Origin of the sequence: Vibrio sp. CAU 1672, assembly GCF_029223195.1 — a bacterium.
GTDB lineage: Bacteria > Pseudomonadota > Gammaproteobacteria > Enterobacterales > Vibrionaceae > Vibrio.
The window spans coordinates 1-49,380 of the sequence record NZ_JARHUF010000014.1; the positions used below are offsets into that span (position 1 = coordinate 1).

General features: G+C 50.4%; 48 protein-coding genes and 2 tRNA genes. 11 read left to right on the plus strand and 39 right to left on the minus strand.

Annotation, left to right across the window (positions count from 1 at the left end):
• From P2G85_RS13390 to fkpA, 9 genes are all read right to left on the minus strand, one after another.
• On the minus strand, positions 1 to 240 hold a 240-nt coding region (locus tag P2G85_RS13390), incomplete at its 3' end, for a GTP-binding protein (RefSeq protein ID WP_275864587.1).
• Positions 241 to 393: 153 nt separating this feature from the next.
• Entirely contained in the window at positions 394 to 2,493 is a 2,100-nt protein-coding gene (gene fusA, locus P2G85_RS13395; protein ID WP_275864588.1) for an elongation factor G, read from the minus strand.
• 137 nt (positions 2,494 to 2,630) lie between these two features.
• Positions 2,631 to 3,101 carry a 30S ribosomal protein S7 gene (gene rpsG, locus P2G85_RS13400; RefSeq protein ID WP_005488949.1) on the minus strand — a complete coding sequence of 157 codons (471 nt, stop codon included), beginning with the start codon at positions 3,099 to 3,101 and terminating at the stop codon, positions 2,631 to 2,633.
• Positions 3,102 to 3,203: 102 nt separating this feature from the next.
• Positions 3,204 to 3,578: a 30S ribosomal protein S12 gene (gene rpsL / locus P2G85_RS13405; RefSeq protein WP_004399892.1), complete on the minus strand. Its 375-nt coding sequence runs from the start codon at positions 3,576 to 3,578 to the stop codon at positions 3,204 to 3,206.
• A 178-nt stretch (positions 3,579 to 3,756) separates the two neighbouring features.
• Positions 3,757 to 4,032 (minus strand): sulfurtransferase complex subunit TusB, encoded by a 276-nt coding sequence (gene tusB, locus P2G85_RS13410; protein ID WP_275864589.1) that lies wholly within the window; start codon positions 4,030 to 4,032, stop codon positions 3,757 to 3,759.
• A gap of 8 nt (positions 4,033 to 4,040) precedes the next feature.
• Positions 4,041 to 4,397 carry a sulfurtransferase complex subunit TusC gene (gene tusC / locus P2G85_RS13415; RefSeq protein WP_275864590.1) on the minus strand — a complete coding sequence of 119 codons (357 nt, stop codon included), beginning with the start codon at positions 4,395 to 4,397 and terminating at the stop codon, positions 4,041 to 4,043.
• Positions 4,394 to 4,789, minus strand: coding sequence for a sulfurtransferase complex subunit TusD (gene tusD, locus P2G85_RS13420; protein ID WP_275864591.1), 396 nt, complete (start codon positions 4,787 to 4,789; stop codon positions 4,394 to 4,396). The genes tusC and tusD overlap by 4 nt, the downstream gene beginning before the upstream one ends.
• Positions 4,786 to 5,508, minus strand: coding sequence for a transcriptional regulator (locus P2G85_RS13425; protein WP_275864592.1), 723 nt, complete (start codon positions 5,506 to 5,508; stop codon positions 4,786 to 4,788). The genes tusD and P2G85_RS13425 overlap by 4 nt, the downstream gene beginning before the upstream one ends.
• 147 nt (positions 5,509 to 5,655) lie before the next feature.
• Entirely contained in the window at positions 5,656 to 6,438 is a 783-nt protein-coding gene (gene fkpA / locus P2G85_RS13430) for an FKBP-type peptidyl-prolyl cis-trans isomerase (RefSeq protein ID WP_275864593.1), read from the minus strand.
• 128 nt (positions 6,439 to 6,566) lie between these two features.
• Here fkpA and P2G85_RS13435 point away from each other — a divergent pair, with 128 nt between their 5' ends.
• Entirely contained in the window at positions 6,567 to 7,553 is a 987-nt protein-coding gene (locus P2G85_RS13435; RefSeq protein WP_275864594.1) for a PQQ-binding-like beta-propeller repeat protein, read from the plus strand.
• Positions 7,550 to 7,777, plus strand: a complete 228-nt coding sequence (locus P2G85_RS13440) for a SlyX family protein (protein ID WP_275864595.1) — start codon at positions 7,550 to 7,552, stop codon at positions 7,775 to 7,777. The genes P2G85_RS13435 and P2G85_RS13440 overlap by 4 nt, the downstream gene beginning before the upstream one ends.
• A 67-nt stretch (positions 7,778 to 7,844) precedes the next feature.
• On the opposite strand, the gene P2G85_RS13445 is transcribed toward P2G85_RS13440, so the two are convergent.
• From P2G85_RS13445 to kefG, 5 genes are all read right to left on the minus strand, one after another.
• Entirely contained in the window at positions 7,845 to 8,786 is a 942-nt protein-coding gene (locus P2G85_RS13445; RefSeq protein WP_275864596.1) for an isoaspartyl peptidase/L-asparaginase, read from the minus strand.
• A gap of 120 nt (positions 8,787 to 8,906) precedes the next feature.
• Complete coding sequence (slyD, locus tag P2G85_RS13450; RefSeq protein ID WP_275864597.1) at positions 8,907 to 9,482, minus strand: peptidylprolyl isomerase; 576 nt, start codon at positions 9,480 to 9,482, stop codon at positions 8,907 to 8,909.
• Positions 9,483 to 9,570: 88 nt separating this feature from the next.
• Entirely contained in the window at positions 9,571 to 9,771 is a 201-nt protein-coding gene (locus tag P2G85_RS13455; protein ID WP_275864598.1) for a YheV family putative zinc ribbon protein, read from the minus strand.
• A 37-nt stretch (positions 9,772 to 9,808) separates the two neighbouring features.
• Positions 9,809 to 11,605 (minus strand): glutathione-regulated potassium-efflux system protein KefB, encoded by a 1,797-nt coding sequence (kefB, locus tag P2G85_RS13460; protein ID WP_275864599.1) that lies wholly within the window; start codon positions 11,603 to 11,605, stop codon positions 9,809 to 9,811.
• Positions 11,589 to 12,182, minus strand: a complete 594-nt coding sequence (gene kefG, locus P2G85_RS13465) for a glutathione-regulated potassium-efflux system ancillary protein KefG (protein ID WP_275864600.1) — start codon at positions 12,180 to 12,182, stop codon at positions 11,589 to 11,591. Before kefG ends, kefB begins: the two co-directional genes overlap by 17 nt.
• A 170-nt stretch (positions 12,183 to 12,352) precedes the next feature.
• Between kefG and P2G85_RS13470 the strand changes: the two genes are divergently transcribed.
• The 6 genes from P2G85_RS13470 (at position 12,353) to crp (ending at position 17,955) form a co-directional block, all read left to right on the plus strand.
• Complete coding sequence (locus P2G85_RS13470; protein ID WP_275864601.1) at positions 12,353 to 14,272, plus strand: ABC transporter ATP-binding protein; 1,920 nt, start codon at positions 12,353 to 12,355, stop codon at positions 14,270 to 14,272.
• Positions 14,269 to 14,748, plus strand: a complete 480-nt coding sequence (locus P2G85_RS13475; RefSeq protein WP_275864602.1) for a TIGR02444 family protein — start codon at positions 14,269 to 14,271, stop codon at positions 14,746 to 14,748. The genes P2G85_RS13470 and P2G85_RS13475 overlap by 4 nt, the downstream gene beginning before the upstream one ends.
• An 88-nt stretch (positions 14,749 to 14,836) precedes the next feature.
• Positions 14,837 to 15,844 carry a hydrolase gene (locus P2G85_RS13480; RefSeq protein WP_275864603.1) on the plus strand — a complete coding sequence of 336 codons (1,008 nt, stop codon included), beginning with the start codon at positions 14,837 to 14,839 and terminating at the stop codon, positions 15,842 to 15,844.
• A 36-nt stretch (positions 15,845 to 15,880) separates the two neighbouring features.
• Positions 15,881 to 16,093, plus strand: a complete 213-nt coding sequence (locus P2G85_RS13485) for a YheU family protein (protein ID WP_275864604.1) — start codon at positions 15,881 to 15,883, stop codon at positions 16,091 to 16,093.
• Positions 16,094 to 16,213: 120 nt separating this feature from the next.
• On the plus strand, positions 16,214 to 17,083 hold the full coding sequence (locus tag P2G85_RS13490) for a phosphoribulokinase (RefSeq protein WP_275864605.1): 870 nt from the start codon (positions 16,214 to 16,216) through the stop codon (positions 17,081 to 17,083).
• Positions 17,084 to 17,322: 239 nt separating this feature from the next.
• Positions 17,323 to 17,955 (plus strand): cAMP-activated global transcriptional regulator CRP, encoded by a 633-nt coding sequence (gene crp, locus P2G85_RS13495; protein WP_005381432.1) that lies wholly within the window; start codon positions 17,323 to 17,325, stop codon positions 17,953 to 17,955.
• A gap of 77 nt (positions 17,956 to 18,032) precedes the next feature.
• Here the strand turns inward: crp and P2G85_RS13500 are convergent, their stop codons facing one another.
• The 8 genes from P2G85_RS13500 to P2G85_RS13535 all read right to left on the minus strand — a co-directional run bounded on the left by P2G85_RS13500 (position 18,033) and on the right by P2G85_RS13535 (position 28,229).
• Positions 18,033 to 18,824, minus strand: coding sequence for a DUF1338 domain-containing protein (locus P2G85_RS13500; protein ID WP_275864606.1), 792 nt, complete (start codon positions 18,822 to 18,824; stop codon positions 18,033 to 18,035).
• A 116-nt stretch (positions 18,825 to 18,940) separates the two neighbouring features.
• The gene (locus tag P2G85_RS13505) at positions 18,941 to 19,075 is read right to left on the minus strand and encodes a hypothetical protein (protein WP_275864607.1); all 135 of its coding nucleotides are present in this window, start codon (positions 19,073 to 19,075) and stop codon (positions 18,941 to 18,943) included.
• A gap of 12 nt (positions 19,076 to 19,087) precedes the next feature.
• A complete protein-coding gene (gene astD / locus P2G85_RS13510; RefSeq protein ID WP_275864608.1) occupies positions 19,088 to 20,545 on the minus strand; it encodes a succinylglutamate-semialdehyde dehydrogenase in 1,458 nt (485 codons plus the stop codon).
• A gap of 27 nt (positions 20,546 to 20,572) precedes the next feature.
• Positions 20,573 to 21,592, minus strand: coding sequence for an arginine N-succinyltransferase (astA, locus tag P2G85_RS13515; RefSeq protein WP_275864609.1), 1,020 nt, complete (start codon positions 21,590 to 21,592; stop codon positions 20,573 to 20,575).
• 87 nt (positions 21,593 to 21,679) lie between these two features.
• The gene (locus P2G85_RS13520) at positions 21,680 to 22,891 is read right to left on the minus strand and encodes an aspartate aminotransferase family protein (protein WP_275864610.1); all 1,212 of its coding nucleotides are present in this window, start codon (positions 22,889 to 22,891) and stop codon (positions 21,680 to 21,682) included.
• A gap of 360 nt (positions 22,892 to 23,251) precedes the next feature.
• Entirely contained in the window at positions 23,252 to 23,839 is a 588-nt protein-coding gene (locus tag P2G85_RS13525) for an aminodeoxychorismate/anthranilate synthase component II (protein ID WP_275864611.1), read from the minus strand.
• 166 nt (positions 23,840 to 24,005) lie between these two features.
• Positions 24,006 to 27,122, minus strand: a complete 3,117-nt coding sequence (locus P2G85_RS13530) for an ExeM/NucH family extracellular endonuclease (protein WP_275864612.1) — start codon at positions 27,120 to 27,122, stop codon at positions 24,006 to 24,008.
• Positions 27,123 to 27,143: 21 nt separating this feature from the next.
• Entirely contained in the window at positions 27,144 to 28,229 is a 1,086-nt protein-coding gene (locus tag P2G85_RS13535) for a porin (protein ID WP_275864613.1), read from the minus strand.
• Between the two features lie 708 nt (positions 28,230 to 28,937).
• Here P2G85_RS13535 and P2G85_RS13540 point away from each other — a divergent pair.
• Positions 28,938 to 29,168 (plus strand): hypothetical protein, encoded by a 231-nt coding sequence (locus P2G85_RS13540; protein WP_275864614.1) that lies wholly within the window; start codon positions 28,938 to 28,940, stop codon positions 29,166 to 29,168.
• A 193-nt stretch (positions 29,169 to 29,361) separates the two neighbouring features.
• On the opposite strand, the gene trpS is transcribed toward P2G85_RS13540, so the two are convergent.
• From trpS to P2G85_RS13575, 7 genes are all read right to left on the minus strand, one after another.
• Positions 29,362 to 30,399, minus strand: coding sequence for a tryptophan--tRNA ligase (gene trpS / locus P2G85_RS13545; protein ID WP_275864615.1), 1,038 nt, complete (start codon positions 30,397 to 30,399; stop codon positions 29,362 to 29,364).
• A gap of 115 nt (positions 30,400 to 30,514) precedes the next feature.
• A complete protein-coding gene (locus P2G85_RS13550) occupies positions 30,515 to 31,201 on the minus strand; it encodes a phosphoglycolate phosphatase (RefSeq protein WP_275864616.1) in 687 nt (228 codons plus the stop codon).
• 96 nt (positions 31,202 to 31,297) lie between these two features.
• Complete coding sequence (gene rlmB / locus P2G85_RS13555) at positions 31,298 to 32,041, minus strand: 23S rRNA (guanosine(2251)-2'-O)-methyltransferase RlmB (RefSeq protein ID WP_275864617.1); 744 nt, start codon at positions 32,039 to 32,041, stop codon at positions 31,298 to 31,300.
• A gap of 31 nt (positions 32,042 to 32,072) precedes the next feature.
• Positions 32,073 to 34,565, minus strand: coding sequence for a ribonuclease R (rnr, locus tag P2G85_RS13560; RefSeq protein ID WP_275864618.1), 2,493 nt, complete (start codon positions 34,563 to 34,565; stop codon positions 32,073 to 32,075).
• 82 nt (positions 34,566 to 34,647) lie between these two features.
• Positions 34,648 to 35,076, minus strand: coding sequence for a nitric oxide-sensing transcriptional repressor NsrR (gene nsrR / locus P2G85_RS13565; protein WP_275864619.1), 429 nt, complete (start codon positions 35,074 to 35,076; stop codon positions 34,648 to 34,650).
• A 203-nt stretch (positions 35,077 to 35,279) separates the two neighbouring features.
• Positions 35,280 to 35,915 carry a tetratricopeptide repeat protein gene (locus P2G85_RS13570; protein WP_275864620.1) on the minus strand — a complete coding sequence of 212 codons (636 nt, stop codon included), beginning with the start codon at positions 35,913 to 35,915 and terminating at the stop codon, positions 35,280 to 35,282.
• Between the two features lie 227 nt (positions 35,916 to 36,142).
• Positions 36,143 to 37,459, minus strand: a complete 1,317-nt coding sequence (locus P2G85_RS13575; RefSeq protein WP_275864621.1) for an adenylosuccinate synthase — start codon at positions 37,457 to 37,459, stop codon at positions 36,143 to 36,145.
• 179 nt (positions 37,460 to 37,638) lie between these two features.
• Here P2G85_RS13575 and P2G85_RS13580 point away from each other — a divergent pair, with 179 nt between their 5' ends.
• Complete coding sequence (locus P2G85_RS13580; RefSeq protein ID WP_275864622.1) at positions 37,639 to 37,824, plus strand: DUF2065 domain-containing protein; 186 nt, start codon at positions 37,639 to 37,641, stop codon at positions 37,822 to 37,824.
• A gap of 245 nt (positions 37,825 to 38,069) precedes the next feature.
• On the opposite strand, the gene hflC is transcribed toward P2G85_RS13580, so the two are convergent.
• The 8 genes from hflC to tsaE all read right to left on the minus strand — a co-directional run bounded on the left by hflC (position 38,070) and on the right by tsaE (position 47,158).
• Positions 38,070 to 39,047: a protease modulator HflC gene (gene hflC, locus P2G85_RS13585; protein WP_275864623.1), complete on the minus strand. Its 978-nt coding sequence runs from the start codon at positions 39,045 to 39,047 to the stop codon at positions 38,070 to 38,072.
• Between the two features lie 2 nt (positions 39,048 to 39,049).
• On the minus strand, positions 39,050 to 40,243 hold the full coding sequence (gene hflK / locus P2G85_RS13590) for an FtsH protease activity modulator HflK (RefSeq protein ID WP_275864624.1): 1,194 nt from the start codon (positions 40,241 to 40,243) through the stop codon (positions 39,050 to 39,052).
• A gap of 45 nt (positions 40,244 to 40,288) precedes the next feature.
• A complete protein-coding gene (hflX, locus tag P2G85_RS13595; protein WP_275864625.1) occupies positions 40,289 to 41,578 on the minus strand; it encodes a ribosome rescue GTPase HflX in 1,290 nt (429 codons plus the stop codon).
• Between the two features lie 38 nt (positions 41,579 to 41,616).
• Positions 41,617 to 41,880: an RNA chaperone Hfq gene (gene hfq, locus P2G85_RS13600; RefSeq protein WP_275864626.1), complete on the minus strand. Its 264-nt coding sequence runs from the start codon at positions 41,878 to 41,880 to the stop codon at positions 41,617 to 41,619.
• A gap of 192 nt (positions 41,881 to 42,072) precedes the next feature.
• Positions 42,073 to 43,005, minus strand: a complete 933-nt coding sequence (miaA, locus tag P2G85_RS13605) for a tRNA (adenosine(37)-N6)-dimethylallyltransferase MiaA (protein WP_275864627.1) — start codon at positions 43,003 to 43,005, stop codon at positions 42,073 to 42,075.
• Complete coding sequence (gene mutL, locus P2G85_RS13610; protein WP_275864628.1) at positions 43,002 to 44,975, minus strand: DNA mismatch repair endonuclease MutL; 1,974 nt, start codon at positions 44,973 to 44,975, stop codon at positions 43,002 to 43,004. The genes miaA and mutL overlap by 4 nt, the downstream gene beginning before the upstream one ends.
• 18 nt (positions 44,976 to 44,993) lie before the next feature.
• Positions 44,994 to 46,700 carry a LysM peptidoglycan-binding domain-containing protein gene (locus tag P2G85_RS13615; RefSeq protein WP_275864629.1) on the minus strand — a complete coding sequence of 569 codons (1,707 nt, stop codon included), beginning with the start codon at positions 46,698 to 46,700 and terminating at the stop codon, positions 44,994 to 44,996.
• A complete protein-coding gene (gene tsaE / locus P2G85_RS13620; protein WP_275864630.1) occupies positions 46,694 to 47,158 on the minus strand; it encodes a tRNA (adenosine(37)-N6)-threonylcarbamoyltransferase complex ATPase subunit type 1 TsaE in 465 nt (154 codons plus the stop codon). Before tsaE ends, P2G85_RS13615 begins: the two co-directional genes overlap by 7 nt.
• Before the next feature lie 274 nt (positions 47,159 to 47,432).
• On the opposite strand from tsaE, the gene queG reads away from it, so the two are divergent.
• Positions 47,433 to 48,560 (plus strand): tRNA epoxyqueuosine(34) reductase QueG, encoded by a 1,128-nt coding sequence (gene queG / locus P2G85_RS13625; protein ID WP_275864631.1) that lies wholly within the window; start codon positions 47,433 to 47,435, stop codon positions 48,558 to 48,560.
• 611 nt (positions 48,561 to 49,171) lie between these two features.
• Here queG and P2G85_RS13630 read toward each other — a convergent pair.
• Together P2G85_RS13630 and P2G85_RS13635 are read right to left on the minus strand one after the other, a co-directional pair.
• Positions 49,172 to 49,248 (minus strand) — tRNA-Met (locus P2G85_RS13630).
• 42 nt (positions 49,249 to 49,290) lie between these two features.
• Positions 49,291 to 49,366 (minus strand) — tRNA-Gly (locus tag P2G85_RS13635).
• Between the last annotated feature and the right edge of the window lie 14 nt (positions 49,367 to 49,380).

The following is a 49,380-nucleotide window of genomic DNA, read 5'->3' on the forward strand; positions in this document are numbered from 1 at the left end:
AACGTGCGCGTAGTGGCGAGTTGGAGTGTCGTACTCTACGTGAGAAGTAGCGATTGTGATACCGCGCTCACGCTCTTCTGGAGCGTTATCGATAGATGCGAAGTCTTTCGCTTCACCGCCGTACACTTTAGCTAGAGTAGTACAGATTGCAGCAGTTAGAGTTGTTTTACCGTGGTCAACGTGGCCGATAGTACCAACGTTAACGTGCGGTTTCGTACGTTCAAATTTTTCTTTAGACACGATCGTGTTCCTTCCTAGTTATGATTCGCCGCGATCCTTATTGATCGAGACGCGCCAGAAATTGTTATTTTATGCGCCAACGCCCGTTAGCGCAATATTTGGACGGCCTGATCTGGCAAAAAGTCGTAAACTTTTTGCCAATCATTTACCGTCTTAGTAACCACGCTCTGCAATAATTTTATCTGCGAAGTTTTTCGGCACTTCAGCGTACTCGTTAAACTCCATAGAGTAAGACGCGCGGCCTTGAGTTGCAGAACGTAGGTCAGTTGCGTAACCAAACATCTCAGACAGTGGCACTTGAGCACGGATGATCTTCAGACCAGCCACACCTTCATCCATACCTTCGATGATACCGCGACGACGGTTAAGGTCACCAACAACGTCACCCATCCAGTCTTCCGGCGTAGTTACTTCGACATTCATCATTGGTTCAAGAATCACAGGTTGCGCTTCTAGTGCACCTTTCTTGAATGCCATCGAGCCGGCGATCTTGAACGCCATCTCGCTTGAGTCGACATCGTGGTAAGAGCCATCAAATAGTGTAGCTTTAATATCTAGAACAGGGTAACCCGCTAGAACACCACTGTTCATTTGCTCTTCAATACCTTTCGATACTGAACCGATGTATTCCTTAGGAATAACACCACCCACAATTTCGTCTACGAATACAAAACCTTCACCAGGTTCTGAAGGTTCAAGTTTGATCCATACGTGACCGTATTGACCGCGACCGCCAGATTGACGAACGAACTTGCCTTCCACTTCCGCGCTGCCACGAATGGTTTCACGGTAAGCAACCTGAGGTTTACCAACGTTACAGTCAACGCTGAATTCACGCTTCATACGGTCAACGATGATATCCAGGTGAAGCTCACCCATACCAGAGATCAGAGTCTGACCTGTTTCGTCATCCGTTTCCACGCGGAATGATGGGTCTTCCGCCGCCAGTTTACCTAGCGCGATACCCATTTTCTCTTGGTCTGCTTTAGAACGAGGTTCTACCGCAATCTGAATTACAGGCTCTGGAAATTCCATACGTTCCAGAATCACTTTGTGGTTCTGGTCACACAGGGTGTCACCTGTAGTTACATCTTTAAGGCCGATAGCCGCTGCAATATCACCAGCGCGAACTTCTTTTACTTCTTCACGCTTGTTTGCATGCATCTGAACGATACGACCGAAACGCTCTTTCTTCTCTTTTACTGAGTTGTAAACCGCATCACCAGAGTTGACAACACCTGAGTAAACGCGCATGAAAGTTAGTGTGCCCACAAATGGGTCAGTCGCGATCTTAAATGCTAGTGCTGAGAACGGTTCGTTGTCGTCTGCGTGACGCTCAACTTCATTCTCTCGCTCGTCGATACCTTTGATTGCAGGTACGTCGATTGGTGACGGCAAGAATTCGATCACTGCGTCCAGTACTGCCTGAACACCTTTGTTCTTGAACGCACTGCCACAAGTCGCCAGTACGATTTCGTTGTTCAGGGTACGAGTACGCAGAGCTTGTTTGATTTCTGCTTCAGTCAGTTCACCTTCTTCAAGGTACTTGTCCATCAGCTCTTCAGTTGCTTCCGCGGCCGCTTCAACCAGGTTGTTGCGCCACTCTTCAGCAAGCTCTTGCATGTCCGCTGGAATTTCGTCGTATGTGAACGACATGCCTTGGTCAGCTTCATTCCAGTTGATCATCTTCATCTTGATAAGGTCGATAACACCTCGGAAATCATCTTCCGCACCAACGTTTAGTTGGATTGGAACCGGGTTCGCCCCAAGACGGTTTTTAATTTGGTCCACAACGCGTAGGAAGTCGGCACCTGCACGGTCCATCTTGTTAACAAATACCATACGTGGAACGTGGTACTTGTCTGCTTGACGCCATACAGTTTCAGACTGAGGTTCAACACCAGATGAGCCACAGAACACAACAACGGCACCATCAAGTACGCGCAGAGAACGCTCTACTTCGATAGTAAAGTCAACGTGTCCAGGGGTGTCGATGATGTTAACGCGGTGCTCTTGGAATTGTGCTTCCATACCACGCCAGAAGGTAGTAGTCGCCGCTGAAGTGATAGTGATACCACGTTCTTGCTCCTGCTCCATCCAGTCCATGGTTGCTGCGCCATCGTGAACTTCACCGATTTTATGAGACAGACCAGTGTAGAACAGAATACGTTCAGTAGTGGTTGTTTTACCTGCATCTACGTGAGCACAGATACCGATGTTACGGTAGCGCTCAATAGGAGTTTTGCGAGCCACGATTGAATCCTCTTAACTTAGAGATAGGGACTATTGCTATAACTAAAAATGCTATCCCCTAGATATAGCAATAGTTCCTAGCATAGGCATAGGAACTAAAGAAGTGCTGCAAGGAACCTTGCAGCACTGAAAAGGTATTACCAGCGGTAATGAGCGAATGCTTTGTTCGCTTCTGCCATACGGTGAACGTCTTCACGTTTCTTAACAGCAGTACCTTTGTTCTCAGACGCGTCTAGCATTTCAGCTGCCAGGCGTTGAGCCATAGATTTTTCACCACGCTTGCGCGCAGCTTCAACCAACCAACGCATAGCAAGTGCGTTACGGCGAACCGGACGTACTTCTACAGGCACTTGGTAAGTTGAACCACCAACACGGCGAGATTTAACCTCTACCGCAGGGCGAACGTTTTCAAGAGCTTCTTCAAAAATAGCTAAGTGGTCTTTACCAGACTTTTCAGCCATAGAGTCTAGTGCAGTGTAAACAATTTTCTCTGCAGTAGATTTTTTACCGTCAACCATTAGGATGTTAACGAATTTTGCCAGCAGTTCAGATTTGAACTTTGGATCTGGAAGGATCTTACGCTGACCAATGACGCGACGACGTGGCATGGAATATTCTCCGTTGTCTTCTTCAGGTTTTATCCAAAACTTTGCAGTTTTTTCAAAAAATTAAAAAATAATTTAGTGTTTGGCCTTACTTAACGGAATCCATTAAGACTTAGGACGCTTCACACCGTACTTAGAACGACCTTGTTTACGGTCATTTACGCCAGCACAGTCTAGTGCGCCGCGAACAGTGTGGTAACGCACACCTGGAAGGTCTTTAACACGACCACCACGGATTAGAACAACACTGTGCTCTTGAAGGTTGTGACCTTCACCGCCGATGTACGATGTAACTTCGAAGCCGTTTGTCAGACGTACACGACAAACTTTACGAAGTGCTGAGTTAGGTTTTTTAGGTGTAGTAGTGTAAACACGAGTACATACACCACGTTTTTGTGGGCACGCTTCTAGTGCAGGCACGTTGCTTTTAACAACTTGCTTTGCACGTGGCTTACGTACCAACTGGTTAATAGTTGCCATTAACTAGCTCCTGATTTACTTGAAAGTAAGCTTTGTGAAAAATCTATCCCCAACCACCGTTGGCAGTTAGGGACGCAAAATTCTATGCAGCAGTGAGATGTGTGTCAAGAAATATACGGATCTTTTTTGTTCAATCGAAGCGAAGGGGCCGTAACGCGGGATATACGCCCTGAGAGGCTCAGTTCCACGTCAGAGAATTACGATGTTGTTCCGTGAGTTCGACAAAACCCGCGTAGTCAACCACAGTGCACGATGGGCTGACTCGGTGGCTGATGCCACGCGCCAGAAGATCACTATCCAGGACAAAAGCCGCCTGGCCTTTGACCATTGGAAAACTTTGGTGTTGCGGGTTCGCGGCATACACGGCATCTTCGATCAACAGTAACGCATCCTGCTCGTGGCAGAGAGCCACGGCGTCATGTAACCCGGTTAGCGTTTTAATAATGTGTAACATGCATCACCTCAGAACGACAGTAGTTTACCAGCTTGCTGCAAGCGCTGACGCAACTGCTCCCGGCTGAGTGGCTCGGCATCTATGATCAGATCCGCTTGCGCTAAGCCTCGCTCCGCGAGCGAACTGCGGCAGACATAGACTTGTTCAATGTCATAGAGATCGAACAACTTCAACATCGGCGCATAATCTTTACTCAGGATGGCCGACGGCTGCTGATCGCGCAGCAGTTGATATACGCCGTCACCGAAAAAGATAACGCTGATGTCTTCACAATAGGCCGACGCTGCCAACAGCGCATCCACCCCTTCGCGCCCTGCCGAGCTGCTATGAGGCGCACTACGAAACAGATAAGTTAACTGACTCAAAACTGCACCACCCTGTCTTGGCTGAGCATGGCTTCTGCCAAGCTACCGAGCCCTGCTTGTTCGAAGCCCTGGGCCAGATTACTTTGCGCGAGGCCATGCTGGCTGGCTTCATCTTCACCGACAATTCCCCGGCGCAGCGCCGCGGCGATGCAAGTCTCCAGACGAACACCATGCTGTTGTGCCAGCGTTTGCCAGGCCTGGCTGAGGTCAAACTCATCGTTAGCCGGCACACTGAGCGCCGTGCCGTTGCTGACCCCGTCCTGGTAAAAGAACACACTAACCAGCGTGTGGCCGCGTTTAATCAGGGCCTGGGCAAACTGGTATGCACTGCGAGCCGACTGGCTGCCGTACAGCGGTCCATTGACCACCAGCGTGTAGCGGAGGCAACTCACTTCTCTTCGTCCTCAGTTTTACGCTGACGAATATACAGGTAGACCGTATGTTTGGAGATGTTTAACCGATCCGCGACACGGTTAATCGCATCTTTGATGTCAAAGATGCCTTTGTCATACAGCTCCATCACGATTTGGCGGTTTTTGGTGTTGTTTGACACTGACTTGTCGGCGTTAATCTCTTCAATGGTACGTTCGACCGTCTGATCCACCAACTCTTCAACATCACTGGCAAAGTTTACCGATGACGCCGCTTCTTTGGCCTCTTGGGTCGGCATGAATGACTGCAATACCTGCGAGAACGGTGCATCCAGGTTGACATTGATACACAGTAAACCGATCACACGGTTATCACCGTTGCGAATCGCCACCGTGATCGACTTCATCAATACCCCGCCCTTGGCACGGGTAAAGTAAGAGCGAGAGAAATTACGCTCCGAGCCTTCAATGTCTTTGAGCATTTTCAGCGCCAGATCGGTGATCGGAGAACCAACCTGACGGCCGGTATTTTCACCATTGGCAATTTTGATCGCAGAGGTATTCAAATCTTCCAGCGAGTGAAGAACAATCTCACAAAACGGGCCAATCAGGCTGGCAATGCCATCCACCACCGCCTCATAAGATTTCAAGATGATTTTATCGTGCTCGGTAAATGGCATCACGTTGACAGATTCCATTTCGAGCAACATCTCCGCATTTATTGTTTCTGTAGTTGTCATAAGCCTTCGAGCGAAAAATCAACAAATTGGTGTAAGTTTATCAGAAAATTTGAGCCACAACCCAGCAAACTCACCAACTAGTGACCTAGAGCAAAAAAGGCCCGAAAATCGGGCCTTGTGGTCTAACCTAATGTCACGCAAGGTTTATTATTCAGTGGCTGCGTCACTTTCAATCTTCAGCAGCTCTACCTCGAAGACCAAAGTAGAGTTAGCAGGAATGCTCGGTGTATCTTGTGAGCCATAAGCCAGCTCAGGCGGGATAACGAACTTGAACTTTGAACCAACCGGCATCAGTTGGACACCTTCGGTCCAGCCTGGGATAACTCGGTTTAACGGGAACGTCGCCGGTTCACCGCGATCGTATGAGCTGTCAAACTGAGTACCGTCAATCAACGTACCTTTGTAGTGTACTTGTACGGTATCAATATCTTTTGGTTGCTCACCTTCAGCCGGTGTCATCACCTGATACAACAGGCCAGACTCAGTCTTAACCACGCCTTCTTGCTGCTCGAACTCAGCGCGGAATGCATCGCCGGCCGCTTTAGCTTCTGCCGCTTTCTCTTCCGCTTGCTTCTGCATGGTTTCAGCCACGCGCTTGTCCAGGCTTTCCAGCGCAGCACGGGTTTCTTCCTCGCTCATCGCCGGGTTGCCTTTGAATACATCTTCAATACCTTTCAGTACCAGCTCTTTGTTCAGGTCAATGCCAATCTCGCTTGGCTTTTCAATGCTGGCACTCAGGTAGTTTGCAAATGAAACCCCAATTGCGTATGCCGCTTTGTCATCGTCAGTTTTAAAGTGAACGGCTGTTGCGCTTTCTGCCTGCACTTGCTCAGCTTGTGGGGCAGCTTCTGATGTTGTTTCTTCTTTTTGACAACCTACCGCTAGCATGACTGTGGCAGCAAGTAGCGACACTTTTAAAACAGATTTCATTAATTTCTCCCAATAATGGCCAGGCCATTGGTTGATGTGCACAAATTTTCTTTGAGACTGATGAAGACAATCTTTATATCAATATACTAGTTATATGTCTTAAGACACAAACCGGATTATTGGATGTAATGCAAAGAATCTCTCATTTTTTCCTAGGCTTAATTGTCATCACCACGTTAAATGGTTGCTTTTTTGCCAAACAGGAAGCGCAACGCTGGAATTTGGAACCGCAGGGTTCGACCAGCTTTGCGTTAAGCCGTGACGGTCGCTTTGGCCTGTTCTACTCACGAGATCGCCATCTGGTATTATGGGATCTGGAACAAAATAGCGAACTGGCCCAACTGGGCGAACTCGATCCTGATGGCAGTGTGGTTTCCCATATCCGCATATCAGACAACGCCCGCTATGCCGTCACCGCCAGCCAAATGCATTTTGCGGTGTGGGATCTTGGCTGGGCCCAAGCCAAAGGGCTGTGGTCCATTTCAGATGGCCTGATACGTGATGCTGACCTGACCAGCAATGGTGAACAAGTGCTGCTGGGTTTATCTAACGGTAAAGCCATCTACGTCAACTTAGTCACCGGCCGGCGCATGGAGTTCCTTGCTCACCGAGAAAAAGTCAATTCGGTGGCCATTTCCCCCAACGGGCGCTTCGCGTTAACCGGCGGCAATGACTATACGGCCTATTTATGGGACACCAAAACCGGTCAGGTTCTGCACGCTTTCGAACATGAACAGCGGATTGTACGCGTTGCCCTGCAGCGTGACGGCGAGTTAGCCCTGACATCCGATGGCGGCAATCAAGCCATCATCTGGGATTTGCGCACCGGCAAACCCCGCAGCCAGCTGAGCAGTTGGTCACGACAACTGATTTTCTCCAGCGCACGATTTTCCGATGATGGCCGGTTGCTGGTCACCGGTACCCCATCCGGCCGGGTGATGGTATGGGACACTGCCACTGGCAAACGCCTCGACGGATTTGAAGTTGAGCCGAAAAAAGATACTCGCCCTCCCCGCGCGGTGGTGTATGATGCTGCCTTTGATTCCAAGCAACGTGTAATTACTGCCACCTCCGCGGGGATTGCCCAGGCCTGGCAGCTAGAGAACGGATCATGACAGACAAACTTATTCAACAACTGGAAGCGCGTATCAATGACCTTGAATGTCAGGTCGCGTTTCAAGAACAGACGATCGACGATCTGAACGATGCGTTAGCGCAGCAGCAGTTGCAAATCACCAAGATGCAAGATCAGATGAAATATGTGGTAGGTAAAGTAAAAAATATGGATGCGTCCAATATGGCCGATCCGGCCAAAGAGCCGCCGCCGCCACACTACTAACCCTCCATCAACAATCACAAAGCCCGGGATTACTCCCGGGCTTTGTGATTTAAACTAAGACTGCTCGCTAGTCGTCAGCATAAATTTTGACCGTCAGCTGGCCGTGAGTATCAATACTGGCGCGGTACATACCGGTACAGTTCAGCGCAAAATGCACATCGCCGCGGGCGTCGATTGCGATCAGGCCACCCTCGCCCCCCATCGTGTTGAGCTCACCGTGAATGATGGTGTCACACGCAGTATGGACGTCTTCCTGCAAGTAACGCATCCGCGCGGCAACGTCTTCCGCGACACGTTTACGAATAAAGATCTCACCAATGCCGGTGGTAGAGACGGCCACAACTCCATTTTCCGCCACAGTGCCACAGCCAATTAACGCCGAGTCACCGACCCGGCCATATTGTTTATTGGTCAGGCCTCCGGTGCTGGTCGCTGCGGCCAGGTTACCACTTTGATCCAAAGCCACCGCGCCGACCGTGCCGTGTTGATGCTCATCGGCATTACGCGCTTCGGCAAGTCCACATAAGCCTTTTTTGCGCATTGACAGCAGCTGTTCATAGCGGTGATCAGTAAAGAAATAATCCTGTTCGGTATATTGATGACCATGTTCAAAAGCAAACTGCTCGGCCCCTTCGCCGATCAACAACACATGCTGGCTTTTCTGCATCACATCGCGCGCCAGTTCAATGGGGTTTTTGATATGCCTGACTCCGGCTACCGCGCCAGCCGCCTGAGTACCGCCATCCATGAGCGAGGCATCCATCTCAACCATTTCATCATGGGTCAGGACCGAGCCTTTACCGGCGTTGAAATTGGGTGAATCCTCCAGCACTTTCACCGCCGCCACCACCGCATCTACCGCGCATCCGCCGGCTTGAAGTATTTGATGTCCCGCAGTCACCGCCGCGGTTAAGTCGGCGCTAATTGACTGCTGCCGTGCAGCCGTCATCTGCTCAGGAAAGATAACACCAGCACCAGCGTGGATGGCGAGCGAAAATGGTTTACTCATTATAGGCCTTACTCAAAGTTAGCGCTCTGCGCCTAGAAACAAAAAAGCGCAGGCTGAAGCTTCAACCTGCGCTCTTAATTCTATCAAAAGATAACTCTTATTCTTTTGAACTGGGTGGAATTAGTGCGAACCGCAACCGCCGCCGCCGCAACACTCGTGGTCGTCGCCTTTTTCTTCGCCACCACAGCAGCCGCCTTCATGATCGTGGTCGTGACCACCACAACAGCCGCCACCCTGGTGGATATGACCGTGCTCGACCTCTTCTGAAGTCGCTTCACGCGTTGCCATCACTTCCACTTCAAAAGTCAGTGTTTGGCCAGCCAGCATGTGGTTGCCGTCTACCACAACTTCGTCGCCGTCTACTTCAGTGACTTCTACAGGGATTGGGCCTTGATCCGTATCGGCCAGGAAACGCATACCCACTTCGATTTGCTCAACGCCTTGGAATACGTCTGCAGGAACACGTTGAACCAGTGCGTCGTTGTGCTCACCGTATGCTTCTTCAGGAGCTACCGTTACAGAGAACTTGTCGCCAGCCACTTTACCTTCTAGCTCTTTTTCAAGACCAGTGATTAGGTTGTTGTGACCGTGTAGGTAATCAAGAGGTGCTTCAGAAGTTGATTGATCAACCACAACACCGTCTTCCAACATTACTTTGTATGCAAGGCTTGCAACAACGTTCTTTTCAATTTTCATACTAACTCCAGGGAGATTAATGGACTTAACCAAGGTGGGGTTAAGTGCTGAGATGGTAGTATTATGGGGATCAATTACTGAAGTTCAATTATTCAGGCTTAAAAATCCCGATCATTTCCTGGCCTGAGTGTTTATTTTTTTCTACAGATTGCGGTTTACGCTGCTCGGTGTAATCACACTCGACACACTCGACCAGTTCAATATTGTTCTCGATCCACCAACGCAGGGTATCTTGCTGGCGGCATTGCGGACAGCTGGCGCCCGCGATAAAACGTTTTTTAGCTTTCACAATGGTTCCTTTTGCCACTCATCTCATGGCGGTTGTACTACTTCCAGTGGTTCGGCGACTGATGATCGCTCTCCATTTCGCGGCCAAAGATCTCTTCCAGCTCTTTGCGCGCTTCTTTCGCCCTCTGGGCCAGTTTCTTATCTTCGCTATGCTGCGGCAATAAGTCCTTGAGCATAGCATTATCCAGTTTACGAAAATGTGCTTCAGCCCGTTTGGCCTGGTACGGATGCATCCCCAATTGCACCAGTGTCTGACGGCCTAAATCTAATGCGCCAAGGAAGGTTTCTCGTGAATAGTGCTCCACCCCATGATTAATCAACTGGTATGCCTCTACCCGGCTGCGGGCACGGGCGAGCAGTTTCAGTTTGGGAAAATGCTGGCGGCAGAGATCGACAATGGTCATCACCTCATCAGGGGAATCCGTGCAAATCACCAGAGCTTCAGCTTTATCGGCCCCCGCCGCCCGCAGCAGATCCAACTGGGTTGCATCGCCATAAAACACCTTATAGCCGTATTTACGCAGCAGATTTATCTGGCTGGCATCACTCTCCAGTACGGTCACTTTGATCTTATTGGCATACATCAAACGCCCGACGATCTGGCCAAACCGGCCAAAACCGGCGATGATCACCCGTGGGCGACGATCCACCACACGGCTGGATATGCGCTCTTCTTCCTGGTTGAGGGTGCGTGCGAACCATTTCTTCTGCGCCATCAGTAACAGCGGCGTAGTGACCATGGATAAACTTACCACCACCAGCAAGAATGCCACTTGCTCTTTACTTAAGATCCCTTCCTGACTGGCCGCGGTGAAAATCACAAACGCGAATTCGCCCCCCTGACTAAGGATCGCAGCCATCCGGCTTCTGGCTTTAGCGCGCACACGGGAAAGACGGGCCAAAACGTATAACACCAGGCCTTTCACCACCACCAATGCCAGCACCGCTCCCAGAATGGCCAGCGGTTGCAGCGCCAGCAGTCCGAGGTTGACTGACATGCCCACGGCAATAAAGAACAGTCCGAGCAATAAGCCTTTAAACGGTTCTATCGCAATTTCCAGTTCATGGCGGTATTCACTCTCCGCCAGCAGCACCCCGGCCAAAAACGTCCCTAACGCCATCGACAATCCCAATGCCTGCATGGCCACCGAAATACCCAGGACCACCAACAGCGCGGCGACGGTAAACAACTCACGCACACCACTCATCACCACAAAGCGGAACAATGGACGCAATAAAAAATGACCACCAATCAACAGGCCAGCCACCCCGGCGATCACCCCGAGCGTGTTCACCCAGCTACCGTCAGCCTGACCACCGGACAACAGCGGCAATACCGCCAGCATCGGGATCACGGCGATATCCTGGAACAGCAGCACCGCAAACCCAGACTGACCGGTTTCGGTCCCTTCCAGGCCCTGTTCTTCGATCACTTTGAGGGCGATGGCGGTGGACGACAGCGCCAGCCCCATACCAATCACCAGGCTCATTTGCACGTTGAGACCAAACAGACTGATCAAACTGGCAATCACTGCCGTGGTGATCACCACCTGAGCCCCACCCAGGCCAAGGATCGGCCCACGCATTTGCCATAATTTTTTCGGGTTGAGCTCCAAACCAATTAAAAACAGCAGCAGCACCACCCCGAGTTCGGCAAAATGCAGAATGGCATCGACATCGCTGATCAGGCGCAGCCCCCAGGGGCCAATGCTCACCCCGGCCAGCAGATAGCCCAAGACTGATCCCAGCCCCAACCGCCGGGCGATCGGCACCGCGATCACCGCCGCAGAGAGAAACACCACACCGCTTTGCAGTAATTCACTGGTCATCGCCATACATGCCCCCTTGTGCGACCTGAACAACCTCTGTCAACGGATCGCTCAGCCAGCGACGGTACAACTCCGCATGCTGATAACGTTCAATATCCGAAACATTGCGTGACCAATACAGCACAAACGGTTCGATCCAGTGCATCTGGCATAATGCCGCCGTTAACTCAAACGGCTGTAAGATCTGCTCCAACGGATACTTGTTGTAACCTTTGGCGCTGAAAGCCTCTTCCTTGCCCCCGGTGGTGATCACACTCCGCCAGTATTTACCGCGCAGCGCACAGCCTTCACCAAACGCAAACCCTTTGCCCAGCACACGATCCAGCCATTCTTTCAGCAAAGCCGGGCAAGAATACATATACAGCGGATGATGAAAGACGATCACCTCATGCGCCATCAGCAACTGGTGTTCATGACTGACGTCGATGAAAAAATCCGGATACGCGGCGTAAAGATCGTGCACGGTCACGTGATCCAGTGATTCAATCTTTTTGATCATCACTTGATTCGCAATTGAATTTTGTGGCTCCGGGTGCGCATAAATCACCAGAACTCTTGGGGGCATCGAAGCTGCTGCAGCCAAAGGATCGTCCTTGTCTTGAATTCCTATCGGTTATCAAATTGTTATACTTTTTTGTTGCCCATAATGCAATTTATGACCAACAATCGACATTTTCCGTTAATACCCCTACTATTCACCGCGAGACACATTGACCCAGATACGCGCCTTGCGCGAAGTGAAGCAGACTTCTTATGATTACCTTCTCTGATATTCAGCTACTGCGTGGCGGCAAACCCCTGCTAGACCAAGCCTCTGCAACCATTCATCCCGGCGACAAAGTCGGCCTGGTCGGCAAAAACGGCTGTGGTAAGTCGACCCTGTTTGCCCTGCTCAAAGACGAACTGTCGATTGATGCCGGTGCTTTCAACCAGCCACAACACTGGGAGCTGGCCTGGGTGGCCCAGGAAACCCCGGCACTTGAACGCCCGGCCCTGGAATACGTCATCGATGGTGATCGCGAATATCGTGATCTGGAAAGGCAATTGGCAGAAGCCGAGCAGGCGGACAATGGTACGTTGGTGGCGGAGATCCATGGCAAAATCGAAACCATCGGGGGTTACAGTATCCGCGCTCGCGCTGCCGAGCTGCTGGACGGCTTAGGCTTTAGCCAAGAGCAGATGAACTGGAATCTGACCCAGTTTTCCGGTGGCTGGCGAATGCGTCTCAACCTTGCCCAGGCGCTGCTGTGCCGCTCCGATCTGCTGTTACTCGATGAGCCGACCAACCACTTGGATCTGGACGCCGTGATGTGGCTGGAGCGCTGGCTGCAGAGCTACCCGGGCACACTGATCCTGATCTCGCACGACCGGGACTTCCTCGATCCGATCGTTGGCCGGATCATTCACATTGAAAACCAGCAACTCAACGAATATACCGGTAACTACTCGTCATTTGAAAACCAGCGCGCACAGAAGATGGTGCTGCAGCAAGCCATGTTCGCAAAACAGCAAAAGCAGATGGCACACATGCAGAGCTACATCGACCGTTTCCGCTACAAAGCCTCCAAAGCCCGCCAGGCCCAAAGCCGGATCAAGGCCCTGGAGCGCATGGAAAAAGTGCTGCCAGCCCAGTTTGATAACCCGTTCAGCTTTGAGTTTCGCCAGCCGGCTGCCCTGCCCAACCCCATCATGATGATGGATGACGTTTCAGCGGGCTACGACGACAAGCTGATCTTAGAGAAAATCCGTTTAAACCTGGTGCCGGGCAGCCGGATTGGCTTGCTGGGCCGCAATGGCGCCGGTAAATCAACCCTGATCAAGTTACTCTCCGGTGAGCTAAAAGCACAAGGCGGCGATCTGACTTATTCCCAAGGCGTCAAGATCGGCTACTTTGCGCAGCACCAGCTGGAAACCCTGCACCCGGAAGAGACCCCTTTGCAGCACATGATGCAGATTGCGCCGGATAAGACCGAGCAGCAACTGCGCGATTACTTAGGCAGCTTCGGCTTCCAGGGGGACAAAGCGCTGGAAAAAGTCGCCCCGTTCTCTGGCGGCGAAAAAGCCCGCCTGGTACTGGCGTTGATCGTATGGCAAAAACCCAACCTGTTGCTGCTGGATGAACCGACCAACCACCTGGATTTGGACATGCGTCAGGCGCTGACACTGGCACTACAAACTTTCGAAGGGGCGATGGTGATCGTCTCGCACGATCGCTACTTGCTGCGCGCCACCACCGATGATTTGTACCTGGTGCATGACCGCCAGGTCGCTCCATTTGACGGCGACCTGAACGACTACTATAAGTGGCTGACTGAACAACAAAAAGCCGAACGTAAAGAAGCACAGGCCGCACAGCCGACGAAAGATAACACCAACAGTGCGACAGCGAAGAAAGAGCAGAAGCGGCGCGAAGCAGAGTTTCGCAAGCAAACCGCACCAATTCGCAAAACGCTGACACAATTAGAAAATAAAATGGATAAGTTAGGCGCTGCACTGGCGCAAGCGGAAGCACAATTAGCGGACAACTCACTGTATGAAACCGAAAATAAAGCTAAACTTAACCAGGTGTTGGCCCTTCAGGCAGAAAGCAAAGCCGTGCTTGAAGAAGTGGAGATGGAATGGATGTCGGCTCAGGAAACCCTTGAGCAGATGGAGCTAGAGTTTAATCAATGACAAACAAGCACGCACAAAACGACCTCACCCTGGAACACCTCTGGCAGTTCAGTCTGCAGTTTTATGGTGTGCGGGAAGTGAAAGAAGCGTGCTTGTCATTACAGAATAACTACCACGGCAACGTAAATTTACTCCTGCTGCTCAGATGGCTTGATGAGCAGCAAATCACCTTCCAGGAGCAAGACTGGCACCTGGTGCAACGTTGCCTGGGCCGCAGTGAAACCCTGCTTCACTCCTACCGCGATCTGCGGCGCCACCTTAAATCCCAGGTCAATGACGCCCTTTACCGCGAAGCATTGCAGTTTGAACTGCAACTGGAAAAACAGCAACAAGCCGATCTGGTCAACTGTATTAACTCGCTCACGCTAGTCAACAATGATGGCGAACCATTGACGCTGCGCTACTGTCGCCAATTGGGTGGCGAGCACCTGCAAGCGGCATTTTCCAGCCCGGTTCCAAACATTCCCCACCCATAAGTCAATAAAATATCTATACTAAAGTTATAAAGGATTATATTAATAAATACTTCAGCGTGCGTTGAAGTACCATAAAGAGCAGTTAGGTATGACACAATTTTCCGCCGCCGCAGGCATCAAAAACCCGCACCTGCAAACCCTGTTGCCACGTTTTATTCGCAAGAAAGCGTTATTTAACCCGATCTGGCAAACCTTAACGACCCCGGATGATGATTTCCTCGATTTGGCGTGGAGCGAAGAGCCACACACGGACTCCGCACAGCGCAAACCCGTTTTTGTCCTGTTTCACGGCTTGGAGGGGTGCTTTTACAGCCCGTACGCCAACGGCCTGATGGACGCATTTGCGCGCTCTGGCTGGCTGTCGGTAATGATGCATTTTCGCGGCTGCAGCGGCAAACCCAACAAACGGGCCCGCACCTACCATTCCGGGGAAGTGACCGATGCACGCCTTTTCCTCAAGCAACTGCACCAGCAATTTCCCAACAGCCCCAAAGTAGCCGTCGGCATCTCCCTTGGTGGTAATATGCTGGCCAATTATCTGGCCCAGTATCGGGATAACCCGCTGCTCGACGCCGCAACCATTGTTTCTGCCCCGCTTGATCTGGCTGCCTGTGCCGAGCGCATTGAACAAGGCTTTTCCAAAATCTATCGCCGCTACCTGCTCTCTTCGCTCAAGCGCACCGCATTACAAAAACATGACTTGCTGCACGGGGAGCTGGCGCTGTCTTACCGCTCGATCAAGCGCGTCACCCGTCTGTACGAGTTTGATGACCTGATCACCGCGCCATTACATGGTTTTAAAAATGCGCAGGATTATTACCAGCAATGTTCGGGCTTAAACAAACTGCCACAGATTAAGCTGCCAACGCTGATCATCCACGCCAAAGATGACCCGTTCATGACTGAAGCGGTGATCCCGAAATTTATCCTGCCTGACAATATCGACTATCGCCTGTATGAGCACGGCGGCCACGTCGGCTTTTTGAGTGGCAGTGCACTACAACCGCGATTCTGGCTCGAAGAAGCGCTACCGGCCTATTATGAAAGCGTGGCGGCGGATTATTTTTCTGCTGTAACTCCATCCCGGAAGCAGTAAAATAACGTCACTGGATCATAAAAGTCAGAGGTATTTATGATTGTTCCTTGGCAAGAGATCGCTCCGGAGACCCTGGAGAATCTCATCCGTGAGTTCGTACTACGGGAAGGCACCGACTACGGTGAAATCGAGCGTTCGCTGCAAAGTAAAATCGATCAGGTAAAGCACCAACTGCAAGCCGGCGAGGCCGTGGTTGTGTTTTCTGAGCTGCATGAAACGGTTGATATTCAACTTAAAACGAAATTTTAGACACTTCACACTTTGCCGACCCCCGCTCGCTGATAAGCACAGGTTACGTGCTATAGTGGGGTATCGGCCGTGCAGCACGCGCTGCACATTACAGGTAAGTACTTTTCGACAAGGTTTGTCATGTCAGCAAAACACCCGATCATTGCGGTTACCGGTTCTTCCGGTGCCGGCACCACCACCACCTCTGAAGCTTTCCGTAAAATGTTCAACATGATGAACATCAAACCGGCATGGGTCGAAGGCGACAGCTTCCATCGCTTTACCCGGCCGGAAATGGACATCGAAATCCGTAAAGCACGCGAACAGGGCAAACACATCAGTTACTTCGGCCCGCAAGCCAACGACTTCCCCGGCTTAGAAGCGTTTTTTCACCAGTTTGGCGACAACGGTACCGGCAGTGTGCGTCGCTACCTGCACACCTTTGATGAAGCCGTCCCCTATAACCAAATGCCCGGCACCTTTACCCCCTGGCAGGATTTACCGGAAAACAGTGATGTGCTGTTCTATGAAGGCCTGCACGGCGGAGTGGTGGATGGTGAGGTCAATGTCGCCCGGCATGTCGACTTTTTGATCGGCATGGTACCGATCGTTAACTTAGAATGGATCCAGAAGTTTGTCCGTGATACCCGTGATCGCGGCCACTCACGCGAAGCAGTGATGGACTCCATCGTGCGCTCAATGGATGACTACCTTAACTACATCACCCCTCAGTTTTCCCGCACCCACATCAATTTTCAGCGGGTACCGACGGTCGATACCTCCAACCCGCTTAATGCTAAAGGCATTCCAAGCCTGGATGAAAGCTTTGTGGTGATCCGCCTGCGCGGGATAAAAAACGTCGATTACCCCTACCTGCTGGCTATGATTGACGGCTCATTCATGTCACGGCATAACACGATTGTCGTACCAGGCGGGAAAATGAGCTTTGCCATGGAGCTCATTGTCAGGCCTATCCTGCAGCAGCTGATTGAAACCGGAAAAATCGGTTAATAATCAGCTCAACAGGATGTTTACTTTTCATACCGTGATCATGTGCACATTTTTGCTTAGAAAAACGCAATTACGGTACGATTAAAATCAAGAAATCGTTTTCGAAAAAGGATACTATTTCTAACCGAAACACAAGAGAGCTTGCAGCATAGAAAAAGTGCTCTTATTCTAGTAGGCCAATTCAGGCTTAGCTAAAATATGGATAGCGCAAGCGTACCCTGCAGAGGAAGTGAGATATTATGGTTCTAGGTAAACCTCAAACCGACCCAACATTAGAGTGGTTTCTTTCACACTGTCATATTCATAAGTACCCATCTAAAAGCACGCTGATCCATGCGGGCGAAAAAGCAGAAACTTTGTACTACATCGTAAAAGGTTCTGTAGCGGTTCTTATCAAAGACGAAGAAGGTAAGGAAATGATCCTTTCTTACCTAAACCAAGGCGACTTCATTGGTGAGCTTGGTCTATTCGAAGAAGACCAAGAACGTACCGCCTGGGTCCGCGCAAAATCTCCTTGTGAAGTGGCAGAGATTTCGTTCAAAAAATTCCGTCAACTTATCCAAGTTAACCCAGACATCCTGATGCGCCTTTCTGCGCAAATGGCTCGTCGTTTACAAGTTACCAGCCAAAAAGTGGGTGACCTCGCGTTCCTAGACGTTACTGGTCGTATCGCTCAGACTCTTCTGAACCTGGCTAAACAGCCGGATGCGATGACTCACCCAGATGGTATGCAAATCAAGATCACCCGTCAGGAAATTGGCCAGATCGTTGGCTGTTCTCGTGAGACAGTAGGTCGTATCCTGAAGATGCTGGAAGAGCAGAACCTTATTTCTGCGCACGGTAAAACTATCGTGGTTTACGGGACTCGTTAATTTCGCGCCAGAAATCGACGTTCAAGTTAATAAAGCCACCCTTTCGGGTGGCTTTTTACTTTCCGATGCAAGAAGCATTAACCGTTGGTACTTTCAAAAATCTTATCGGCAGATGCTGCGACGAAGCCCGGATATAACTCACCGTTTTCCATGGGATAACGCTTGGCAAACTCATAAAAACCACCCGGAATAGTTTCGCTGCCTTCGCTGAAGCTGACACTCACTTTATCAGCCATAGTCGAAGACTGCTCCAGCAGCACCTCTGGTGACCCCTTCACTTCGCCACCCGACTCATTGATGGTAAAGCCCGCTGAACGCAGCTGGTCGTTCACTTGTCTGACTTCCTGATGTTGGTTCAGCTGATTAACGCTGACCGTAAAATGGTTAGCGCCGTAGCCATGCGCAGCCAGCCAGGCGGCATACTCACTCTCTTTGGCCAACACTTGGTAATCGGCATAGCTTACCTGCCACAATCGCCCGCCCCACAAAAACTCTGGCCCTTGCAATTTACTCAGCTCCACCTGTTCAACCAGCCTGGCTACGATCGCCTGTAGCTCAGCCGAGCACTCTTCGACTTTCAGCTCACTAATGAAAACTTTAGGTTGCGCCGGATCCGGATGCTCAAAATGCTTGGCGACCAGCTTTTTGCTTTCAAACACATAGTCACCACCAGGCAGGTAGCCTGCGGCTAAAAACGGTTTGGCCAGGGTCTCAACCCCCAGCGGTGCCACATTAAAAGTGCGTAAGGCAATATGATCATTAATCAGAGGTTCATCTTCTTGCAGAAGCTGGTGCACTTGCGCAGCCGAAGGGCAAAGACGTTGAATATAGTCTTGCCACAGTGAATCAAATAACACATCTGGCGTCATAACGACTCCTTGTTATGAGAGGGTTGGTTAAGGTAAGCAGCAATGGCGCCCCGTTGCAGGCAACAACGGCGCGGCCATCAGCCAGTGACGGAAAGTGTCAGTCAGTCCAACACGCTTTACTGAGTCTTACGCTCACTATCGTGTTCCGCCAGTCCAGACTGCCCGCTCAAGCCGAGCTGACAGTTTGGCACGCGAATACTGTCGCACATGGTGTCCAGTAGCATATCTCTGCGGTAAAATACTGCAGGCATCAACGGCGCAGCTTACAGGCTCAGGCCCGGGCTTAATGTCTCAGGCAGCACCGTTTCATGCCCTTCCATCGACGCCATCGGGTAGGCACAGTAATCTGCCGCATAATAAGCACTCGGCCGCAGGTTGCCGGATGCCCCCGGACCACCGAATGGCGCGTCGCCACTCGCCCCGGTCAACTGGCGATTGCGGTTGACGATGCCGGCACGGATATGGTCGATAAAGTATTGCCACTCTTGCTCATCGGTAGACACCAGACCGGCAGACAAGCCAAAACGGGTGTCGTTGGCCAGGTCTACGGCGTGTTCCAGCCCCTGGTAACGCACCACTTGCAGCAACGGGCCAAAATACTCTTCATCCGGCAGCTCGGCGATATGGGTGACATCAATGATGCCCGGCGTCACAAACGCCGCTTCCCCGGCTTTGGCTTCGATCAGGCTCTCACCGCCAAGGGCGTGCAGCCTGGCTTGTGCCTGCAGAATAAACTGGGCTGCGGCAACCGAGATCTGCGGGCCCATAAATGGCGCAGGATCAGCAAAAGGTTGGTCGACACGGATCTTATGTGTGGCCTCAACCAGCCTGGTAATCAACACATCGCCTTTCTCACCCAGTGGAACATACAGGCGGCGGGCACAAGTGCAGCGCTGACCGGCACTGATGAAAGCCGACTGGATAATGGTGTACACCGTGGCATCCACGTCACCATAGTGCTCTGAGATGACCATCGGATTATTGCCGCCCATTTCCAGCGCCAGCATTTTTTCCGGCTGGCCGGCAAACTGGCGGTGTAGCAAGTGACCGGTACTGGCGCTGCCGGTAAACAGTACCCCGTCAATGCCTTTCGCCTCCGCGAGCGCGATTCCGGTTTCTTTAGCCCCCTGAACCAGGTTAATTACCCCTTTCGGTAAACCCGCCTCTTGCCACAATTTCATCGCCAGTTCACCGGTCCACGGGGTTTGCTCCGATGGTTTAAACACCACCGTATTCCCTGCCAGCAGTGCCGGAACGATATGGCCGTTGGGCAGGTGTCCGGGGAAGTTATACGGGCCGAACACCGCCATCACGCCGAGCGGACGGTGGCGCAGCACGATCTGGTTGCCAGCGGCCGCACGCATCGACTCCCCGGTACGGTCGTGATAGGCACGGATCGATATCGCGATCTTCCCCGCCATCACCGCCGCTTCGGTGCGGGTTTCCCATAACGGTTTACCGGTTTCCTGAGCGATCACCTGCGCAATTTTTTCACTGTTGGCTTTGACTTTCTCGGCAAAAGCCAGCACAACCGCTTCACGCTCGGCAAAAGGACGCCTTTTCCACTCGACAAACGCGGCACGGGCAGCCGCAACCGCCCGGTTAACTTGTTCGCTTGTTGCCGCCTTGCCTTGCCATACGATCTCTTGGCTATAAGGCGTCAGGGAAGCAAATGCCTCTCCCTCGCCGGCGACCCATTCACCTGCAATCCAATGTGTCATGATTTGTTCCTTACAATCTGTCATTCATCACTGCGGCAGAAGGCGGACAAAGTCGCCCTCCTCAACCAGAAGCGCATCGGCAACATCGGGCGCCAACACGACACTCTGGGTTTCAGCGTCATAGGCGGCCTTGGTTGCCGCTGCGCGGAAGTGGTCAAACGACGAGTTACACATTAAAAAGTCTTGTGTACTGTTATGCTCCGAGATTTTGACCTGGGCACGGAATGAATGGCGCACCGACTCGATATTACGCAAATCGCACTCCACCGTCGGCCCGCCGTCAAAGATGTCGACGTAGCCCCGGTTAGTAAAGCCTTCCCGCTCCAGCAGTTTCAAGGCAGGACGGGTGTTCTCATGCACCTTACCAATCACCGCCTGAGCTGCAGGGCTGAGTAAGTTGATATAAATCGGCAACTTCGGCATTAAATCGGCGATAAACCCTTTCTTGCCAATTCCTGTCAGATAATCAGCCAAAGTAAAGTCAATCGAGAAGAAATGTTCTTGCAGCCACTGCCAGAACGGCGAATTACCATCAGCATCTGACACCCCACGCATCTCAGCAAAAATGGTTTGCGAAAAACGCTCCGGATGCTCAGCCATCATCAGGAAACGGCATTTTGACATCAGGCGACCATTCAACCCGCCACGGAACTTCTCACGCAGGAACAGGGTACAAACCTCACTGCATCCGGTGTAGTTATTGCCAAATGTCAGCAGCTTGACCACATTGTTAACTCCTAGTTTTGGTGAAGAGTGAACAATCTTACTGATGTGATAGGAATAAAACGGCACATCCCAGCCAATTGATGCTTCAACCCCGGTGGTACCAGCGACTTCGCCAGTTTCAGAGTCAACACCGACCATCAGGTAGCCTTCATCACCGGGCTGACTAACGTCAGATTTGCCAAAACTGTATTCTGAGTGTTTGATTCGATTGGTTAACAGTTCTTCGTTAACCGGCAGAGAAGTAAAACCATGCCCTGATTCCACTGCGCAGGTGTGCAGCGCATCGTAATCAGACATAGAAATAGGGCGAACAACTAGCATCAATACTCCCTCCAGATGCAAGAAAATCCTAACAAATTGTAGGAACAGCCCCCATCAGCACTCCTTGACGGGGGACAGCTTAGACGATTAAACCAGGGTAGCGATCGCTTTATCCAGTTTCGCCAAGCCTTCTTCGATTTCTTGTTTGGTAATCACCAGTGATGGGGTGAAGCGGACGACATTGGCCCCCGCCACCAGTACCATTAAACCTTGTTTACCTGCGGCAACCAGCACGTCACGCGCACGCCCTTGCCACTCATCATTCAACGCCGCACCCAGCAATAACCCTTTACCACGAACTTCGGAGAAGATGTGGTACTTGGAATTGATCTTGGCTAAACCTTCACGGAACAGTGCTTCACGCTCTTTCACACCCTGCAGGGTTTCTGGCTTCGACACTTCTTCAACCACCGCTTCGGCGACTGCACACGCCAGAGGGTTACCACCATAAGTTGACCCATGGGTACCCACTTTCAGATGCTCGGCCAGCTTCGCAGTGGTCAGCATCGCCCCGATAGGAAAACCGCCGCCCAGTGACTTCGCTGTGCTGAGGATATCCGGGGTAACACCCAGCCCCTGGTAAGCATAGAAGTGGCCGGTACGACCGTTACCGGTCTGCACTTCATCAAAGATCAGCAGCGCGTTGTGCTTATCACACAGTTCACGCACCGCCTGAACGAACTCCGCTGTCGGTGGCACAATACCGCCTTCACCTTGCAGGGGCTCCATCATTACCGCACAGGTACGATCGGAAATTTGAGCCTGCAACGCTTCAACATCATTGTAAGGCAGGTGAGTGACATCACCCGGCTTAGGGCCGAAACCATCTGAGTAGGCCTCTTGGCCGCCAACCGTCACCGTGAAGAAGGTACGCCCGTGAAAGCCTTGCTGAAACGCGATGATTTCTGATTTCTCCGGGCCATAGACGTCTGCGGCATAGCGGCGAGCCAGTTTGAGCGCGGCTTCGTTAGCCTCCGCCCCGGAGTTGGCGAAGAACACCCGTTCCGCAAAACTGACTTCGGTGAGTTTCTTTGCCAAGCGCAACGCTGGCTCGTTGGTCATGACATTACTTAAATGCCAGAGTTTGTTGCCTTGCTCGACCAGAGCATTGACCATCGCCGGATGGCAATGACCGAGGCAGCTCACTGCAATACCACCAGCAAAATCGATGTACTCATTGCCACCTTGATCCCACACCCGCGAACCTTCACCTTTCACGGGGATCATTTCCATCGGGTTATAGCAAGGCACCATCACCTCATCGAATAAACTGCGCTCTACTTTCTTTTCCATAGTCATTGCATATTCCTTTCTGATACCGCATGCCTAGCAGATAAGCGAATTTAGCCGGCTAGCTGGCCAGCAAATAATGTTTTGCATTTACACTGATGCGGCATTGTATTTACATTTATTTAACCATTTCAATAGTGAATTATGCTTTTCAGTCGCCGGGTCCGCTACCGCTAATCACTATGTATGATTATTTATGCATTAACATGAGCCAATAGAGAAGCTTTTTTTTTAAAAAGCCAATAATAGCAAGCTTCCACCAGCTGCAATTTGGATATACGGCTAACAAAAACTATGTGGAACGCATAGTTTTGCATTCTGCTTATGAGTGGATAAAGATGAAGAAATTGTTAAGAAAGGTGATCAAGATCAATTCATGCGCCGGGCGAGAAAATTGGCCAGCAATTGATGACCTTGCTCAGTCTTGATCGATTCAGGATGAAACTGGACCGCGTCAATCGGCAGGGTTTTATGCTGGTAGCCCATGATTTCGTCCATCGTACCGTCCGGCAGTTCGGTCCAGGCAGTCAGCTCAAACACCTCTGGCAGGGTACCGTTCTTCACCACCAGAGAGTGATAACGGGTCACCGTGAGCGGATTGTTGAGGTTGTGAAACACACTGCGGCCATTGTGCCGGATCGGGGAGGTTTTACCGTGCATAACCTGCCTGGCACGCACCACCTGGCCGCCAAAAACCTGGGCGATCGCCTGATGACCAAGACACACCCCGAGTATCGGCAGCTTACCGGCAAAGTGTTCGATGGCCTGCAGCGAGATCCCCGCCTCATTGGGCGTACAGGGCCCGGGAGAGATAACCAGGTGGCTAGGGTTGAGCGCCTCAATACCCTGAATGTCGATTTCATCATTACGCACTACCCTCACCTCTGCGCCAAGCTCGCAGAAATATTGGTATAGGTTGTAAGTAAAAGAGTCATAGTTATCGATGATCAACAACATAAAGAGTCGCTTGCTCCCAGTCCGTGTGTGGCAATCTGCAGTTAACAATGCGCACGTTTGTCGCCATTGAAGGCGGTATTTTGCTATACCAGGCCAGAAAGGCAAGTGTTTGCGCAATAAAAAGGCCAGCATACGCTGGCCTTGAGTCTTTACACAGATAGGGCAATTATCGACAGCGACGGAACGCGCCAAGGCCCAACAGCGCTAGCAATGCGCCAAAGCCGAACGAACCACCACTACCGTCTTTTTCAGGGTAGACCGGTTTAACGTTACTCGAGTCACGCTTGACCAGGCTCACTTCCATTGTCTTGCTGCTCACCACTTCACCTTCTCCACGTTTCAGTGTCATGGTCAGCTTGTACTTGCCGACAGGCAGCTTCGCCGCATCAAACTTCACCAGCTGAGCACCGTCTTTACTCAGCGTCTCTTGTGAAAACGCTGGCGCTGTTGCCGGCTGCGGTGAGATAGACAGGCTGGCGATATCACCTTCCAGCGCGGTTTCCGGTAGTGCAAAACCGATGTCAGCACGGCCGCTCTTAGTCGCAATCGTCACCAGACCTTCACCCGCTTCGCCGTACTTGTAGCCCAGAGCAACCAGAGCTGAGTCGTGATCCGATGAACGGTATGGATCCTGTGCGTAGAATGGGTTTGGCTCATTTTCATCCCCACCCTTGTAACGGTTGTTGTAATCGTACAGAGTCGATTCCGGGGCGTTAATATGCCAGTCAACCGCATCCACCAGACGCTTCTCTAGCGATCCTGAAAGCAACAGGTGATCCAGAGAGCCGACTTCATCATTGTACGAGTAACTCCACGATGTTTCGCCCTCGGCAGTCATATGATCCACCGCATTGAGGTAGCCGTAGGTCTTGGTGATCACTTTGCCCTCAGGACCAAACTGTGGCTGCTTCCCAATAAAGGTATAGCCGGCGGCCTTGAGCTCTTTGCCGGTCGGGTTTGAGGTCAACACCAGCATCGGGTCTTCTTTGGCATACGAGTTCATATCACCGAGTACCACGCGGTCCCCGCCGATCTTCGCCAACTCTTCACCCAGGTGGTAGGCCGCAGCTACGCGGAAGTTTTCACATGAGCCCTGGAAGTCATTATCCACCGCTTTGGTGCCTTCAAAATCGTCCCAGCAGGTAGAGCCTTTTGATTTCAGGTGGTTAACCGCGACCGTCAAACGTTTACCAGTATTGAGAACCTGGAAAGTCGCCGCAACGGTATTGCGCTGGTAGTTATCACCACTTTCAAGCAGCTCACCTTTCTTGTCCAGTAGCGGTGTACCATTTTCATCCACGATCATCGGCGCGTGCTGCGCTGGCATCGGGATCACTTTACCGTTGATGACCGACACCTTGGATGGACGGTAAATGATACCGGTGGTGATCGCATCTGAGCCGACGGTGTCTTGATCATCTAAGATCGTATCACCGTTTTTGTCGAAGCCAACAAAGACATAACGGTTGTGGATCGAGTTCTGTTTGTTACGATCGCCATAATCTTCGTCGTAGTACTTGGCATTAATCGCCGCCAGTAGCTCATTGATCGCACTGAAGTCACCGAAACCGTTGTTTTCCACTTCCATCAAGCCAACGATGTCTGCATCCAGGCCGTAGATCGCTTCCACAATCTTCGCCTGCTGACGCTCAAACTCTTGCTGGGACTCTGCACCACGGTTGTCACCGAAGCTGTTATCCGAGCCACCGAAAGGAGAGTTGAAGTAGTTGAGTACGTTCTGCGTTGCCACCTTAATGCTGAATGAGTCTGTCGCCGGGTAGGCGTCGTTGGTCTCATTAATTTCTGGTGCTTTGGTCCGGTCGGTATTATGGGTAAAGGCGTTTTTATCCACGTTGTTGGTCGGGATCAGGCGGAACTCTTTATGTGAGTAGTGCAGTACCCCTTCCAGGCCGGTGACCGTATCATTGATGCGGATGTAGTTGTTCTTCGGATCCGCGAAGAAGTCCGGGTAGTAAGGGATCTGGCCATTTGGCGCTTTCGCATCGCTGTCGACGAAGATACGGAAGTCTTTGTTCTCAGCACTTTGTGCATAAGACTCGTCACTGCCGGCAACGTGATCCTGGTTTGGCTGTGGGTTCGGACGTTTATACGCCAGCACCATGTTGTTACGGTAGCTGCTGTAGTCAAAGCTGAACGAGCGCGAGACACGCATGTTTTGCTCGCCCTCTTCGGCGGCATCCATGTCTTTAACCAACTTCACCGGCATGCCTTCCAGGCGCTCTAGCGTCGAACGGAAGTTTTCATCATCGCTATCGATGCGCACTAGCTCCACAGGTGTAGGCGCTACTTGAGAAGTGTTTTCGACTTCCCAGATATTATTGGTTGGGATCAGTGTGGTCATGCCGTAATCTTCTTTGACTTTTGCCCGCACACACACTTGCTGGCCAATCATCGACTCGGCAACCTCACCACTGGTTTTAACAAAGATACCGTCTGAACTACGAACCTCACCGTCAGCATTGTCATCGTACAGGTAGAAACCTTTAACCAAACTCGTGCCAATTGCACTGACTGTACCACGCACTAAGTACTCATCTTCAGATTCATATTGCCCTTCGGCAATCAGCGGCGAAGAGTAGCCCGTACCCTGAACCTCACCAATGTATTTGGTTGAAAGGCCTTCCGCGTCGGTACAAGGAGTGGTGCTAAGTGGCGGCTCTTCAAATGTTGGTTTACCCAAATCGTCGTAGGTATCCACCGGATGCTCAACCCAGCCTTTGCTATTGAACTCAGCAGAAGGCGTTAACGTATCATTGGTACGGCGGTAAGTAACATTAGCTCCCCAGTTATCACTGTTTTTGCCAATAATGTCATGGATGTCGTCGGCATCGGCGCTTTTCGCAATCCAAACCGCTTCACCACCGTTAAAGTTCAATGCATTGTATTTTACTTGACTGAAGCTGCCCGCGATGATCGGGGTGATGCCATTGTCGCTGATCGCACTCTGTAAACTGTCAGTAGCGTCAGAGTTGATGATCACGATTGAACCATTGGCCGGTACGGTCACACCATCTAGCACTGGCGTACTGCCATCAGGCAGCACCACTTTGTTCTTGTAGCTGCTAAAGTACAGTGCGTAATCACCGTTGAACGTGAAGTCAGTGATACCGGTGTTAGTGATTTCAATCGCGCTGTTAGTAGCGTAATTGCTTACGCCGCCTTCAACATACTCAGAAATAATAATGTTATTGATGTCTGCCAGTGCCGCGCCGCTTAGTACACTACTAATCGCACCCGCGAGCAGGGTCATTTTTTTGTTCATGGAAAATCTCTCTCTTGTGGATTAGAAGTACACACGTGCGTAAGCGTAAGCATCTTGTGCTGCGTCACCGGCGTTCATTTCAAGTGCGATAATGCTTGAGCTGGTCGGCTTGTAGTTCACGCCCAAAGTACCCCATGTGCGGTTGGTGCCCCAGCTGTGTTGCTTGGTGTCCCACACCTCGCTCTGAGGATCCCACTTTTCGTACTCTTCGTAGTTGTATGAACCCACTAATTCCCACTGCTTAGACAAGATGTACTTGGCCGACACCAAAGCGCCCTGGTTTTCCTGGGTTTGGTAATCATTACAAATCACAATGTCTTTGTCGGAGGCAGGGTTGTTTTCGGCGCTGGTTTTTACTGTGCAAGAGCCGATGTCTTCCTCTTCATAGAAAGCATTCAAACCCAAGTGGATAGTGTCATTAACCGCATAACGCATACCAAAACCGATCAGGCGTTGTTCACCATATTTCGAATCACCATCGGAGCCGCCGCGACCTTCCAGGCCGATCACCGCTGACAGGCTGTCGCCAAAGTAACCGATATAGCCGTTAACGATATCGCCCAGCTCCGCGCCAGAAGAGGATTTACCGCCATAGGTGTACGAAGTGCCGGCTTTAATCACATCCAGGAAACGACCTTCGTATTTCACCGTCATATCCTGGTCACCGGCTTCACCGGTTTCAACCGTGGTATCAAACGTGTAATCGCCCCACTTATCGTAATCATCAAATGCGGTATCTGTCAGGCCAACCTCAATATAGTGGTTGTCTAATACGTCATAGCCGACAAACAATTTATCGATGCTCAGAATCAAATCACCGGAACCGCCTTTCCAGTTCTCACGCTCGTAATCCAGCTCCAAACGGTAGTGCATCTTATCGCGCTTACCTTTGATGCCCATGGTGGCAAATGAGTCATCAATATAGCTTTTTTCATCGGTATAAAATTCACCGTAGTCGTAATTTGCCCCGATATGTCCACCGACACCCACTTCACCATACAGCTTGAGAAAATCTCCGTTTTCATCTTCGTATATGGCCGCGGCATTGGCTGCTGTCGCCATAAATAACGAAGCCATCGCTATAGCCACTGCATTTCTTTTAAGCATTGCCTATTTCCTTATCTGTTATATTTTAAATAGAATGTGATTCTATATGTTGAACAGAGCCCGAGCGTTTATTTCACCAATCGCGAGTGAGTGTTTAACCGGTAAATTTTGAGCGCAAAAAGCCACATGACCCTACCGATAGTGATATTGGTCACAGTTCAACTTGATTCATTTCTTAGCCTGATAAATGTCTCTTTTTAATGCAAAAAAGAAAAGTGCCTAGCATGTTAAGTGAGAAATGTTTCACATTTATGAGGTGATTATTATGATCGGATTTATACATTCAACAAATATCATTATTAACACAAATAACAATTGTGCGTTTATTTAGAAACTAGAGCCATTACTCAGTTTTCTATCAGTAAATATGATATTTGAGACACAAGTTTATTTAACCGAGTATGTGATGATGTATTTTACTGGCCAGCAAGCCTTCATTAACACTATTGATATTTTATTACCTTCAGCCTCGTCACCTTATTTGATCACGAATTTTAAAACGCTGGTGATATAACTCACAGCAAATAGTGACTCATTATCAAGTCCCGTTACGGCAAATAGTTTCCCCCACTTCGGCCAGCATTCTTTACAACCCAAAATGCAACCATTTACATAATCAATCAAGTGTGCTCTTATTCATTTCCAACAACAATTCAATCAGAGAACATAGCTCATCGGTTTCTCTTGCGGTAAAAAACAGGAATCATCATGAAACCCACTCCCCTCTTCGCCTTATCCGCTCTATTAATGAGCGGTTGCCAATTAACCTCAAGCCAGCCAATCGAACCGTACGCGACCGAACAACACTACGTCAAAACCGCTCAAACTGAACTCAATAAGTATGAAGAACTTGAAGTCAGTGAGGATGGGTTAATTACTTTCACTGCCGGCTGCCTGGGCCAGGTTATTACTGGGAAACGGCCAAAATCAAAGAGCTGAGTTATGCCATATCTTGTGTCGAACTGACTGACTATGTCGCTCATGGCTTGGTGGTGAAGTCGGTATTTTTGGGCCAGCGAGGACGCGTAGAGTACTACGATATGCAGCGCTGCAAGAAAGACACCCCTTTCCAATAGGTATAAAAAAGCGCCACCAATGGTGACGCTTTTCAGAATTTTAATTTTAAGTTTGATTAGGGACGACCAACAAAACCCACAGCATGGTAAGCTTTCTTCAGGGTTTCTGCTGCCCGTGCCGAGGCTTTTTCCGCCCCTTCACGCATCACCGCATCCATGTACGCGCGATCGGCACGGATACGGTGGAACTCAGACTGAATCGGCTCAAGCATCGCCACCAGCGCTTCACCAACGTCCTTCTTGAATGGACCGTACATTTCCATCCCTTGGTACTTCGCCTCGATTTCTTCAAAGTTCATACCGGTTGCCGCCGAGTATAGCCCCATCAGGTTGGAGATTCCGGCCTTGTTGTCCCAATCATGAGCGATACGCGGTGGTGTTTCGGTGTCCGTCTGGGCTTTATTGATCTTCTTGATGATCGACTTAGGCTCTTCCAGCAAGGTGATCACGTTCTTACGGTTATCATCCGATTTCGACATCTTCTTGGTCGCATCCTGCAAGCTCATCACACGGGCGTTAACCGTCGGAATGTACGGCTCTGGAACGGTGAAAATTGGCTGCTCTGGCGAGTAGATATTATTGAAACGCGTGGCGATATCACGTGCCAGCTCCAGGTGCTGCTTTTGATCGCTGCCCACTGGTACCTGGTGTGCACCGTAAAGCAGAATATCAGCCGCCATTAGCACCGGGTAATCGAACAGGCCTACGTTGACGTCACCAAACTGGCTGGAACTGTCGTTCGAGTAACGGGCAGACTTATCTTTAAACTGAGTCATCCGGCTCAGCTCACCCATCTGGGTATAACAGTTAAGAAGCCAACCAAGCTGAGCATGCTCTGGTACATGTGACTGAACAAATAGCGTGCTCTTTTTCGGATCAACACCAACTGCCAGACAAATTGCCAGTGCGTCAAGTGTCGCTTCATGCAGCGCTTTAGGATCCTGACGAACCGTAATTGCATGAAGGTCAACCACACAGTATTGGCAATCATAATCGTCTTGCATCTGCTGCCATTGACGTAGAGCACCCAAGTAGTTGCCGATACTTAGTTCACCTGACGGTTGAACACCACTCAATACGATGGGTTTGCTCATTAGAATGATTCCTTTGACTTCTTAATCTAAATAAATGAAAAACCGCGCAGCTGTTTTGTGCACGGTTTGCTCAGTGTACTCATTAGTGAATATTTTGGAAGATCTTTTGTTGCCACTAGGCCGAAACCGCGACCACACCGACCAAATCAGCGATACTGTCAGCGACAAAATCCGGCGCAGACGCCGCGATCGGCTCGCCGTGATTGTAACCATACGTCAGGCCAAACGAACGGCACCCCGCATTTTTCGCCGCCAGAATGTCGTTTTTCGAGTCCCCGACCATCAACAGCTCACCCGCCTTGACACCATGTTTGTCCATCAACCAGTTCAAGGCCACCGGATTGGGCTTTTTCTCTGCAAATGCGTCCCCGCCCAGTACGTCAACAAAGTAATGTTCAATCCCATGTTGTTTGAGGATTTCCGGCACAAACTTTGACGGTTTATTGGTAACCAGAGCCATGGTAAACCCGCCTTGCTGCAGCTCAGCCAGCGTCTCTTTGACCGCCGGGTAAAGGTGGCTGCGCTGGTGCCCACCTTGTTGATAGTACTGATCAAACAGCGCGCGTGCCTCACCACGCAGCGTGTCACTCAATTCGGGATCAATCGTCATATCCTGGCTCAAAGCCCGACCTATCAAAACGTCGGCACCATTGCCGACATAATCCCGGACTTGTGTTTCACTAACCGGCGCGAAGCCCAGTGCCTGTACCGCCAGATCAGCGGCTACCGCCAGATCCGGCACACTATCTAACAGCGTGCCGTCAAGATCAAATGCAATCAACTTAATGTCTTGTTGAGTCATAACGTCCCTAACTGACACAGGATGGTTGCCCATCCTGTGTATTTATTGAATGAGGCCAAAACCTGATCTATCGGGCCGACCAGGCTGATACTACCGTTACTTTGCCGCCAAACGCTGACGAACCGCTTCAAACAGGCAAATCCCGGAAGCGACCGATACGTTCAGGCTTGAGACGCTACCAGCCATCGGGATCTTGATCAGGTCATCACAAGTTTCACGGGTCAGGCGGCGCATACCATCCCCTTCCGCGCCCATAACAACCGCTAACGGGCCAGTAAGCTTAGCCTGGTAGATATCATGGGTCGCTTCACCAGCGGTGCCGACAAACCAGATCCCCTGCTCCTGCAGCGTGCGCATAGTACGGGCCAGGTTGGTCACGCGTACTAGTGGAACCGTTTCAGCGGCCCCACAGGCGACTTTGCTTACCGTGGCATTCATCGGTGCTGATTTATCTTTCGGTACGATCACTGCTGCAACCCCGGCGGCATCGGCATTGCGTAAGCACGCCCCCAAGTTGTGTGGGTCGGTCACACCATCCAGTACCAACAGTAACGGCGCGTCATGCTGAGCTAAGATGGCGTCCAGATCATTTTCATTCAACTGTTTCGCTGGCTTAACCCGGGCAATGATCCCCTGATGGTTAGCCCCGCAAGCCTTGTCATCCAAAGTCTTGCGAGCCATTTGCTGGATCGACACACCGATCATCTGCAACTCGTTCAGGATTGGCATCAAACGATCGTCTTGGCGACCTTTCAGTACGTAGGCTTCAATAAAGCGCTCGGGTTCACGCTCCAAGACAGCTTTCACTGCGTGAATGCCGTAAATAAATTCGTTACTCATGATTTAACCTGTTGTGTTGTTCACTCATAGCTCAAGCATCAGTTTTCTTGCTGCGCTTGGTCTTCTTCGGTTTGCTATGAGGCTTTTTCTTACGTGCTTTTTTCACTTTCGGCTTTTTGCTCGCCGCAGAGTCACCACGCGGAACGTCGCCGCCCTGGCGTTGAGACTCACCTGCCGGCTCCGGACGTTTGGCCGGCTCAATCACCGGCATCGCGCGCGAACCGCCTTTGCTCGCGGCACGCTTTTTCTCTTTGGCTTTCGCTTTAGCTTCCGCCGCACGCTTCTTGGCCGTTTTGCCTTTGCCGCGTAGCTTACGACTTGTTTCGATCAATTCAAAGTCAATTTGTTTATCATCCAGGTTCACCGCCAGCACTTTGACTTTTACCGCATCACCCAGACGATAGATATTCCCGAAGCTTTCACCGATAAGGCGTTGACCGATCGGATCAAATTGGTAGTAATCATTGGCCAGGGTGGAAATATGCACCAGTCCGTCAATATGCAGCTCGGTCAGGCGAACAAAGAAGCCAAACCCGGTGACATTAGCAATCACGCCATCAAGTTCCGCCCCGACATGATCCTGCATATATTCACACTTCAGCCAGTCGGCCACTTCACGGGTCGCATCATCCGCGCGGCGCTCAGTCATCGAACACTGCTCACCATAAAAATCCATGTCATCAAATGAGTAATGGTAGCCGCCGGTCGGCGTCCAGCGATCTTGGTTGCGCCCCTGCTCTTTGGCAATCAGGTACTTGAGCGCCCGGTGAAGGAGCAAATCCGGATAACGGCGGATTGGCGAGGTAAAGTGAGCATAGCGCTTGAGCGCCAGACCAAAGTGGCCGGCGTTATCGGCACTGTAAACCGCCTGCTTCATTGAACGCAGCAACATGGTCTGGATCAGCTCCTGATCCGGGCGTCCCATGATCTGGCGGGCCAAATCGGCGTAGTCGGTCGGTGATGGCTCCAGGCCCCCCTTCAGATCAAGGCCAAGCTCACCGAGGAAATCACGGAAGCCCTGTAAGCGCAGCTCACCCGGCGATTCATGAATGCGGTACAACGCCGGCTCTTTGGCTTTTTCCACCAGCGAGGCCGAAGCAATATTAGCCAGGATCATACACTCTTCGATGATCTTGTGTGCATCATTACGTTCTACTGGCTCAATGCTTTCAATCTTGCGTTCGGCGTTGAAAATAAACTTGGTTTCTACGGTTTCAAATTCAATTGCCCCGCGATGGTCACGCGCCTGTTTCAGCACTTTATACATCTTATGCAGTTCTTCGAGATGCCCGACCAGCTTCTGGTAGCGCGTCCGCAGTTCCTCATCACCGTCGAGGATCGCACTGACTTTGTTGTACGTCAGGCGCGCGTGGGAGTTCATGACCGCTTCATAGTGCTTATAACCGGATAATTTCCCGCTTTCCGAAATGGTCATTTCACATACCATACATAAGCGATCCACTTGCGGGTTAAGAGAGCACAGGCCGTTCGACAGCACCTCTGGCAACATCGGTACCACCTGAGAAGGGAAATAGACCGAGTTTCCGCGGACAATCGCTTCCTTATCCAGCGCAGAGTCTGGGCGTACGTAATAGCTGACATCAGCAATCGCCACCCATAAACGCCAGCCGCCGCCCGGCTGCTTCTCACAATAGACCGCATCATCAAAGTCACGCGCATCTTCACCATCAATAGTGACCAATGGCAACTCACGCAGGTCGACCCGGCCGGCCTTCGCCTCTTCCGGTACTTCCTCGCCGAGATGGGCGATCTGCTGCTCAACGGTTTCTGGCCATTCGTGCGGGATCTGGTGGGTGCGAATGGCGATCTGGGTTTCCATACCCGGGGCCATATTTTCCCCAAGCACTTCGGTCACCTGTCCCATCATACCGCGCGAGCGTGAACCGCGGTCGGTGATGTCGATCACCACCACGTTGCCCATGCGGGCACCGGCTTTGTGTTCGTTCGGGATCAGAATATCCTGACTGATGCGTGAATCATCCGGCACCACGTAAGAATAGCCATACTCAAAGAAGAAGCGGCCAACAATTTGGCTATTGCGCTCTTCCAGTATCCGCACCAAGCGTCCTTCACGCCGGCCACGTTTGCTGTTATCGGTAGGTTGAACCAGGACATAATCGCCATGGATCAGAGTGCGCATCTGGTGATGAGGCAGCAAAATATCATCATCCTTGCCTACACTGCCGTCGGGACGTACCCAGCCATGGCCGTCTTTGTGGCCAATCACATACCCTTTAACCATCTCCAGTTTGTCTGGCAGTGCATAACACTGACGGCGGGTAAACACCAGCTGCCCGTCGCGTTCCATCGCCCGTAAACGGCGACGTAAACCTTCATACTGATCCTCGCCATCCAGCTTCAAGGCTTCAAAGATATCGTTGCGATTCATTGGTACGCCGGCTTGCTCAAGAAACTCTAAAATGTATTCTCGGCTCGGGATGGGATTTTCGTAATTTTTCGATTCTCGTTCAGCGAAAGGGTCGTTTGGCATATTGTCTGACATAGGCACGCCTGTCTAGCAAGGAAGGTATAGGGCTAGTATATCTGAGTCTCTTAATAAGCTACAGAAATGCTTTGAAAAAGAATTACGCCAGACGCGTAAGCAGGATCAGCAATTCATGATTGTCACTGAGTAAATCTGCAATCGTGCAACTGTCTAATTCGGCCAGAAACGCCTGTTTTGCCGCGGCCAGTTTCTCTTTTAGACGACAGGCGGGGGTGATGTGACAAAAGTCGACAGCACAATTGACCAACTCCAGAGGTTCCAAATCACGCACCACGCTACCAACGCTGATCGTATCAGGAGATTGCATTAAGCGGATCCCGCCATTTTTACCACGCACCGTGTGCACATAGCCCAACTGGCCGAGGCGGTTGATGACTTTTACCATGTGATTACGCGAAACCCCGAATAACGCCGTCACCTCAGTGATGCTGGTCAGCTCTTCTTTCGGCAGTGAAGCCAAGAAAATCAAGGTTCTCAATCCGTAATCGGTAAAACTGGTCAACTGCATGTCACTATCCTCTCTGAGAGCAAGAGCGTAAAACTTTTCTGAATAAAAATACATATCCAAATGCATGTTTCAGTCATACCTGGCGGGACAGCAAGTATTCCGAACGTCGCTTCGATAGCTAATGATGTGCTTATTGGGAATACACCAAAGCCCACAAAAAGTGGGCTTTGGTGGATGAAGTTACTCGTTTTCCGTCGCAGCAGTTACCAGAAGGTATCACGCCGCTTGGCACGGGCAATGATATTTTGCGGCATGCGCAGCTCTAAGCCCTGGCGTAAAATCGCTATCCGCTTGTGCTGGCGCTGATCAGCCGTGACCGAATTATACAACCAGCGGTAGGCGTCTTCGTAATCTAATGGGCTGCCGTAATCACGCAGCAGTAACTCAGCAAGGTGAATACGCGCATTGAGGTTACCCATTGAGGCGGCTTCTCGCAGGTATGGGATCGCACGCTCTTTATCTTGCTGCACTAAGGTCCCCCGCGAATAATAGCGGCCAATCTGCTCAAGCGCTGCTGGCAGGCCTTGATGCGCGGCATTTTCCATATAATAGAGCCCCAGTTCCACATCCTGCTCGACACAGACCCCCCATGCAAGCATATCGCCATAAAGAAACTCGTAAGCGGGCAAGTTGATCCGAGTCGCACGAGCAACGATATCCTCTACCAGCTGGCAGTTATCAGCGCGCACACGTTGTAAGTGCTTATTCTGTTCAATAAGCTTTATCAGTTCTGCTTCGGTGTAGATAGGAACTGGCGCCCCCACATCAGCGACATTCGCCTGCGCTGTTGTAGTGGCTAACATCAGTAACAGTGAAGCAGTCACTGTTCGTAACTTCATAAACGTACTCTTTAAGGTATCTGAGAAACCAAAGATCGCTCAAGGATCTCCTCTGCTTGATAAACTTATCGGCAAACAACAGCTAAGCTTTAGACAATTTTTGCCTCTGGGGTAAGCTTAACGGCAACAACTTGCCATAGCGAGTCCATTTTTGCCGGCCTGTCCAACTGACAGGTACAAAAAAGCCGACCCTAAGGTCGGCTTTTACAATCTCTAACGCGTACCAATTAAGCTTCGAATGGGTGAACCTTAATGATGGTTTCGTTACGGTCAGGACCAGTTGAGATGATGTCGACTGGTACGCCGGTCAGCTCTTCAATACGTTTAATGTAGTTTAGAGCAGCTTGCGGCAGGTCTTCTAGTGACTTGGCACCAAATGTATTTTCAGACCAGCCTGGCATGGTTTCGTAGATAGGCGTAGCTTTTTCGAATGCTTCAGCCGCCATTGGCGAAACTTCCAGTACAGAGCCATCTTCCATCTTGTAACCAGTACAGATTTTCAGCTCTTTAAGGCCATCTAGAACGTCCAGTTTAGTCAGACAGAAACCAGATACAGAGTTGATTTGGATGGCACGACGCATCGCAACCGCATCAAACCAACCGGTACGACGTAGACGGCCAGTTGTTGCGCCGAACTCGTGACCAACTTCACCCAGGTGCTTACCAACTGGATCTTGCTTGTCCAGACCGTCGTACAGCTCTGTCGGGAATGGGCCTGCACCAACGCGAGTACAGTAAGCTTTGGCAATACCCAGGATGTAACCGATGTGACGAGGCCCGAAACCAGAACCTGCTGCCACACCACCAGCTGTGGTGTTAGAAGAAGTTACGTACGGGTAAGTACCGTGGTCGATATCAAGTAGAGTACCTTGCGCACCTTCGAACATGATCTTGTCGCCGCGCTTGCGTGCTGCGTCTAGTTCGTCAGTAACGTCGATAACCATTGAAGTCAGTAGCTCAGCGTAGCCTTTAGCTTGCTCAAGGACTTCTTCGTAGCTTACTGGCTCAGCTTTGTAGAAGTTAACTAGTTGGAAGTTATGGAACTCCATGACTTCTTTTAGCTTCTCGGCGAACGCTTCCATATCGAATAGGTCACCAACGCGCAGACCGCGACGAGCAACTTTATCTTCGTATGCAGGACCGATACCACGGCCAGTTGTACCGATAGCTTTTTTACCGCGAGCGATTTCGCGAGCTTGGTCCATTGCCACGTGGTAAGGAAGAATTAGCGGACATGCTTCAGAAATGAAAAGACGCTCGCGTACTGGAATACCGCGCTCTTCAAGAGGTTTCATTTCTTTAAGTAGAGCTTCAGGCGATAGTACTACACCGTTACCGATAACACATTTTACGTTATCGCGAAGGATACCTGATGGAATTAAGTGAAGAACGGTTTTTTCACCGTCAATTACAAGAGTGTGACCTGCATTGTGACCGCCTTGGTAGCGTACCACGTATTTTGCATCTTCAGTCAAAAGGTCAACGATTTTACCTTTACCTTCGTCACCCCACTGGGTGCCTAGAACGACTACGTTATTTCCCATCTTTCCAAGTCTGATTGCTAGTTAAAAATGGATTCTAGCACCGAATCGCGTTTCTTGCAGTCATTTTTTAGTCACAGAAACGATCTGGAAAGATGATTTCAACAATCGTCGCCATTTCTATCTCGTCATATCGCTGATAATATTTAACTTTCTAAACTGGACTGAGATTAGGAATAACGATGTCAAATTCGATATGGTTGGCGATCGGCCTGGTGTTAATTGTGGAAGGCATCGGCCCACTGGTGGCTCCCAATGGCTGGCGCAAGATGGTGGCGCAATTAAGTCAACAACCCAACAACGATCTCAGGCGAATTGGTGGCTGCCTAGTGGTGGCGGGCAGCGTGATCGTCCTGATGGTGAGTTAAGACCAATCTACCTAAGTGTCTGATCATGATTGCCGGTTAAAATCACTGATAACTGTGCTGCAGGTTTGGTCATGAGAATAACTGATTAACCGAAATCTACGCCTTGTTCTAAGCGATTTTTCCTGCGCAATTATCTGAACACCGACTTATCCAGATGGGTAGAACAGCCACGTAACCGATCAAAAAAAAGATAAAAAAGGCTCCGAATGGAGCCTTTTTGACGAATTATGCACCATAACCTGACGCTATTCTGCTTGCGCACCTTGCGAGTTGTTCATGTACTGGAAGAAGTCACTCTTCGGATCCAGAACCAAGATATCACTCTTCGAACTGAATGATTTCTCATACGCCTTAAGTGAACGCAAGAAGCTGAAGAACTCAGAATCTTTGTTGTAAGCGTCTGAGTAAATCTTCGCGGCTGTTGCATCTGCGTCACCACGTGTTACACGTGCTGTTTTATCTGCTTCCGCTAGCACAGTCGCCACTTCAAGCTCAGCTTGCGCACGAATCACCTCGGCTTTCTCTCGGCCTTGTGAACGGTGCTTACGGGCCACCGACTCACGCTCAGCACGCATACGGCGGTAGATCGATTCACTGATTTCGTCCGGTAGGTTGATCTTCTTCATCCGGAAATCAACGATTTCCACGCCTAAGTCAGCCATCGCGCTATCGCGAGTACCTGTCAGAACGTTTTCCATGATCTTATCGCGTTCGCCATCAATCTCTAACGCTTCTTTCGCCGCTTCAGTGGTAACTTCTTCGCTATCAGCACTGTCTGGCAACACATCTTTATTACGTGGACCAGAAACGATTTGCTTGATTTCACGAGCACCGATTTCTGAACGAAGCACATCCGTTACTTTACGCTCTAATAGTGCTTCCGCTGTTAAGCTATTGCCCCCACCGGTTGTTAGGTAGAAGCGACCAAAATCAGCAATACGCCATTTCACGTATGTATCGATGATCACATCTTTTTTCTCAGACGTTACGAAACGGTCAGAACGGCCATCCATGGTCTGGATACGTGCATCTAGCGTTTTCACACGGTCAAAGAGAGGCATCTTGAAGTGAAGTCCAGGCTCATAGATCTTCGATACACCGTTGTCATCAAGGACACGACCAAATCGGATCACTAGGCCTCGCTCGCCTTCTTGAATAACAAACAGAGACATCAGCATCGTCGCCAACGCGATCACTAGTACAGGGATCATTAACTTACGCATTCTTAGTATCTCCCTTGACGTGAACCAGTTGAACGAGATTGTGGGTCTGAAGTTGTATCAGTCTGCTGAGACTCAAGCTCAATTTGATCGTAAGCTGAAGAGGACTTCGTCTTACGTTTCGTTTGATTTTGGCCTTCACCAGCAAGCTTATCGATCGGCAAGTACAGTAGGTTGCCACTTGATTCTGAATCAATCAGAACTTTCGATGTGCTTGAGTACACTTCTTCCATCGTATCTAGGTATAGACGGTTACGTGTGACTTCTGGAGCTGCTTGGTATTCAGGAAGCAGTTTTTCAAACTGAGCGACCTGACCTAACGCTTCGTTAACGGTGCGCTCAGAGTAACCCAATGCTTCTTTCTTCAGACGTTCAGCACGACCTGTCGCTTTCGGAAGAATGTCGTTACGGTAAGCTTCCGCTTCACGTTCGAAACGCTCCTCATCCTCACGCGCCGCAATCGCGTCATCAAACGCATCTTTTACCTGCTCAGGCGGACGTGCAGACTGGAAGTTCACATCCACAATCATCAGGCCCATATCATAGCTGTCGATGATCTGGTTCAGTGTCTCTTGCGTGCTCTGGCGGATTTGTTGACGGCCACTGGTCAGAATGCTGTCCATCAATGAATCACCCACGACAGCACGCAACGCTGAATCAGTCGCCTGACGTAAGCTGTCGTCAGCATTGGTTACGCGGAACAGGTACTTGTATGGGTCTGCCACACGGTACTGTACGTCCATCGCGACGGTTACTACGTTTTCATCTTTAGTCAGCATCAGACCCGATGAACGTAGCGATTGAATCGCCTGCACGTTCACCGCTTTATATTCATCAATAAAACGAGGACGCCAGTTCAGGCCAGGGGCAACAATACGGTCATATTTACCCAGACGCAGGACGACACCACGCTCCGCTTCGCCGATAGTGTAAAAGCCGGCAAAGACCCATACCGCAATCGCAATGAGAGCAATGACACCAAAGCCAATTGCACCACCGCCGCCGATAGGGGAACCACCGCCGCCTTTTTTACCAAACTTGCCACCCAGCTTTTGACTCAGTTTACTGAACACTTCATCTAAATCCGGCGGACCTTGATCTCGGCCACCAGGACGCTGGCCACCACGATTATTATTACCCCAAGGGTCATTATCGCGGCCATTATTGCCGTTGTTATTTCCAGGCTCATTCCACGCCATTAGAAAGCTCCATCATTAAATATGACGTTATACTGTAGCAGTCCTTTAAGTGACTATAAAGTCAGTCAAAACTGCCCCTTCTCTTTTTTCAAGTCTAGACCAATCTACTTGCTGCATTCGAATATCGATCAACAAGTTACCATCCTGGTCATATTCCTCGCGTTGAATACATTTCATTTGAAAAAACGTACTACGGAATCGACCCTGATACTGTGGAGGAATTCGCAACTGCAGCTCTACCATTTGTGACGCTAAACGCTCGGTCAGCGCCTCAAACAGCAGCTCAATGCCCACCCCTTCCATCGCAGAAACCCAAACCGCGCGGGGAACGCCTTCCTCATCACGCTCAATGCGGGGTTTCTGCTCATCTAGATTGTCGATCTTGTTCATGACCACCAAAGTCGGCACTTCATGCGCATCGATCTCTTCTAGAACATCATAGACAGCTTGAATATTCTCACGAAAACGCTCATCACTGGCATCTACAACATGTAACAAAATGTCAGCTTCTTGTGTTTCCTGCAAGGTTGCCTTAAAAGCGGCCACCAAATCGTGAGGCAAATGCCGGATAAATCCGACCGTATCGGCCAAGATAGCCGGGCCAACGTCTGCTAGTTCTATTTTACGTAATGTAGGGTCAAGAGTAGCAAACAACTGATCCGCCGCATACACACCGGCTTCGGTGATACGGTTGAACAGCGTCGATTTTCCCGCATTGGTGTAACCAACCAGCGAAATTGTTGGAATTTCAGCTCGGCTGCGGGCTCGGCGGCCTTGCTCACGCTGTTTCGCCACTTTGTCTAAGCGGCGCAAGATAGCTTTGATTCGATCACGCAACAGACGTCGGTCAGTCTCCAGCTGGGTTTCCCCCGGGCCGCGTAAACCGATCCCGCCTTTTTGCCTTTCCAGGTGCGTCCAACCACGAATCAGTCGAGTCGAAAGATGGCGAAGCTGAGCCAGCTCAACCTGTAGCTTACCTTCGTGAGTTCGTGCTCGCTGAGCAAAGATATCCAGAATAAGACCAGTGCGGTCGAGAACCCGACATTTGCACAGCTGTTCGAGGTTACGTTCTTGGGCAGGAGAGAGGGCGTGATTAAAAATCACAATCTCAGCTTCGGACAATTGCACTGCCTGAGCAATTTCTTGAGCCTTACCCTCTCCGACATAGTATTTCGGGTGCGGGGATTGACGACTGCCAGTAACGACTTGCAGCGCCTCAACCCCGGCGGAAGAGACCAGCATCTGAAATTCAGCCAGATCTTCCCATTCACCTTCTTGCGTGAAGTTGATATGAACAAGTACGGCTCGCTCACCGGCTTCATAACGGTCAAACAAGCAATCAACTCCTTATGGTATGAAAACCCAATGAAGACTTAATCTTCAGACTTCTCTTGTGGACGCTCAGATTGAGCTCGTTCACCGCTGTGGTGGCTAACAGGACGCGCAGGCACAACGGTCGAAATTGCGTGCTTGTAAACCATTTGGTTTACGGTGTTTTTCAGCAAGATCACAAACTGATCGAATGACTCGATCTGGCCTTGTAGCTTAATGCCGTTCACAAGGTAGATAGAAACAGGGATGCGCTCACGGCGCAGTGCGTTTAGAAATGGGTCTTGTAGAGATTGCCCCTTAGCCATTTTATTTTCCTTATTTAATTTGTAGTTGTAGTTATTTAGCTAGTGGTGCAATGCAAAAGGTACTGCTTCTGCATCTGAGCTAAACGAATAAAAAAGCACTCTAAGTTAGTAGCAGTTATGAACACAAACCGCCACAAACGGTTCCATTCAGAGTGCGTTCACGCAAAAACGATCACATTATACACAGCTAACTCAGTCAGATGCTATCGCTTCTGACATGGTTTCAAACGCTTGATCAATGTTATCGCTATCTAACCAAGTTAAATCATCCCAGCTGCGTAACCAGGTGATTTGTCGCTTGGCCAATTGACGAGTCGCACAAATGCCGCGGAAAACCGCTTCATCCCGTGTGCACTCCCCGTCTAAATACTCCCACATTTGTCGGTAGCCCACGCAGCGAATGGAAGGAAGATCCGGATGAAGATCTGAACGTGCAAACAGCACTTTCATCTCATCTTCAAAACCACCCTCCATCATTTTTTCAAAGCGCAACTCAATCCGACGGTGGAGCTCAGCCCTATCCTTGGGGGCGATAGCAAATTGCTTAACCCGGTACGGCAGGCTCTCGCCTTTGGTCTGGGTTAGTTCAGTAAGAGTTTTACCTGAAATACGATAAACTTCCAACGCTCTCGATAACCGTTGAGGATCGTTGGGGTGGATTCTCGCCGCTGACACAGGATCAATCTCTTTGAGTTCATCGTGCAACACTGACCAACCTTTCGTCAATGCTTCTTGCTCAATTTGATGACGAATTTCAGGATTTGCAGCGGGAAGAGGTGATAAACCTTCCAGTAACGCTTTGTAATACAACATTGTCCCCCCGACTAACAGGGGAATTTTGCCTTGTGCCACGATTTGTTCCATGGCCTCTAGCGCATCACGCCTAAAATCGGCCGCCGAGTAAGATTCACTCGGATCAAGAATATCGATCAAACGATGCGGCGCTAAGCTGAGTTCACGTGCATCCGGCTTCGCGGTACCGATATCCATCCCCTGGTAGATCAACGCAGAATCCACGCTGATGATTTCTACCGGGTAGTGTTGGCGCAGGCGAATCGCTAACTCGGTTTTTCCGGATGCGGTAGGGCCCATTAAAAAAAGAGCCAAAGGTAATTTATCTGTCATGGTTCTAACTTGGCAATCGAAGCTGAGAAATCAACAGCCGAGACAAAATGGGGATCATCTAATGGCAATTGTCCGTGTCTGAGCTGTTCAAGTTCCGCAATAATTTGAATGGCTTCAGAAAGAGTGTAGTGGCTTTTAACCGCCGTCACCTTCAACGCCAGCCAGTCGATCAGCTCCGTTAGCAACCGCGCAGGCCCCTCGTCTCTTTCTAAGCAGGTTTGTGCGTAAGATAACAGATCTGGAACTAAATTTTGTAAGTTTTGTTGACGCAGCGGGGCAGGCACGCCCATAACCATCAGTGCTTTGTCCTGACGCGCTTTAAACTGCAGCCCCAAACGGGAAAATGTGGCCTGATATTCTTCAGCAAACCGGATCTGGCCAGACTCAAGCTTGAGTGACAAAGGCACCAATAAAGGTTGGGTCTTCAGCGCCTCTTGCTCAGGCGTCAACTGGCCTTGAGTACGATAAAATTCCGCTCTTGGCAAAGAAACCATCGCCGCACCGCAGTCACTGCTCATCAGCACATACTGCTCATGAATCACCACCAACGCTTTACCCAGAGCCGCCACACCAGGCAAAAGCTGCTCACCCGCCTTGCGTGGCCCTGCATGGGCAGGCTGCGTTTGACCGGCCGGAAAATCCGGCGTCTGCAGCAACTCATGGTACGCTTTAACTTGTTGCTTGCTTGGTGGCGACTCGGCATAGCGCTCTTGCTGTGCACTATTTTTCGCTGCGGGGCGTGACTCTGTCCACTCCTGACGCTGACTGATCCGCGCCTCGCGAACCGAATGTTCCCCAGCCGGCTCCGGCTGATAATCCGCCCTTCCCGGATAGGCCGGCGCTTTCTCCACCGCTTGATACACCCGCTCAGGAACGCCAGGCGGTGTGCGCGGCTCAGCATCGGTCTGTTTTTTTTTCGCTGGTTCACGGTGGTGAAAAGCCGACGCATTGACTTGCGGCTGTTCGATCACACAACTCTGGGCCAGTGCGTCCGCCAGTGCCTGATAAATAAAATCGTGCACCAGACGCGCCTGATGAAAACGCACCTCATGTTTCGCCGGATGAACATTGACATCCACCTGGTGCGGATCAATTTCGATAAACAACACATACGCGGCAAACTGCTCTGGCTTCAGGCTGGTTTCGTAGCTTTGGCGAATCGCATGGTTAATCAGCTTGTCACGCATCATGCGCCCGTTCACGTAACAATATTGCAGATCGCTTTGCTGACGGGCGCCCTCTGGCGTGGTGATCCACCCCTGCAGTTTGAGTCCGTTATGCTCCAGCTCGATACGGAGCATGTGGCGAACAAATGCATTGCCGCACACTGCAGCAATACGTTTTTCAATCTGCGGCTGGTTTTTCGCCGCCCGGTACTGACGCAGTGTTTTACCGTTGTGACGCAGATTAATCGTGACATCAAAACGGCTCAGCGCAATGCGTTTGAGTAACTCATCAATGTGTGTAAATTCGGTTTTTTCGGTGCGGAGAAACTTACGCCGGGCCGGTGTATTGAAAAACAGATCCAGTACTTCGACCGTGGTGCCAATCGGGTGGGCGGCCGGTTGCAGCTTCACCTGCATGTCCCGCCCTTCTGAATAGGCACTCCAGGCCTGCTCTTGTGCTGCAGGGCGTGAAGTCAGGGTCAGGCGCGACACGGAACTGATACTCGCCAGTGCTTCACCGCGGAAGCCCAAACTCATGATCGCTTCAAGATCATCTAAAGTGTGGATTTTTGAGGTCGCATGCCGGCTCAGTGCCAGGCCTAACTCATCTTTGATAATGCCTTTACCGTTATCCCGTACGCGGATCAGTTTGGCGCCGCCTTTCTCGATTTCAATATCAATCCGGGTCGCACCGGAATCAATGCTGTTTTCCACCAACTCTTTAACCACCGAAGCGGGTCGCTCTACAACCTCACCAGCGGCAATCTGGTTGGCTAACCGGGCTGGCAGTATTTTTATGCTCATCAGCGTCACCACGCTCAGTTACTTGTTAGGAATGATCAAAACCTGACCAACCGCCAACTCGTCAGAGCGTAAGTTGTTCGCCTTACGGATACTGGATACGCTAACGCCGTACTGGTTGGCAATTTTACCCAGATACTCGCCCCGCGCGACCTTGTGCTTGCGAATTGGCTTATCTTTTAATGCTACTGTGATTTTCAACTTCTGCCCGACCCATAAGGTGTCAGACTTAAGGTTATTCTCACGCCGGATATCAGCAATGCTGACTTTGTAATGGCTGGCAATCTTACCTAAAAACTCTCCCGACTTAACCTTATGAGTAATGGTTTCAGTCTCTACCGTATTCAGCTGTTCGGAAATCTGCAGCGCTTGTCCCCGGCCCGGAATAGTCAGTTTCTGCCCTATCGCCAGCCCGCTCGACTTCAACTTGTTGGCCGACATGATCGCCTTGGTGCTGGTGTGATACTTACCAGCTATCACCGACAAAGATTCTCCGCGTTTAACGGTATGCACCACTGGTTCGGCACCAGGCGAGAACACGGTACCTTCCGGCGGATTGTCTTGCAGATATTGCAACACGGCTTTTGAGATCGAACGTGCCAGTTTGTCCTGGTGAGCACGCTGGAACAGTAAACGCTCTTCAGTAGGATTGGAGATAAAACCGGTCTCGACCAACACCGACGGGATCTGTGGTGAACGCAGCACCGCCAAACTAGTATTGATCGGTTTGGTGTTGTGTAAGTGGGCCACTTTCCCCATCTCACTCAGGATATTGTTAGCCAGCTTGTAGCCCTCTTTTTGTGAGTGGCTGAACTGCAGATCAAGCAGGGTCTGGTTAACGTTGCGGTCATTAATGTTGCTGGCAAAAGCGGTTCCAGAGCCCCCAAGCAGTTCCGACTGCTTCTCGTGATCCTCGACCCAACGGGATATCTCGGTATTGGCTCTGCGGGTGTTCAACACAAACACCGAAGCGCCACGGGGCTTGGGCGAAGTGAAGGCATCCGCATGGATTGAAATCAGCAAATGCGCGTCATTCTCGCGCGCGATCGCCACACGACGGTTCAGGTTGACAAAATAGTCGCCACTGCGGGTCAGTCTGGCTTTAACCCCAGGAATCGCATTTAACTGCGCGGCCAGCTTACGTGAAATACTCAGAGTGGCATTTTTCTCGTATTTGCGAGTCGGGCCGACCGAGCCAGGATCCTCTCCGCCGTGGCCGGGATCAATAACGATCAGGGTATCCCGGGCACGCGGTACTGAACGCATGTCCTTGCTGGTTTTAGCCGGCTGGCTTGATGTTTGGGTGGCTTGAGCACTATGGGGCAGATCAATGACTAAACGATGGCCGTATCGCCCCCCCGGAGTTGGATTCAGGGTAAAAATATTAGCACGGGCACTTTTCTTCAACTCAAAAACCAGACGATAAGTGCCACTTTCCGGCGGGGTACTTTTACGAATGCGCTTTAAAACCGGACTGTCTGAAACCGGAAGCGGTAACTTGGCTTGCATGGTGGTTTTTTTAAGATCCACCACCAAACGATCAGGGCCGGATAATGAGAAATAGGAGTAATCGGCTTGCGCAGCTAAATCAATAACAACGCGCGTTTCATCGGGAGAGGGCCACACTCGAAAGCTCTTCACCACATTTGCCAGCGCCAGGTTGGGGAACAGCAAGAGAAAAGCGGCTGCCCATACAACCACCGCTCTAAAATTCAATAAACTCAACATAACTCCAATTTACTGAGTAACTGCAGACCATAATCATTATTTGCCGTTACCTCAGCCACTCGCTGTTGGCCCTGATAACGAATTTCAACATCCAGGTCAGGTTGTGGTAGCAGTCCCTGCCCCTTCTCTGGCCACTCGACCAAACAAATTGCATCAGGAGTAAAATAGTCACGGATCCCCATAAACTCTAACTCTTCAGGATCGGCCAGGCGGTATAAGTCAAAATGGTACACCTGCCACTGTTCGAGTTGATATGGTTCGACCAACGTATAAGTCGGGCTTTTTACATTGCCCTGATGGCCAAGAGCACGGACAAAACCACGGCTAAACGTCGTTTTACCTGCACCTAGATCGCCATGCAGATAGATGGTGGTTTGCTGAAAACAAAGCTGAGCGAGTACACTGCCTAATGCGACGGTTTGTTGCTCATCCTGTAAAATAAACTGTTTCGTGCTCATTGATGCTTCTCTAACTAATGCTCGTTGACTATATAAAAATCAAAAGGACAGGAATAGTAAACTGTGTTGGTTTTGAGAGACAAGCGCTCTAATGTCATATATGCGAAAAAAGTCGCCGCCACTAGCCAGTCATTACTGAGGTTATGCGCATAACCACCGGAGGTGCATCTCCATAACAAATGCAGCATAGCCAACAACTCAGCCTCACTTAGTAGTAGCACCTTGATATAAGATCCGTTAAGATCCGCCCCCATTTTCGCTAATGGTAGACCGCATGAACTACGAACAACTCGCTCAACAAATCAAAATTTGGGGCCAGGAGCTTGGCTTTCAGAAAGTCGGTATCTGCGATGTTGATCTGAACGAGCACGAAACCACCCTGCAACAGTGGCTTGATGCGGGCTACCACGGTTCGATGGACTGGATGGCCCGTCACGGAATGATGCGGGCCCGACCAGCAGAATTGCTGCCCGGCACCCTGCGCGTTATCAGTGTCAGAATGGACTACCTGCCTCCACAAGCTCAGTTCGCTTCTAACCTTGAGAACAAACATCATGGCTATATCAGCCGCTATGCTTTAGGACGCGACTACCATAAGTTAGTCCGCAAACAGCTCAACAAGTTGGGACAAAAAATCGAACAAGCGGCCGGACAGCTCAGTTTTCGCCCTTTTGTCGATTCAGCGCCGATACTCGAGCGCCCACTTGCACAAAACGCCGGGCTTGGCTGGACAGGCAAACATTCACTGATTCTGGATAAAGAATGTGGCTCCTGGTTTTTCCTCGGGGAGCTTCTGGTGGATATCCCCTTACCGATTGATCAACCGAGTACTGACCAGTGTGGCAAATGCACCGCTTGCATTACCATCTGCCCTACCCAAGCGATTGTCGCCGATAAAGTCGTTGATGCACGCCGGTGCATCTCCTACCTGACCATCGAATTCGACGGCGTGATTCCTGAAGAGTTCCGTAAACCAATCGGAAATCGCATCTATGGTTGTGATGATTGCCAACTGGTCTGCCCCTGGAACCGCAACGCACCAGTGAGTGAGCAAGCGGACTTTCACCGTCGAGACAGTTTTACCCATCCAGATTTAGTCGATATGTTTTTATGGGATGAGGCCACTTTCCTCAAAAAAATGGAAGGCTCTGCTATTCGTCGTATCGGTCATATTCAATGGCTGAGAAACATTGCCGTCGCGCTGGGCAACGCCCCATACAGCCAGCGGGCTCTGGATGCCCTTCAATCTCGCCACGGCCAGAGTCAGTTACTGGATATTCACATTGACTGGGCGGTGACACAGCTCATGAATCAAGCATCTATACCCGGAGTTGACACCATTGCAGCCAAAAATCAACGCCTTATCCGAATCGTTGAAAAAGGCCTGCCGCGAGATGCCTAGCAGGTAGAAGATATGCAAGCAATTGAAAAGTCATTAACATCAATAATTCATGACCTTGTTCTCAATTCTGAAATGTGGAAAAAAGAACGGGATACCGGAAAATTAGCGGGCTAAAAAAAAGTTAAACACAATCTAATGAAATGACTAGGATCAATAAAAAACAAACTAATGATCCTTGCTTGGTAAACCACCCACACACAAAATCACAAAAAACACTTAAATAACAATGATTTAATTTGGTTTTGTGTAATTTTGAACTACGCCGCAGAACGAAAAGATCATTTTTCGCCTCACTAATCATCAGGCTGAATACACTTTATCAACTAACTTATCCACAGGAAGAAAAATGTGGATAAGTCTGTGCACGGATGGGGAGAGATCTGCCTGTGTGCCCAGTATTCTCAGAGCTGGCAAAAACTTTCATGTTTTACACACAAGATAAAGCATTCGACGTAACTAAACGCGAACAAAAAATCTGTATTGGGGAATCATGCTTCGCAGCATTATGAAAAGAGCAACGAGAGAATAGGCAGAGGAGGTTCGGTTTACACCAAACAGTCTAGCCGGAGACAGTCTGAGAGAAATAACTCTCAAACCAATCTACTTGAAATTGGTTGCGGGGGCCGGATTTGAACCGACGACCTTCGGGTTATGAGCCCGACGAGCTACCAAGCTGCTCCACCCCGCGTCCGTATTGTGTCACCGTTAGGTACGATGCAGACCATTAAACTGGAGCGACACACGAGGTTCGAACTCGTGACCTCAACCTTGGCAAGGTTGCGCTCTACCAACTGAGCTAGTGTCGCTTTTTGTCACCGTC

Bases quoted from the DNA above. Each gene is read 5' to 3' on its own strand.
- rpsG (WP_005488949.1), bottom strand. From the start codon at position 3,101: ATGCCACGTCGTCGCGTCATTGGTCAGCGTAAGATCCTTCCAGATCCA.
- rpsL (WP_004399892.1), bottom strand. From the start codon at position 3,578: ATGGCAACTATTAACCAGTTGGTACGTAAGCCACGTGCAAAGCAAGTT.
- tusB (WP_275864589.1), bottom strand. From the start codon at position 4,032: ATGTTACACATTATTAAAACGCTAACCGGGTTACATGACGCCGTGGCT.
- P2G85_RS13425 (WP_275864592.1), bottom strand. From the start codon at position 5,508: ATGACAACTACAGAAACAATAAATGCGGAGATGTTGCTCGAAATGGAA.
- fkpA (WP_275864593.1), bottom strand. From the start codon at position 6,438: ATGAAATCTGTTTTAAAAGTGTCGCTACTTGCTGCCACAGTCATGCTA.
- P2G85_RS13435 (WP_275864594.1), top strand. From the start codon at position 6,567: ATGCAAAGAATCTCTCATTTTTTCCTAGGCTTAATTGTCATCACCACG.
- P2G85_RS13440 (WP_275864595.1), top strand. From the start codon at position 7,550: ATGACAGACAAACTTATTCAACAACTGGAAGCGCGTATCAATGACCTT.
- P2G85_RS13445 (WP_275864596.1), bottom strand. From the start codon at position 8,786: ATGAGTAAACCATTTTCGCTCGCCATCCACGCTGGTGCTGGTGTTATC.
- slyD (WP_275864597.1), bottom strand. From the start codon at position 9,482: ATGAAAATTGAAAAGAACGTTGTTGCAAGCCTTGCATACAAAGTAATG.
- kefB (WP_275864599.1), bottom strand. From the start codon at position 11,605: ATGGCGATGACCAGTGAATTACTGCAAAGCGGTGTGGTGTTTCTCTCT.
- P2G85_RS13470 (WP_275864601.1), top strand. From the start codon at position 12,353: ATGATTACCTTCTCTGATATTCAGCTACTGCGTGGCGGCAAACCCCTG.
- P2G85_RS13475 (WP_275864602.1), top strand. From the start codon at position 14,269: ATGACAAACAAGCACGCACAAAACGACCTCACCCTGGAACACCTCTGG.
- P2G85_RS13480 (WP_275864603.1), top strand. From the start codon at position 14,837: ATGACACAATTTTCCGCCGCCGCAGGCATCAAAAACCCGCACCTGCAA.
- P2G85_RS13485 (WP_275864604.1), top strand. From the start codon at position 15,881: ATGATTGTTCCTTGGCAAGAGATCGCTCCGGAGACCCTGGAGAATCTC.
- P2G85_RS13490 (WP_275864605.1), top strand. From the start codon at position 16,214: ATGTCAGCAAAACACCCGATCATTGCGGTTACCGGTTCTTCCGGTGCC.
- crp (WP_005381432.1), top strand. From the start codon at position 17,323: ATGGTTCTAGGTAAACCTCAAACCGACCCAACATTAGAGTGGTTTCTT.
- P2G85_RS13500 (WP_275864606.1), bottom strand. From the start codon at position 18,824: ATGACGCCAGATGTGTTATTTGATTCACTGTGGCAAGACTATATTCAA.
- P2G85_RS13505 (WP_275864607.1), bottom strand. From the start codon at position 19,075: ATGCCTGCAGTATTTTACCGCAGAGATATGCTACTGGACACCATGTGC.
- astD (WP_275864608.1), bottom strand. From the start codon at position 20,545: ATGACACATTGGATTGCAGGTGAATGGGTCGCCGGCGAGGGAGAGGCA.
- astA (WP_275864609.1), bottom strand. From the start codon at position 21,592: ATGCTAGTTGTTCGCCCTATTTCTATGTCTGATTACGATGCGCTGCAC.
- P2G85_RS13520 (WP_275864610.1), bottom strand. From the start codon at position 22,891: ATGACTATGGAAAAGAAAGTAGAGCGCAGTTTATTCGATGAGGTGATG.
- P2G85_RS13525 (WP_275864611.1), bottom strand. From the start codon at position 23,839: ATGTTGTTGATCATCGATAACTATGACTCTTTTACTTACAACCTATAC.
- P2G85_RS13530 (WP_275864612.1), bottom strand. From the start codon at position 27,122: ATGAACAAAAAAATGACCCTGCTCGCGGGTGCGATTAGTAGTGTACTA.
- P2G85_RS13535 (WP_275864613.1), bottom strand. From the start codon at position 28,229: ATGCTTAAAAGAAATGCAGTGGCTATAGCGATGGCTTCGTTATTTATG.
- P2G85_RS13540 (WP_275864614.1), top strand. From the start codon at position 28,938: ATGAAACCCACTCCCCTCTTCGCCTTATCCGCTCTATTAATGAGCGGT.
- trpS (WP_275864615.1), bottom strand. From the start codon at position 30,399: ATGAGCAAACCCATCGTATTGAGTGGTGTTCAACCGTCAGGTGAACTA.
- P2G85_RS13550 (WP_275864616.1), bottom strand. From the start codon at position 31,201: ATGACTCAACAAGACATTAAGTTGATTGCATTTGATCTTGACGGCACG.
- rlmB (WP_275864617.1), bottom strand. From the start codon at position 32,041: ATGAGTAACGAATTTATTTACGGCATTCACGCAGTGAAAGCTGTCTTG.
- rnr (WP_275864618.1), bottom strand. From the start codon at position 34,565: ATGTCAGACAATATGCCAAACGACCCTTTCGCTGAACGAGAATCGAAA.
- nsrR (WP_275864619.1), bottom strand. From the start codon at position 35,076: ATGCAGTTGACCAGTTTTACCGATTACGGATTGAGAACCTTGATTTTC.
- P2G85_RS13570 (WP_275864620.1), bottom strand. From the start codon at position 35,915: ATGAAGTTACGAACAGTGACTGCTTCACTGTTACTGATGTTAGCCACT.
- P2G85_RS13575 (WP_275864621.1), bottom strand. From the start codon at position 37,459: ATGGGAAATAACGTAGTCGTTCTAGGCACCCAGTGGGGTGACGAAGGT.
- P2G85_RS13580 (WP_275864622.1), top strand. From the start codon at position 37,639: ATGTCAAATTCGATATGGTTGGCGATCGGCCTGGTGTTAATTGTGGAA.
- hflC (WP_275864623.1), bottom strand. From the start codon at position 39,047: ATGCGTAAGTTAATGATCCCTGTACTAGTGATCGCGTTGGCGACGATG.
- hflK (WP_275864624.1), bottom strand. From the start codon at position 40,243: ATGGCGTGGAATGAGCCTGGAAATAACAACGGCAATAATGGCCGCGAT.
- hfq (WP_275864626.1), bottom strand. From the start codon at position 41,880: ATGGCTAAGGGGCAATCTCTACAAGACCCATTTCTAAACGCACTGCGC.
- miaA (WP_275864627.1), bottom strand. From the start codon at position 43,005: ATGACAGATAAATTACCTTTGGCTCTTTTTTTAATGGGCCCTACCGCA.
- mutL (WP_275864628.1), bottom strand. From the start codon at position 44,975: ATGAGCATAAAAATACTGCCAGCCCGGTTAGCCAACCAGATTGCCGCT.
- P2G85_RS13615 (WP_275864629.1), bottom strand. From the start codon at position 46,700: ATGTTGAGTTTATTGAATTTTAGAGCGGTGGTTGTATGGGCAGCCGCT.
- tsaE (WP_275864630.1), bottom strand. From the start codon at position 47,158: ATGAGCACGAAACAGTTTATTTTACAGGATGAGCAACAAACCGTCGCA.
- queG (WP_275864631.1), top strand. From the start codon at position 47,433: ATGAACTACGAACAACTCGCTCAACAAATCAAAATTTGGGGCCAGGAG.